Source organism: Tateyamaria sp. (assembly GCF_039940735.1).
GTDB lineage: Bacteria > Pseudomonadota > Alphaproteobacteria > Rhodobacterales > Rhodobacteraceae > Tateyamaria.
The window spans coordinates 1-42,171 of the sequence record NZ_JBDVGB010000087.1; the positions used below are offsets into that span (position 1 = coordinate 1).

Consider the following 42,171-nt stretch of genomic DNA (forward strand, 5'->3'; position numbering starts at 1 on the left):
CACAGATCCGTGGCCAGATCGAAGAAACATCGTCGGATTACGACAAAGAGAAGCTGCAAGAACGTGTTGCCAAATTGGCAGGCGGCGTTGCTGTTATCCGCGTCGGCGGCATGTCCGAAGTCGAAGTCAAAGAGCGCAAAGACCGCGTTGATGATGCCCTGAACGCTACCCGTGCGGCCGTGCAAGAAGGTGTTGTTGTTGGCGGTGGTGTTGCTTTGATCCAAGGCGGCAAAGCGCTTGAAGGCGTGACCGGTGCGAACTCTGATCAAGACGTTGGTATCACGATCGTGCGCAAAGCAATCGAAGCACCTCTGCGTCAGATCGCTGAGAACTCGGGCGTTGACGGTTCGGTCGTTGCGGGCAAAATCCGCGAGAGCGACGATGTCACATTCGGCTTCAACGCACAGACCGAAGAATATGGCGACATGTTCAAATTCGGCGTCATCGATCCGGCCAAAGTTGTGCGCACGGCACTGCAAGACGCCGCATCGGTCGCTGGTCTGTTGATCACAACCGAAGCAATGGTTGCCGACAAACCCGCCAAAGAAGGCGCAGCCCCAGCAGGCGGCATGCCCGACATGGGCGGCATGGGCGGCATGATGTAAGCGTATGTAAAATCTCACCAGATTAAGCAGCGCGGTTTCAACTGATTGAGCGCGCAGTCTTATTAAGGCTGCGCGCTCAAAGATCATCGCATGGATTTTCCTTCGAGCAGCAGAACGTGAGAATTGCTTCGAATACGGTCCATGAGCGCATCAGCCAGCAACGGATCACCAATGTGGTCATACCATTCTTGAGGGGATCGTTGAGCGATCATAACCGTAGAACTTTGAACTGAGCGGTCCTCGATGATCTCGAACAAATCATTGAGTTCCTGTTTCTTCATCGGGCTGAGAGAGAAGTCATCAATGATCAGCAGCTCCAATCGAGAAAGCTTCGCTCTGAATTTTGCGATGCTACCGTCTAGGCGCGCGTACATCACCCCTTCCACAAGACGGCTAGCGCGGACATAACGTACTCCCATCTCATGTCTGACGGCCGAGACACCCAACGTACATGCGAGCCATGTTTTGCCAGTACCTGAAGCGCCAGAGATGAGGATGTTCTGATGCCGCTTAATTCAATCGCATTTCAGCAGTGCCAAGGTCTCCGATTTATCGAGGTTTCGATCTTGTCGGTAGTTTATTTCTTCAGCTTCAGCTTGGTACTTAAAGCGTGCAGCCTTCATCAGGCGGTCAATCTTGTTATTGTACCGTCTTTCCGTCTCGACCTGCAGCATACGCAAAAGCCTATCCTGCAAAGGCATCTCCGAATACTGTGGATGCTGCAACTGGTGCTCCAACTCCTCGCGCACACCAGGTAAATGCAACGCATGCAATAGTTCAAAAACTTGGGTGTTAGACATTCCCGTCGCCTCCGCGCTTAGTCTGTTGCAGTGATGCAAAGTATGAGGCATCGCGCACATTCGCTTGAGGTTCGGGCGGCTCGTCAAAGTCTGAGGACTCGTCATCCATTATGTCTAAACCAGACGCTAGGATGCCTTGGACTGTCTTTGCGGAGTGTTTCCCTACGGTGATTGCCTTTTCGCAGGCGGCTTCCACTCGTTCGCTGGGGTATTGGTCCGTCAGTGATCTTAGGCAGATTGCGTTCTTTGCAGTCCTTGTCGGCTTCTTGCCCGTTCGGAAGTGCAATCTATCAGCTTTTCAGCTGACGGACCTATCTCACGGACGTAACTCTTCATGCCAGTGAAGCGCGTCATGGCAGCGTGTTGATGTGCGACGGGCATATCGGCAGTATGGCGCATTGTGACGCCGGTTGGAGCAGGAGCCGTCCATCCCATCAGATTTCCCATGCCCTGTACCTAAGATTGACCATCTGTTTGCAGCCGCATACGGTGAATGGGCGCTTGCGCCTAACCATTGATAAGGTCCTTAAAGTCCAATGAAATTTTGTTCTCTGGCATTGCTTTGTGCCATTTCCGCCCAAGCGGCTTTTGCTGAAAACACAGCTGTTGTCGGCACTTTCGATGGTATAATTTGGTCCTCTGGCGATACGCCAGGTGCCACGCGTTTCGTTCTTACGTCAGATGACAAAATCATAGGCGCGTATAGCTACGACAGCTTTGGTGAGACTGCCGAAGGCCATTTGGAGGAATGCGCACTGACCGCTCAGATTTTACGTTGCATTTGGAACGATGAATGGGGCTCGGGAGATTTTGCGATCGCTTTTGCCTCTGATTTCTCAAGTTTTTCGGGCAAGTGGTTTGATGACATCGGTTCAGGGAACCGAAGTCCTACAGATGCCGAGGGGCACGTTTGGACAGGGAAAAAACGATAGTTTGATTGCCGCGCCTGCCTTGATACGACGGTTGAGCGACACTTTGGTTAAGTTGATAGAAAACGTGGACGCGCTTAATGCTCCAGGCGAAGGTTCTGCGGTCAATGGTATGGAGCGAGATCAGCTGGTGTCATTGTTGAAGCGCGCCCTTGAGATCTAGTGTCTCCGCAGATTAGCACCAAAGATCGTATTTGGCCCACACTCAGCCCGCGCGATCGTTGAAGTAACCAGAATGGGCATGGAAAATTTCATATAACGACCTCATCAACGCAAGATTTCTATCGTGAGCTGCCTTCTTCAAGATGGCCCGAACATGGTTGCCCACGGCCTTACAGGATGATCCATTGGGCCTGACCAAAACCGGCCGGGTGCTGACGATCATTCTGGCGGATGAGTACCAATGGTAGTGCCAGATCAATTGCCCAAACCCCGCTGCACCTCGTGTGGCTCCATTGATATCCTGCGGGGAGCATATGCGTTTTGGGATGTGGGTACCCAGCAATTCCAGTTATCATCGGAACGGTAGGTTTGTCCGCGGATTGTATGTTCGATCAGGTTCAGATGTTGCATGTGCAGCGAGTGGCGGCAAAGCGAGCTGTGATTGCAGCATTGAGATGTCATCGCCGACGGCAGCTTAGGATCGTTGTCGCAGATGCTAAGTAATACCTGAATGCTGGCTAAGAGATGTTCATACAAAAGCAGCAGCAATCACCAAGCGGTTTGATAAATTTCCAAAGCGTCTATCTCGCGTACCTCTCGAGGGTTGTTAACCAGTAGTCGGGATTGGTTCATGGCATCACTTGCGAGTTTCGGTAGAAAATCCTGAGGAATTTCCATTTCGCGCAGCGTCTGTTGAAGTCCGCACCGTTTTGACAAAGCAGCCATTGCGTCACAAAAACCTTCAGCGCGATCTTTTTCATGCTCGACGGCGGCGAGCTCGGGAAACACATGGGCTGCAATCTCTGCGTAAGGCTTCGGAGCAACTTCGGCGTTGAACCGCAGCACATGGGGCAAAACGAGTGCATTTGAGAGGCCGTGAGGGACGTGAAAATGACCGCCTATCGGATAAGCCAATGCATGCACTGCAGCGACAGGCGAATTTGCAAAGGCTTGTCCGGCCATCATAGACCCCAAGAGAAGGTCAGATCGCGCTTTGATGTCTCCGCCCGAGTGAACCGCGGTCTCTAGCGATGCGCCCATCAATCGCAGTGCTTCCGTTGCAAGATTGCGAGAGAGCGGATTGTTATTTGTGTTGACTGATGCGTAGGCTTCGATCGCATGTACCATGGCATCAATGCCTGTCGCGGCCGTGATATGGGGTGGCAAGCCAAGCGTCAGCTCCGGATCGAGTAGGGCGATGTCTGGCAAAATCACCGGTGAAACGACGCCCATCTTTTCGCTTTGGCCTGTTGTTACGATTGAGATTGGAGTCACTTCAGACCCCGTACCCGACGTTGTGGGTATTAGAATTAGAGGCAAACGCGGGCCTTTCGCATTCCCGACGCCATAAATACTAGTGAGGTGTTCTTTGCCGCCAGCGAGAAGAGCGACAAGCTTGGCCACGTCCAAAGAGGATCCGCCACCTAAACCAATAACACCTTGCGCATCAGCATCGGTAGCTGCTTTTGCACAGGTCGTAACAACAGACTCCGGAGGATCAGCCTTAACATCTTGATAGACGGTGGCCGTGACGCCTGCATCTTGCAGAAAGTCTAAAGCGCGATCAACAATACCAGTCGCCAACATTCCTGGATCTGTCACAAGCAGGACGCGCGATCCTATTTCTTCCCGCACGATCTCGCCAATTTGAGACAGAACGCCAGCCCCGAACCGAATGCTTGGAGATGTGTTGAAAATGAAGGGTGTCATGATCGTTTTCCTCAATGTGTCATGCCAGACGTTCAGATCACCCAGCAGCGCTCGTTGACGCGCCGATCCAGTTGCTCACCACTTGCGTCTTCGGACAGCTCCGTGTCCGTTGAGTGTATTGTCGATGATTGGCAACTCAACACATATTCTGTACAAATTCAAAGCGGTTTCCCCGATTGAAAGCAGTCGTCAGTTCAGTTCCTGCGTTTGCTGGCTTTGTCCGGGGTTCGTGAGCTGTCGGGGTTTTTTGACCTTACCGCAAATTGCAGCGGATCACTGCCTCACAAATGGCCTCCGCATCGATGGTGTCAGACTTGCCACGTTTCACATATGGCTTCACATATATCGGTGGGGTCAACCGAACGTCATGGTCAAACTTCGTCAGTTCGCGTGCCCAATAATGCGCGCTGCTGCAAGCCTCGATACCAACCAGCAATCGGCCCTCGGTGCAATTCCGCGCAGGTGCGGCGTCTGAAAAAACGGTCATTGGCTGTAGAGTCGGCAAGGGTCACTTTGTCCGCGTTATGGACCTAGAGTAATGCAAATGCAGGGCACTTGCTCAAATGTCCGCTTTGACGACGCAGCACCGAGGCAACCGACCACTTAACTAGTGGCTGCAATCGGCTGGGAAGGGTAAGATTTGTTGGCCCGGTATTCCCACTGATGACCAGTAGGCGAATTTCTAGTTCTGAAGCTGGCCGTTCAATTTGGTTTCGCCCATGGTCAGCATCTCCGCGCATTGTTCTTCTGTGGACTCTGGGGTTTTCATAAGCGCTTCATGCTCGACGACCAACTTAGCATCAATTTTAGACCCATCGATGTTCAAGCCGTTAAGCTGTGCGATGTCCATCGTGAGCGCCAATGGCGTTCAGGCAATCAAACTGCGATTGTTCCGCCATAATTCAAAGTACGTTTGGATCATGTGTCATTCTACGTCTTCTTTCTGAATTACCGCACTGGCAGGACGGCGCACGAAATCTTCGAGCCGATCCAGATATCCGGCGAATTCTTTGATCTCTGTCTGTGTGAACACTTCGTTCAACGCAGCGCGGCGCCGGCCCATTATTGGGGCGGCAAGGCGATAGGCATCGCGGCCTTTATCTGTCAGTGCCACGATCGTTTGTCGCCCGTCTTGCGCCGCCTGACGCATGGACACCAACCCCTTTTCGCGCATCTGTGGCAGCGCCCGACTAAGCAGGGAATGATCGGCGCGTTGGGTCGATGCAAGATCGCTGATCGTCATGGGGCCCACTTCGTACAGATCCCAAAGGGTCCGCCATTCGACAATCGAAATCCCCCCGCCCGATTGCAACAAGCCCTGAGCCTGTTTGCGAGACGCTGCATATATTGCAGCAAGCCGGGCAAACAAATTGGTGTCTTCTCTGTCGATCCGGGCTTTTATCCGGTCAACATCACGTTCCTGATCATCAACCATGCGCGGCCTCCCCGATTTTTGATAAGACCCGAGAAATTATTGCGTGACAAGTCATATAATTTCTGCAAATCTCGCCCAAGCCTTCGAAAAAATGGGGGCATTTGCCCTTGGAGGAGGGCAGATCATCAGGGAGGATGATATGATCAAATCAATGCTACTGGGCGGGGCAATTGCCCTTGCGCCAGCGTTCGCGTTCGCACAAGCCACACTGACGTCAGAAACAACTTCGCCGGGTTCCACGCCGCACTACATCGATACGACCTTGGCGGCTGTTTTGGATAGCGCAGGTGTGGCCAAGATGCAAATCACCGAAGGTGCGACGCTGACGAACTCTGTTCAAGCTGTCGCGGAAGGGCAGCTGGATATGGCACCCGCGGCGTTGATCTTACCGTTTCTGTTGTCACGCGGTATCGGCCCATACAGTGGCATCGGCCCTGAAAAAGGCGCTGAGCTGGCCAGCAACATCCGTGTCCTTTTCTTTAATGCGGGTGCTGCGCAATTGTTTGGGCATTACAACAGTAACCCCATCGACGACATCCGCGACTTGGCAGGGAAACGCATCTGGAACGGGCCGCCACGCGGGGCTGCATTGACGTCTGGGCGCGCAATGATCCAACTGCTGTCCGGCGAAAAGGACGGCGAAGGTTATGAGGGCGTTCAAAACCCGTGGCCAGACACAGTTTCCGCCATCACGGGCGGCGGCGTGGATGCATGGACGATGCCCGAAGGCTTGCCATCTGGCCGCGAAATCGCGATTGCGGCGGCGGGCGGTATTACGCTCTATGATGTCCCGTCCGACTTGCTTGCCAGCGAATTGGGGCAGCAAATCCTCGGCGCGCCCGGCCATGCGCCTTACTCTGTCCCGGTCGAAGAATTCCGCGCAGCTTACGCGGGCAATGACATTACGGTTGTCACGGATGATGACTCGTTTGACACCTTTGCCTTGGCCTTTGGTCAGATCGTCACGGCAACAATGGAAGAAGAGCTCGCCTATAATATCACCAAGGCCTACCTAGAAGCCGAGGACCGCTTTTTAACCGGATCACCACGCGGACCATACCTTGGCTTAAGCTTTGGTGACATCGATGGCGTCACCCAAGGAGTCTGCGGCTCCGTTCAAGTGAAAATGCACGAAGGGGCGATCCGTGCCTTTGAGGAAGCTGGTCACACGATCGCGGACTGCCTACGCCCGTAACGCAACTTTCCACGCGAGGCTGGTCTTTTCCAGCCTCGCGCAAGGGGCCTTTTCATGTCAGACATACACGTAAACAGAGGCATCGGCCGAACTTGGGCGATTGCCTTGGGTTTTCTTCTTGTCGTGGTTGGCATGCTCAATACAATGCCGGAAATTCCCGGCTTGCAAGATGCTGCTCGGGCCCTCACGGGGCAACCTTTCTTACGGGTTTCGGGCTTCCCGCCTGAATTCTTCTACCCACCTATTTTTCTGTTGATGATGCTGATCGTCGCTCTTGATGCCAGCGTGTATCGAGCGTGGAAAGTCAGCCGACCGCACCTGGCTTGGTTGGGTTTGCTGTTGGATGCTGGTCTGATCCTTGCTGCGTTTTTTGCCTCGTTTGGATATTTGGTCGAGGTCGATTCAGTCTGTCTGATTGATCAATTCACGGGTGAACGGGCACGCTTGATTTCAGATGCGGCAGCGCGGTCCGAAGGCGTGATCCCTGGCATATCCTTTGATGCCGAAGTTCCCGCGTGTCAGGGGCGGTTTGGGATTTGGATTATCCCACTGCTGTTCACAATCATCACCCTTTTCTTTCTTTATAACGTACGCGTCTGGGGCGTCCCATTGGTCGCTGTCGCCAGCGTTGTGGTGATTTATACGGTCGGTACGGCGCTCATCTGGATCTATGATCTCAGCGACAACAGCTTTTTGCTGACCAAGCTGGGGGCAGATGGCGGCGATATACAGGCTGCAGCGATCCAGAAAGCCACTAACGTGTTCATCACGCCAGATGGGTTCATGGGGCGGTTTATGGATATCGTCGTTAACCAAGTCTTCCCCTACGTGATTTTGGGGGCGTTGTTCGGCACCTCGGCTGGTGGCACGTCGCTGATCAAACTCGCTGTGCGCCTGACCCGCAACTTGCGCGGTGGGCCGGCCCATGCGGCGATTGTGTCCTCTGCTATGTTCGGCACAATCACTGGCGGACCGGTCACCAATGTTCTTTCAACGGGGCGCCTGACGATCCCGATGATGAAGCGCAACGGGTTTTCCCCACAATTTGCAGGCGGGGTTGAAGCTGCGGCGTCCTCTGGTGGGCAAATCATGCCGCCAGTGATGGGGGTCGCAGCCTTTGTTCTGGTCGCATTGACAGCCGTACCCTACACCAAAGTCATCACGGCGGCGTTCCTGCCCGCGATGTTCTTTTTCTTCTCGATTTTCCTCGCGGTGATGTTCCAAGCTCGGCGTGAAAAGGTCGAAGCCATGCGCGAAATACCCGACGATCTGGTGATGTTTCGTCAGGATTGGCTGAACCTTATCATCATCTTTGTGCCGATCATGACCATCCTGTTCTTGCTTTTGGGAAACAAAGACGTTGTCAGCGCAGGCTGGCTATCCAACTTCTTGCCCAACTTTGTGACGCGCACCATCGTCAATTCGACCGGCGATGCGACATCTGCGGGATGGTGGGCCGTCATCGTCCTATTGCCGCTTTTATTCCTAGATCCCGAAACCCGGGCGAAACCGTCTAAAATTATCGTCTCGCTTGCGGACGGCGGCATTTTAATTTCGCGACTGTTCCTGCTTTTGTTTGCGGTCTCGATCATTTCGGCGTTTCTGAATGAAAGCGGCCTGACCGGAGAATTGACACGCGCTGTCACCTCATGGCTGGAAACTGCAAACGTGTTGCGGATCTTGGGCTTTGAAATCCCGATTGTCGGCGGCGTCTATCTGATGCTGGCCCTGACGTGCGCCATGTTCTGCGCCATTTTACTTGGAATGGGGATGCCGACTGTCCCTGCATATGTGAACGTCGCGTTGCTGCTAGGACCACTTTTGGCAAGCCTTGGTGTCAGCTTCTTTACCGCTCATATGTTTGTCTTTTACTTCGCCGTCGCGTCGGCGATCACGCCACCTGTGGCCATCGCAGCCTTTGCCGCCGCCTCGATCACGAAGACCGAACCGATGCGGACGGCCTTTGCCGCCGTGCGCGTTGGGATCGTGATGTTCACGATCCCATTTGTGTTCGCATGGTATCCAGAACTGTTGCTTATCGAAGAAGCCGTCACTATCACCGACTCCGCTGGCCGCAGCACACTGATCGAAGGATATACCGGCACTGTGAATTGGGTTGCCCTGACCCTATTAGGGCTTCGCCTAATCCTCGCACTTTACCTGATGGCCTCAGCGCTCGCCAAATTCGACCGCGACCCCCTGCCACGATGGGAGGTCGCCCTCAGACTGCTTGCAGCGGTCCTGGTATTGTGGAAAACCGCGCCGTTCATGTGGGTCGGTCTGGGGTTGGCCGCCATGTTGCTCGTGCAGCATATGATGGCAATTAAACTCAGGACCCATGAGGTGCCTTGATGCTGGTTCGCCGTCTTGATTCTAGAACCCCAACGATTTGGGAAAACGATAAGTAATCTTTACTGTAGAATCGAAGAACTGCTGATGCGGCTTAGCCCGTATTTTTCAAGGAGACGTGGTAAGTCGCGCATCAGTGTTAGGCGTGTAGTGAATGGTATATTTCATCAATCGCAATGGCTCATGCTGATGTGATGCGCTGGCCGCATGTGACCCGCCCAATACGTTTTACAACCGCTGGAAACGCCCCCTCTCACACATGCAAACGCATGTCTTGCCGGTTAACGGGAACGATGTGGATGTTTTTACTGGAATCATGACCGGATTGGCAGCTATAGCACCCGGCGATAAAACGATCTCGACCCTTTCTCAGTAATGCAAGTATCGCCTGGGTGATGTCGCTGTCCATTCGGCGGTCGATGACAAAGCTATCTATTTGGACGGTCCAAGGCGTCTCCTGAGTACAGCGCAGGATTGGATGGCACAGTCTCCACTTGTTGGGGTGAAACCTGCGGATGGAGTTCAATGATTTTTCTTGCCGAGCTCGACCGATAGCCCCCAAACAGCGAAATCATCAGCAGATGGGATTTATGCTAAGGATATTTTGGTCTGTGCTACGGATATTGGTCATTCTGTGTCCTAATCTATGGACAGACCTATCTTGGTCGATGGCTGGGCGCGGCCCACTTTGGCACGAGTCAAAAAGCTGATCGCTGGCTTCGCTTGATGTACGTCCATGCAATGAAGCGGCTGGTTTTCTGTCCCTGCGCCATTTCGACGATTTGATAATCAGAAACCTTGGCCTTTCCCAAAATGCGATGGAGTGGCGACAGGTTATCTTTCTTCGAGACCAACGACGTAAACCAAAGGCATTGATCACCGAATTCTTTGCTTTGCTCCACCATGCGAGCGATAAATTTGATTTCACCACCCGGGCACCAAAGCTCAGCGTTTTGGCCGCCGAAGTTGAGCTTCTTTGATTTTCCCTGCCCAAGACTGGCCCATTTACGTTGGGTGCCTTTGTTTGCTTGTTCCAAAGATGCATGGAACGGCGGATTGCACATGGAGATGTGAAACCGATCATCAGGTGTGATCACACCGCGAAAGATATCTTCAGATTTAGCTTGGCGCCTAAGAGGGATGTCCAAATTGTTAAGTTCGCAAATCTGTCGTGCTGATTTGAGTGCGCCTGCATCGATATCTACGCCGGTGAAGTGCCAACCGTATTCGCTTTGGCCCGTTAGGGGGTAAACAAGGCTCGCACCGGTGCCGATATCCAAAGCCTTGATATGACGCCCACGCGGGATGTCCTTATCGTTGTTGCTGGTCAGCAAATCCGCCAGATAGTGGATGTAATCAACACGACCTGGGATAGGAGGGCATAGATACCCCGCAGGGATATCCCAAAACTCAATGTTATAATGCGTCTTTAACAGGGCACGATTGAGCATTCGAACCGCGGTGACATTTTTGAAATCAATCGTGGTTTGACCCGATGGGTTGCTGGTTGTGAATGCTTCAAGTTCTGGTGTCTGCGCGATCAAACGTACGAAATCATAGCCATCGGAGTGTTGATTTCGTGGATGCAGTTTTGGTTTGATAGCCATCGGGACGCCTTAACTTTAGTTTATTGGACGTCGCTCGCCAGCCTGTCCGAGGATTTTAAACCTCTACGCAAGAATAGCAAACTATGCGATGCCACAAACCAGTCGCGCTCCATATCACATGGCATTCACTGATCCCGACATGATCGCAACTGGCCTACGTGTTGCTCATAACGGCAAATTTAGGGACAGTTTCAGGGTTTGGCATTTCTACATCACGTAGCAAATCCGAGAGAGCGCTGGGCATCACCTATTGGATTGCAACGTGGGCACGCCACCCAAGATGATCAACGCTTACTACGGCACAATTAGACTCACAGATGAGATCGCGCAGCTAATTCCAGATCGGTCAAAGAAGCGGTTGATGCAGCATCTACGGAAGGGATGTCATAGCTGGGAGGGCGGAAACCGGTCGTTGGTTGCGTTAGGGAAGACCCGAGCTTTAGTCGAATTCCACCGAGGTCAAATACTGAATTTCCGCATCTGAAAACGTGCTTACTTCCGCTGTGAGGATTAGTTATTACTTGTAAGGCGTACTCGTGAAGAGCCCGAAACCGGAGAAGTGTATGAAGAGCATGATATTGGCAGGCTTTTTTGCCTTCCTGATGGCATCAGCTTCCTTGGCGCAAGATGAAGCAAAACGCTTCCGGGATGCCCGCGATCTCGAGGCAACAAATGCTGCCGAAGCCTTCGCCGCCATGAGCACGCTTGCCGATCTAGACTTTCCTCCAGCTATGGACCGGATGGGATACCTGTACCGCAACGGTATCGGGACGGAGGTTGATCTACAAAAAGCAAAGGCATGGCTGGAACGGGCGGTCGAAGCTGAACACCCTTGGTCTTTTGCCAATCTGGCAAGGGTTGAATTACAGCTGGGTAACGGTGATGGCGCCCTTGTACTGTTGGACGCAGCGGTCGCTAACGACAGGCCAGGGACACATCGATTGCTTGCGACGTCTCATATCGACAAGACGCTTGGGGCGGGTTCTGATCCCGATGTGGGACGTGCAATGCTGATTGAAATGGCCGCGAAGGGCGACGACAACGCGGCGCGCGATTTGGTTTTACGCTACAACTGGAATCGGCTGAATGGCGAAGCACCAGACGCTGTCGTCGTGCAGGTCGAAGACGTCGGTCTTGCAGGGGACCCGCAATTCGCCGAAGCCACACTTGTTTATCTAACGCGCTTAAAAAGCACCTCACTTGAAACCATACAGCGTCGAGCCGCTTTGGCGAACGTTCCAAACATTCGTGATCGCGTTCTTTCGGTCGAGCGTATTCGGTTGGCACGAGATTTACATCCCGAGACGTTTTGGTTGGAGTTCGAATCCATCATGGCTTCGAGTGAAACAGAGAACTATGGGCGTGCTGCCACAACAGGGTTCTGGATCAACAAGAACGCGTGGGTCCGTGTCATGCAAATGGAATTGCGTACGCTTGGATACTACAATGGAGCTATCAATGCCCGTCTAACCTCTCGCACGATTAGTGCACACAATCGTTTTTGTCGGGATTCTGGTATCTGGGGTATTTGCGCGACTGGGCCTTTGCGTGGACCAACTGTACGCGCTGTTGCCGAGGCCATTGCTGAGCGTAAAAAGTAACCCCTAAGCGATCCGCAAACTCTTGGGTCGTTTGCGGGCAAGTGCGGCGCGTGAATAGATATGTTCGCCGCGGTCGGAGATCGAGATCGAAAGCATGGATTCCAACGTGAAGTAGGCTCTTAGCCCACGGAACAACAAGTATTCGGGTAGATAGAGGATGCTGACTGGTTTCTTGATCAAGAGGGCGCAGATGATGGCCATGATCGATGGCGCGCCAACCAAAACTGCGATCAACGCCTGCCACGCAAGAGTGTTGAAACTATCAAACACGGTGAAATATTCGATCACACCGAAAATCAACAACGGAACCATCATGGCACGACGTGCAGAATTAATAAGCATGTAAGGCAATGTGATTTTACCGCGCACAGTGATGTCTTTGCCGAACAACATCTCGCGGCATCTTGACGAAATATGAAAGGTTGAGCGAAACCAACGTGTTCGTTGTTCACGCATATGGCCGTATGTAGCAGGAACCTCGGATATATAGCGGACAGTTGGGTCAACAACGAGGCGGTAGCCCAGCTCACCGGCGCGCAGCGAAATATCGGTGTCTTCGCCATTCATGCCTTCAACGAAACCACCCAAATCCCGTGGCAACTTAGTGCGGTAAACTGAGAACATTCCTGGAATGCCCACCACCGAATTGATCGTTCCGAAGGCGACTGAATAGAAACCGTGTTTGACAGCAACTTCCAGAAAACGGGCGCGATCGAACAGCCCGCCACCGGGTGGGATCGGGATTCCCCCAACAACGCCAACTGCGGGGTCCGCAAAATGGCGCATCGCCTTCGTGAAGCTATCCGGTTGCAACAAGGTATCCGCGTCTACGCGCACACAGTACTCTGTGGTGACCGCATCAAGGCCAGCGTTCAATGCGTTTGCTTTGCCAGGCGTCGGCACATCGATCACCCGTCCCTTAAGCGCAGTGCATTCCGCCAATGCGACGGCGGCCACGGCACCCGTATTATCTGATGAATTGTTGTTCATAACCAACAATTCAATCTGCCCGTCATAATCTGCCGCCGCTACATCCATTGCGCGGATTGTATCAATGATAATGTATTCTTCATTGTGCGCGGGGACAAAAACAGTGAGCGGAGGGCTGAATTCAGCCTTGGGTGCGGCCCATGCTTCGACTCGTGCGCCCAAATACAACAAAAGAAAACACAAAGGGAGAAACAGGAATACGCCGGGGCCGATGCCGCCCAGCAGAGTGACACTGCGCAACCATGCCTCGAGGGGAGGGTTCAATGATGAAATGTACCATGCCAAGGACGCAGCAATTCCAACGACCAAGATGAGGCGTAGCGCAATCAACCTTGTCTGTGCTGTATCGATTTTGAGCGGAATGCGTGCAGGCATTTCACCGCGTTCCAATAACTTGAAAGAAAAGATCGCAAACCCGACCAGTCCCGAACCAATCTCAATAATATGAAGCGAAAGCAGGATATTGGCTTGATCATACAGCAAGATCAGCAACCCATCCATGACCAGGCAGAACAATAAATAGGTCAACGTCATGTCAAACATGACACCCAATTTACGGCGCCATCTTGGATCGCAAAGCAATCCAAATGCGATATAAAAACTGATCATGAAAATGCGTAAAGCAATTGAATGCCCCCCTTTGGCCGGCGCAAAAATTAGATCATTGTGAATGAAGAACGCATTTAGCATAGGGAGGTGATTGATCGCCCAGAGCAACGTAAATGACATTACCGCAAACAGGGCCAAAAGAACCGGTGCGCGCCATTGGGGGACCCGCTCTGCAAAACGTCGCGGGGCGCTGTCGACAGACCAAAACTGGACGTCACTTCTGCCGTCACCGTCATTGATGTCATTGGCGAGGAGGGTGCCCTGTGTGGTTTGGTCGTTCAATTCAGCGCGCCCGACGTATCCGAAAGAACCAACACAGCGCGGGGCAGCGTGTTGGTATCGATCTTGACGATAGGCGTCACCGCCACGATCTCAAGGTCGTTACGTATAGTATCTGAAACAACAGCGACCCAGTGCTTTCCGTTTTCCAATCCAGTTAAGACAGCACTCAAATGATCACGCCCCACCACCCGAACAGATAGATCTCCTGTCGCGGTATTCTCAGCTGTCAAAGGCAATGGCTGCGTCCGGGCTGCCAATAGGGTCACAGTATCCAGTGCGACCTGTGCCTCGAGAGGGCCAATGTCGTCACCTAGTATCACTGTAATCGGATCACCAATAAGCTGAACCAGATCAGCGTAGGCATTTGTTGGTTTGTCGCCATTCGTTACCAGCGTTAATTTGGTCACTTCTGCGACCGCTGGCACGCCGTTAGGGCAAGGACCATCAAGTTGCGCCGTATGTCTTAAAGACAGTGTCAGGACGTTTTGGTCCATCAACAGGTTTTGTGGGATCGAGATGTTTTGATCAAATTGACCATCCACAGACACTAGGGACTCTGAAAACAGCAACCGGTCATTCAATTTCGCGACAACCAACCACGGCTCCTCGGCTGAGGTGACAGACCCAAGCGTGAGTGTAAGCTGTATTGCCCTGATGGCCTCATCAAAGTTGCTTTGATCGAACGTTATACGCCACCGCGTTTGGCCTTCGAATTCACGGCTGCGTTGCAATCCTAAAGCGGCTGCAAGATCAGCAGGATCAAGGTTATCCTTGACGAACGTTGGCGTTGTAGCCGCGATCAACACTGCCAGATCTTCGCTAGAAAGATCCGCTGCGCGTGCTGGGTCGGCAGCAAATGTAACGTCATCGGTCCGCCGCCCAAGTTCATAAGCTTGCACAAAGCGCTGGGCTTGTTGGGCGTTGTTCTCAACGGGCCAATCAATTGATGGACGCGACCCCGCCATAAGCAAAAGGTCCGCCGGTGCCTGAACCGGTTCGGACATGATCAACCGAAGGTAAGACTGAGGCAAGATTTGAAGGGCAACACCGCCGACCCAATCAACAGTGCATTCAACTTCGGGTGCGCGGCCATCAAGCGACAGCGCAACTGTCAATTGTTCAGATGACAAATCACGACTGTTGAGTGGGACAATTACCCTGCGATGTAGTTGGCCACTGTCCAACAGCTTGACCGCTCTTCGAATACCATTCACGGAAACACGAAGCACACCTTCGGCATCGATATGCTGTGCACCCGAAAATTCCAAAACAACTTCGCCCGTGCGGGGACTGCCGGTCCCGGGCATATCAAACGTTGCCCGCCCAAAGCTAGGGTAGCCGATCATGGAGTTCAGCGCACCTGCCTCTTGCATCGGGATGATCATCAGGCCTTCGCCTGCATTTGGAACTGGTAGTTGATCAGGTGTCGCATCGATTATCGCGTAGTCATCCAACAACGCACCTTCGAAGTGATCGGCAATTCGATCTACGATTTCGTTGCGGCGGTCATACCCAAATATCAGACCGGCGATTAACACCAAGCACAATGCCATGATTCCCAAGAGTCGCACAGTAGTCTCCTATAATAGGGCGAAGGACCTCTGCGATTTGGCCGCTTCGCGCAAGCGACCAGACCACAGAAGCTGTTGGCCTATAGTAGTTAAGCTGCGTCATGGACACGCAAAATTGCTTCGTGATGAATAACGCCGGGTTTTTGTGCGTCGGTCCACGTCGAAACGCAGGCAACGGTGTCTTTGCGAGCGCGGTGAATGTACTTTGATGCAATTTCCACCGTTTCGCCCAATAAACCATCGGCAAGCGTGGTCGGCTCAAGTCCAAGATCAATAAATGTTTTATTGGACACTCTCAGATCATTTTCGGCCGCTTCCTTGCGCGGGTTATCGACGAAAGCTACGTCTGCGCCCGCGGTTCGCGCGACTAAATGTGCCAGATCACGCACGCGGTGGGTCTCGGTCATCTGGTTTAGGATTTTGACCTTACCGTCTTTCTCAGGAGGGTTCTCAACCGCAAGCGCAAGACAACGTACCGTGTCGTTGATATGAATGAATGCGCGTGTCTGTCCGCCTGTCCCGTGAACTGTCAGCGGATGTCCCATCGCAGCTTGCATCAGGAAACGGTTCAAGACAGTGCCATAGTCGCCGTCGTAGTCGAAACGGTTAATGAGACGTTCATCCATGCGGGTTTCATCGGTCTGTGTACCCCAAACGATACCCTGATGCAGATCTGTGATCCGGAGCGCGTTGTTCTTGGCATAAAATTGGAACAAAAGTTGATCCATTGACTTGGTCATGTGGTAAACACTGCCCGGATTCGTCGGATACAGGATGTCACGTTTAAACACTTCGCCATCATCGCCGGGAACCATAACGGAAAGATAACCTTCGGGAATCTCCAATCCGTCGCCATCGTAGCCATAGACACCCATGGTGCCCAAGTGCACGACATGCGGATCAATGCCCTGATCGGCGATGATTGCCAGCATGTTATGAGTGCCGTTGATGTTGTTGTCGACGGTATACAACTTTTCTTCGAGACCACGCATAGAGTAAGGTGCAGCACGTTGTTCGCCAAAGTGGATAATTGTGTCCGGCTTTGTTGTCTTGATAAGGTTTGCAAAACCTTCAATGTCTTTCGCAACGTCGACATTTGAGAATGTAATTGTGTTACCCGAAACCTCTTTCCAAGCAAGGATACGCTCTTCAATCGACGTGATCGGTGTCAGGCTTTCCGCGCCCAGATCTTCGTCAATACGACGACGTGACAGGTTATCAACGATCGTCACGTTGTGGCCTTGGGCCGACAGATGGAGGGATGTTGGCCAGCCGCAAAAACCGTCGCCGCCGATAATCATTACATTCTTCATGGCATTCACCTTTCGAATAGTACTGCACAAACTGTGCGTTTACTTGTGACGTAATTTTCGTACGGAGGGGGACCCTTCGCTTAGCACTACATTAAGAAAGCTAGCGCGAAATAGTCAGAGGGAAAAAAAATGAAGAATCGGCAGCGGAGACTTGCCGGTTAATCGCACGTCAATTTGTCAAAGCATTGCCCAAATTTTGCGCACTGGGTGGTTCAACCCCGTTCATATGAAAAGCCGCGAAGCCCATGGGTTAAGGACGTTTTTGAGTACACGAAAAGTATTGCTCAAGAAGACAATGGATCTGGCCAACGAGGTCCGCGGGCTGTTGGATATCTTTGGCGTAAGATTGCCCCGAACAGTGAAACACGGGTTTTTGAGGGCTTGGTAAGACCAATGATCGAGATGGATGACGTCCTTGCGCATGCAATCAACCCATTGCTCGCCGCGCTGACGGTCTTGTTCCAACACGACCTCAAGATGGATCGGCACGTGAAACGTGCGGCATATTAAGACGAGCTTTGCATGCGTATGATGACCATCCCCGGAGTTGGCCCCGCTGCAAGCCTCACATTCAAGGCCGCTGTTGACGACCCGAACCGGCTCAAACGTTCGCGTACAGTTGGAGCAGACTTTGGCTTAACTCCAAGGCGCTTTTAGTCTGGAGAGCGTGTCAATCCTGGCAGAATACCAAGGTCTGGGGATACAGAATTGGAAAGCTGCTTAGTTTCTACCAATGGACCCCATCAAAAATGGGGGAGTTTTTGGCGCATTACACCAACGTAAGTCATTGTTGTTGATGAAGGTAATGCCGTTCAAAACACGTTGAACATCACCCCGAGGCACCCCGAGGCTCTTTGGGGAATAGGGCCGAAGCCGCACTATTTGATCTTCATTAAGCCAGTGAAATTTGCTCACGTAGCCCCCGCAGGTTCAGGGAGTTTGAACCATGCCGACCAGAGAGCCTCACGTGGATTAATGGGTCTTGAGCCTAAGACTGTAAATCGAAATCCACACTTACGGCGCTTTGAAGGAATGCCGCAGAGCCTGACAAATCAATCAATTCAGCAACAGATCCGATCGACATTTTTTCTAGGATTCGAGCACGGTGGTGATCAACAGTCCTAGGGCTGATGTTCAACTGACGGCCTACCTCTTTGCTAGATGTCGTTGATGGATGGGCGATCATGAACAGCGCCACCTCTTTTTCGCGGGCAGTCAGTTTCTCGAATTTCGTTCGCGCTGTCTTCACGTTCTTCTCGGCGCTTCTTGTTTCTAGATCAGTTGAGAACGCGGTATCAATGCAAGCCACCAGATCACTTTGTCGGAATGGTTTTTCGAGAAAATCAACGGCACCAGCTTTCATGGCCTGCACGGATTCAGGCACGCCGCCTTGGCCCGATATAAAGATGATCGGGATTGAGAATTCAGTTTCTGCAAGATGCTTTTGAAGCTCCAATCCGTTCAGGCCCGGCATCCCATAGTCCAAGACAAGGCAGCCCGGTTGGGTAACGTCGTATGCGTCCAGAAAAGCCTCTGCCGAGAAATAGCTTTTGACGTCATAACCGCGCTTGCCCAAAGCGCGTGCAAGGCTGGTTCGGATACGGTCATCATCGTCAACAAGAAATACAGTTGACTGTCCTTCTGGGGGCATCATTATTTCGGACCTCTAATAAGTACTTCTAGCAACGGTACGGCACATCAAATCGGAAGGGATAGGCAAAACCGCGATCCTTCTTTGTGATCTTGATCGTACCACAACCGGCCTCCATTTGCTTCCGCAATTGTTCTGCAAATCGACAAACCAAGCCCCATTCCGTCTTTTTTGCTTGTCTCAAACTGCTTGAACAATGTGACGTCGGGGGAAATGCCGGGTCCGGTGTCTTCCACCCAAATCTCTAGATGGTTCGGTTGCTCACGTGCCATAATTGCGACTTCCTTGACCGGACTATCTGCCTCCGTGATGGCTTCGATTGCGTTTCGAACTAAGTTTATCAAGACCTGTGCAATCTGGATCCGGTTGCCGATCACCAAGGGCATTTGGTTCACGTCAAAGCGCAAAGTAACTTTTTGCTCTAATGCTTCGTGGTGCAAAAGACTTTGTGTTTGCTTTACCAGTTCATTCACATCGAATGGTTTCTTTTCGCCTTGATCCTTGCGGATGAATCCACGCAAAGCCCGCAGAATATCACCGCCTCGGTGGGCTTGATCATCCAATTCAGTCAGGATGTTCAGCAAATCTGGATTGATGTCTTTGTGTTGTTTGGCCGTCGTGATGGCCGCATCAACATTTTGCGATATTGCCGTCAAAGGTTGGCTGAGCTCATGCGCCAATCCTGTCGCCATTTGTCCCATCAGATTCACGCGCGAGAAATGCGACAGATCGCGGTTCAATTCTAGAATTCTTGCATCGGCGTTCCGGCGTTGTGCGATCTGGTCGATCAACGTTTCGTTGGCTTTCTCAAGCTCTTTGTAGGTCTCGGGCAGGGGGGCGGTGTCTGGCACTTCGCCTTGTGACACAAGCGCTGTGCGCACTGCGAATGCGCGGACGGGTCTGAGGATCAGCTCGGCCAGCGCCAGACCTGCGAGCGCCGCTAAAAATGAAACAAGTGCAGCCAGCCAGATGTTGCGTGTTCTGTTGTTTTTGATGCTTTGAGTAAAGTCTTTCTCGGGGGCGTAAACGGCGATTGTCCACGGCAACTCGGTCTCTGACAGTGGTTTTAGCAACGAGACGTATTTGTCATTTTCATACTCGAACTCCGACTGCGTTTCGCGCTCAACCTTTATCAGACCGTCAGAACCCGATTGATTGAATGCAGCCTGCGCGACAGGGTCATCTATGTCTTCAATCCCGACAAGGCCGGGCGTGCTGTCCGTGTCATCTTCGATCATTTGCGCCATTCTCGGATGCGCAATGACGTTGCCAGTCCCATCTAGAATTAAGGCGGACCCGTGGGTGCTTAGCTCGAGCTCGGATAGGAAATTTGAGATTGTTGAAATCTCGATATCGACCCCGATTACCCCCTTGATCGCATTATCAAATACGACAGGAACCGCCACAGAAATGCCCAGCTGGCGCGACGAGAAGAAAACATATGGGTCCGTCCAAACCGTGGACCGATTTAACTTGGCTCTTTCGTACCAAGGCCGTGTGCGCGGATCAAAGGAATCGTTGGGATCAATAAGAGTTTCAACAGTTGAAAAATCGGTATTCCGCCAAATCAGGTCGGCAGATTGGGCGCGCAGACCCGGTCGAATGATCTTGGTTCGAAATGGTCCAGGTCCGTCATCGGACCGCATCACATAGGTAAAGTTCCCTGCTTCGTCGCCAAAATAGATGCCCGAAATCTGTGTCTCGGTTTGCAAGGTCTGGAACAAGAAGTTTTCGAGTTGTGGAAAGTCATTGGTGCCAACGATCCCGCTTTCGATAACGCGTTGGGAAAGTTCCGCCACTTCTCGGGCGGGCTTTAGAAAGCCACTGGAATGTTCGCTGGCATTCGCGCCAGCTTCAGCCAGACGGTCACGCGCGTGTTGTAGCATCGCCTTTTCCGAGGTCAGATAGGACGTCGAGACAACAATCAGGATTGCTAGAAATTGTAACCCGGCCAGGCTGATGGCCAGAACAAATCCGAGAGAGAACTTCATAGTTCGCGCTCCGATATGTTTGTGCGACCCCTCTTATAAGCCGACATTTCGAAGCGCCTTATCAAAGGCCGTTCCCAGCTTGTCGACCAGTTCATCCAAGTGGGTTTGCTCGGATATAAAGGGCGGGGCCAGCAACACATGATCCCCCTGTTTTCCATCGATTGTACCACCCATAGGATAGCAAATCAGGCCCTCATCGAAGGCCGCGCTTTTGAGGACGGAATGGAATTTAAGTGCTGGATCAAAGCAGGCCTTTGTTTCACGGTTTTGTACGAACTCGACCCCCATAAACAAGCCTCGTCCCCGAATGTCGCCGACATGTGCATGCTGGCCGATCCGTTCGACCAATCGTTTTCTTAAGTAAGCGCCCTTGTCCGTTACCTTGTCCACCAAACCTGCTGTCAGTTTTGTCAGAACGGCCACGCCTGCTGCACAAGCTGTCGGATGCGCCAGATAAGTGTGCCCGTGTTGGAAAAAGCCCGATCCATTTTGGATGGCGTCATAGATGGCACCGCTGCACATCATGGCCCCAATGGGTTGATAGCCCGCCCCCAAACCTTTTGCGATGGTGCAGATATCGGGCGAAACGCCGTCTTGGTCGCAGGCGAAAAGTGTACCGGTGCGTCCCATACCACACATCACTTCGTCGAGGATCAACAGCACACCGTATTGGTCACAAATCTCTCGGATGCGGCGGAAATATCCATTGGCTGCCGGAACCGCACCCAAAGTCGCGCCAACGACCGGCTCGGCCACAAAGCACATGACCTCATCAGGTCCAAGGCGCTGAATTTCGGCTTCCAGCTCATTGGCAATCCGAAGCCCAAAATCGGCTTCGGTCTCGCCCTCATGCTTGTCGCGGTAGGCATAGCAGGGCGCGATATGGCTGACATCCATCAAAAGCGGTGCAAACTGGGCACGCCGCCACTCGTTTCCGCCAACTGCCAACGCACCTAATGTATTGCCATGATAGCTTTGCCGACGCGCGATGATCTTGTGGCGTTTGGGTTGGCCGGTTTCGAGGAAATACTGCCGCGCGAGCTTGAGGGAAGCCTCGATCGCTTCGGACCCGCTAGAGACAAAGTATACCCTGTCCAGACCGGAGGGCGCATGTTCTATAAGCATGTCTGCCAGCTGTTCGGCCGGTTCCGATGTCAAAAAACTATTGTGCGCATAGGCCATCGAATCGAGTTGGGATTTGACGGCTTCGATGACATCGCGATCACCATGGCCCAAGCATGAAACAGCGGCACCGCCTGATCCATCAAGGTATGTCTTGCCGTGTTTGTCCGTCAGATAAACCCCCGCACCACCGGTGCCAACAGGTGGTAAACCTGCGGAGTTTCTTGGAAAAACATGCGACATCAACTGAATTCCGATGTGGATTTAGCTCAACTTTCCATTTTTCCGTGATTCTTTCCATAGGTAGTTACGCGCATAGACTCGCGGCCAGCGACCTGAGACGGTTTGTCCCCATATCGGATGGTAATTCCGGCGTAGTGTTTGCGCGCGTGCAATTTTAATCAGTTGGTTTGCTTTCTCAGTGAGTGCGCGCGCAATCAAACAAAACAGAATAACTGGGAGAACGACATGTTAAAAAACAAGCACACACTCACTGCCGTTGCGGCCCTATCGCTGTCATTGGCAGCGCCCGCAGCGATGGCAGAAGAGTTCATTACAATCGGCACCGGCGGTGTTACGGGTGTTTACTACCCGACAGGTGGCGCGATTTGCCGCTTGGTTAACAAGGGCCGTAAAGAGCACGGAATTCGCTGTTCAGTCGAATCCACAGGTGGATCTGTATACAACATCAACACCATCCGCGAAGGCGAGTTGGAGTTCGGTGTGGCGCAGTCCGATTGGCAGTACCACGCCTACAACGGCACATCCAAATTCGAGGACGCGGGTAAATTCGAAGGTCTTCGGGCTGTTTTCTCGGTTCACCCTGAACCCTTTACAGTGGTCGCGCGTGCCGATGCTGGTGTGACATCTTTCGACGATCTGAAGGGCAAGCGCATCAACATCGGGAACCCCGGTTCTGGTCAACGCGGCACAATGGAAGTTCTGCTGGCAGCCAAGGGCTGGACAACAGATGATTTCGCACTGGCAACCGAGCTGAAAGCGGCAGAGCAATCAGCGGCTTTGTGTGACAACCAGATTGATGCGATGGTCTATACCGTTGGTCACCCATCCGGTTCGATCCAAGAGGCGACGACAGCTTGCGATTCCGTTCTGGTCACTGTGGACGGCGATGCAGTCACCGGGCTTGTGGACGATAATTCATTCTACCGCACAGCCACCATTCCTGGCGGCATGTACCGCGGTAATGACGCCGAAACTGCCACTTTCGGTGTTGGTGCCACATTCGTCACATCTGCTGATGTTTCGGATGAGGCCGTATATGCGGTTGTGTCTTCGGTCTTCGAGAATATTGAGGATTTCAAAAAGCTGCACCCTGCATTTGCCAACCTTGATCCAAAGGAAATGGCCTCTGCCGGTTTGTCTGCTCCGCTGCACCCCGGTGCCGAGAAGTACTACAAAGAAAAAGGCCTGATCGACTAAGTCGGCACGCATTTTTCAGAGGGGCGTTTGCGCCCCTCTACCACGACCCAAGACAAAAATTTGCGACATCTAGATCGCAATCCAAGGGGGATTAAACATGGCTGATAAATCATCAGAGAACCGCGCTTTAAGCGAAGAAGAGCTTCAAGACCTTGTCGCGTCTTCTGACGCTGGTGCACGTAACCCGACAGGGAACATTGGCACGCTGCTCGCCATTGTTGCGGTCGTTTGGTCATTGTTTCAGGTCTTATTGGCCTCGCCTCTTTCGAATTATATTCTGCCCGGTGACGTGATCAATAACTCGCGCCAGGTTCACTTGGGTTTTGCGATCTTTTTGGCCTTCATGGCCTATCCTGCACTGAAATCCAGCCCACGCCACTACATACCCTTGCAGGATTGGTTCCTCGGGTTGTTTGGCGTGTTTACCGCCCTTTACGGCTATGTTTTCTACCAAAAGATCGTCGATGCGGGCGGTCTGGCTGATGATATGGACAAATGGTTCGCGCTTGCGGGTCTTTTGATCTTGTTTGAAGGCGCACGTCGCGCGCTTGGACCAGCTATGGCGATCATCGCGACGATCTTTTTGTGCTATGTGTTTTTCGGCTCGTCCGAGTGGGTGCCTGATGTCATCCGCTGGAAGGGTGCCTCGCTGAAAAAAGCGATGAGCCATATGTGGATCACGTCTGAAGGTGTCTTTGGTATCGCCCTTGGGGTGTCCACGAAATTCGTTTTCCTCTTTGTGCTATTCGGCGCTTTGCTCGATAAAGCCGGGGCAGGGAACTACTTTATCAAGATGGCCTTTGGCGCGTTGGGGCACCTTAAAGGTGGGCCTGCGAAGGCTGCGGTTGTTGGGTCTGCTGCGACGGGCTTGATCTCGGGTTCGTCCATCGCGAATGTGGTGACGACAGGTACGTTCACAATTCCATTGATGAAACGTGTAGGCTTTAGCTCGGAAAAAGCGGGCGCGGTTGAAGTCGCCTCCTCGGTGAACGGGCAGATTATGCCGCCTGTTATGGGCGCGGCTGCGTTCCTTATGGTCGAATACGTCGGTATTTCTTACGTCGAAGTGATCACGCACGCATTTTTGCCCGCGACAATTTCCTACATCGCTCTGGTGTATATCGTTCACCTAGAAGCTGTGAAAAACAACATGCCGACACTGGGCAACCGGGTGGTGTCGATGGGGAAAACCATTGGCGGGATGATGGCCTTTTTCATCGGTTTTGCGGCCTTGTGCTATGGGGTGCAATATCCCGTTGGCTGGATTGCTGCGGCTGCGGGCGATGCGTCTGCCATGGTGATGTCGATCCTGATTTTCGTGGCCTATGCAGTCCTGCTATGGCTCGCGGCAAGTGTTCCGGACCTGGAGCCTGATGATCCAAACGCGGCAGAGGTAGAATTGCCTGTCGTTGGTGAAATCTATCGGTCTGGTCTTTATTTCCTGCTGCCTATCATCGTCTTGGTTTACTTTTTGATGATCGAGCAGAAATCACCCGGCCTGTCAGCCTTTTGGGCAACGATGCTGTTGTTCGTGATCTTGCTGACACAACGTCCGCTCAAAGCCATCTTCCGCGGCGAAAGCGATATGGCGAATTCCTTCAAGCAAGGCGTTGGTGACCTGATCCAGGGCCTTATTGATGGCGCGCGCAACATGATCGGTATTGGCCTTGCGACAGCAACGGCGGGTGTGATCGTGGGCACTGTGACCCTTACTGGGGTAGGCCAAGTTATGGCCGATCTGGTTGAGTTCCTGTCGGGCGGCAACCTGATCCTGATGCTTGTGATGGTGGGGCTGTTGTCTCTTGTCCTTGGTATGGGTTTGCCCACGACGGCAAACTATATTGTTGTGTCATCACTTATGGCGGGTGTTGTGGTTGAGTTGGGCGCGCAGTCTGGCCTGATCGTTCCGCTGATCGCTGTGCATCTCTTTGTGTTCTACTTCGGGATCATGGCAGACGTGACGCCGCCTGTGGGGCTTGCCAGTTTTGCGGCTGCCGCAGTTTCGGGCGGGGATGCGATCAAGACAGGGTTCGTGGCGTTCTTCTATAGCCTGCGGACCGTGGCCCTGCCATTCGTGTTCATCTTCAATACCGATTTGCTGTTGATCGACGTGACGTGGATGCAAGGGATACTTGTCTTCATAACGGCGTCCATTGCGATCCTTATTTTTACGGCTGGCACAATGGGTTGGTTCCTGACCAAAAGCCGCATCTACGAAAGCATCGCCTTGATCGCGATCGCCTTTGCGTTGTTCCGTCCCGACTTTATGATGGACCGTCTGCAACCACCGTTTGAGCAAATTGAACCTGCCGGTTTCGCAACTGCACTTGGCAATGCGACCGAAGGGGATGAAATCAGGTTGGTCGTATCTGGGCCCGATTTCGACAGTGGCGAAGTGAAAGAAACCACCTTGGTTCTTCCCGTTGGTGCGGGGTCTGCTGACGAACGGATGACCGCATCGGGATTGCTTCTTTTGGAAGAAGACGGGGTTGTCAAAATGGACGAGCCATCGTTCGGATCACCTTTTTCCGACACGTTGAGCAGCTTTGACTTCTACGCGGATGAACCTGTTCAAATCGCCACGGTCAATGCGCCTGCAAACCAGATGCCAAAGGAATTGATCTTTATTCCGGCGCTGATCTTCTTGTGCTTCATCGCCTTCCTGCAACGTGCCCGCATGTCAAAAGAAGGAGTGCCAGCATGAGCAACTCAGTTTTATGTGCTGTAGATGTCAGCAATGGCGACGACGATATCAATACCATTCAGGCCGCTGCGCGTTTAGCTGGGCTGGATGGCGGACAGCTTGATGTCATCGCCGTGGTTCCTGATTTTGGACTTAGTCAGGTCGGTAGCTTCTTTAGCAAAGATCATCATGACAAGATGATTGAAGAGGCCAAAGAACATTTGAACGCCTTGGTGACCAAAGCCTTGGATGCGGATCAAAACGCAAAAGTACGCCATGTCGTTGCGACAGGGCGTGCATATGAAGAGGTTTTGAAACTGGCCGAAAGCACCAAGGCAGGCCTCATTGTTGTTGGCGCGCATACCTCTGATCTGGCGGACTACCTGCTTGGCCCGAACGCTGCGCGCGTCGTGAGACACGCAAAGTGTTCGGTTTATGTGGTTCGTTGATTAGGGCTTGGTCAAACCCGTCAAGGTAATTGGGCGATGTATGAAGAAGATAAACGGGTCAAAGCTGATGGTCCCGTTTATTTTTAACTGTTGGCAGAGTTCCAACATGCATGCATCTTTGGCAGCAATCGTGTGACACGCTTGCTGGACCTGCTTGCGGCAAAAACACTGATCGTTCGGACTGTTGCCGAATAAATAGCGAAGCGGCAGGCGGATAGTCGAAGGGGCGTAGTGTACCGTAAGCGGCTGTTCAATCAGCATATCTGCGGTGCCCGGGGGCTGACAGCCTAGAGGACATTAACACGTCCCAATTGAGCGTTTAGACGGCCCGTTCTGTGGCCGAACCTTGAACGATCACTCACACCGTCGGCTCAATCTGCGGGTTTGGCGCCACTCATTTCTTCCAAAAAGGCGCGATCTTCCCCGCTCATCTCGACGGGTTCTGCACTTGCAGCCTCATCCTCCTCGATATCGAACAGCTCCAACGCGGAATAATCCTGTTCACTCAAAGATGTATCCCCTTGGCCAAGCGCGATTTGCACACGATAGGGCAGGCCGGTGAACGTATCGCGCGCAAAGAAAACGAGGACCTCTCCGGTCCAGTTTGGCGCAGAGATCTGGTCGAAATCCGGGACGCCATAGTCGATCAGGCGTACGACGCCTTCGCTCCAGGGGGTCTCCGGATTTTCCTTGGCTATCTGCGCCTCATAGGCTGTGCGAAATGAAGCAGGGTTCTCAATGACTTGAAAGCCATCGCCCACAGCAAGGAAGTTGATGGATTGCGCCAATGGCACTGCGCCCTCGGGAACCAACAAACCCGGTGCCTCGCGGATCAACTCGGGAATCGACGCGACCTCGACGCGTGCTTCAACCACCACAGCAGGTTGCATCGCTTCGCTAAGGGTCAACTCAACCATTGGAATGTCGCTCATTTCATCACCTGCTCATTCATCAATTCAATTTTTTCCATTGGTTGTCCGTCCAGTCCCGCCCAAGTGGGCGCAATGTGCCAGGTGGTACTGTTTTCTGGAATGTCTTCGGTTCGCCCGTCAGTGGATCGGGTGCGACAATAAAATAGGTATGGCTTTCTGCCGTGCCCCAATTGGTGTCGGCAATAAAGAACTCAGGCGCATCAAGGTTTTGCATCGCATCCTTGCTCAAGGCGGCGTCTAAATCCGCAGCAATCCGTTCACATATCACCTGATTGTCTGAATTTACTGAAATGACAGCATCCATTGAAGCTTTGGTTCCGGCCTTGACTGCATCGCTGATCTCTTTGGTAGTCGCATCGGCTGCGGGGCGGTGCAGCGGAGCGTCTCGGTCCAGCAAGGCAACCCATGCAGGACGGGCACTGATCTTGGCGCGCTGCTCGGCGATGCGATCGTCATACATCTTTTGAGCTGCCACCATCGGGATTGCTTTCGTCTTGAGGTCGGCTGCCGCGTCAATCAAATGCGTCTGGATTGCAGTTTCGCGCCCTTTTTTGCTGCTGGCCTTGAGAGGTGCCAAAGACGGGTGATTGGGTTGTGCGTTAAACAGGTGCTGACCTACTGTCCCGATTTCGACCATGTCATCATCAATGCGGGCCATGCCCTGGATCACCATTTCAACCAGTTCTACGGAACGTTTGCCATCATCTTCGGCATTGCCGCTGGACGCGGGTTTGACCACGGGGGACAGTTTCTTCTTTTCCCCGTACAATGTGTTGCTGGCGCTGCCGCCGCCAGAGTCCAAAGCCCAGGGTTCGTATTTGATTTCTACGTCCACCCCATCGACTTTTTTTGTACCCAAGACAGGCGCGATCGAATCGGAAAACTGAGGTGTCGCCACAAGCGCGCGGATCTCGTCCGCCTCGGCCGAGGCGTCTTCGACGCCCGCGAAATCAATGGCAACCCGCGCTATGGCGGCTTTGTATTCAGCTTCGCTCGTGATCGGATTGCCAGTGGACTTTTCAGTGATCACATACCGGCCGGAATTGGAACTACCGTCATTCGATAACTTGATCACAGCCGTGGAATCGTAGGTGAAGGTGAATGCCTCTGCGATCTCCTTGCGCAACTTGCCCGGAGCAGCCATGCCGGACACCTTTTCTTTGCTTGCTTTGATTTTACCCTTAATGCCGCCGTCGGCTCTTGCTGCATCAACTTTGATTTCAGTGACTTTGTTGGCCAGCAATCTCGCGGGCGCTTGCGAGTGTTCTTTATGCCGCCTCGTGTTGTTTGACTTTTCTTGGCGCGCCATAGATGTGGCAAGGGAATACTCAAGACTGCGCATAATCGGGTCTTCATGCGCGGTGATCTGCGTTACCACGGGTACTTCTGGGCCGCCGTCGGGCTTGAATTTTCCTGTACCCGCCACGTCCGCATAGGCCTTCATGGTCGCAAGCGGATCCTCTACCCGCATGCGCCGCAATGGCGCTGTAGAGAAACAGGACCCCACCGGGCCCTGATCAAAGGATTTGAGCATGGAGGCCATTGTGGCCTGTTGGGCGTCTTGCTTGGTGACAGGGTCAGTTCTGCCTTTGCCCAAGGCGCGCCGCACCAGACGGCCTGACCCGCCTTCAACGGTGTCCGGCATATCGTCAAGAATGTCGTTGGCTGCGCGCGCATTGTCGGGGTCGCTGAGGAAGCCCACAGTTTCCAGCATATGAGCGTTCATGGCGGGTTGCGGGTTGCGCAGCGCGTTTGGGCTGAACAGGAGGTCGCCAATGGTGCCTGTCGCCTCGGGCGATGTCAGGTCCAGATGACCGTCGGTGATAAGTGCCCCGCCCAGCACTGACGTGCGTTTTTGCGCGCGGGCCGACACAATAGCCTTATCGCGCGCACCTTCGTCAACGGGGCGGCCCGCAGCGGTGGCTTTAAGTGCGAATTCCTGGGTGATCGTGGCGTCGATCATCAATTCGCCCGTTGGGTCCGGTACAAGGTGGCGGCCCGACATTAGGTAGGCGTCGAGGCGTTCGAAATATTCCGGGCCGACATTGCCGCCCATCTGGACCAGTTGTTCGGCGTAGACGTCGCGCCGTGCCTCCGGCAGGGTTGCGCCCGATAGGGCGGCAAAGCCGGTTTCCTGCGCGGAAATCACGCTTGGCAATCCTCTGGCCATGGCGTTTGGATCGATCACCGAAGTGGTCAACTCTGCGGTCTTGGATGCGAGTTCGGGGTTGCGTGCAAAGCTTTCGATCAAGGCTTGGGCGGCATCATCGTCCAGCGCCTTGCTGGAGTTTGGTGACAAGATGCCGAGGTTAAGAGCACCCTCGAGCGCCAGTTTCCCGCGTGCGGCTTTTTCATACGATTGGGCCTGCGAAACACGTATGTCTGCGCGTTGCAGGTCGTCTTCGGCACCCTGTAGTGCAGCCAAAACCTCGGGGCTTTCGCCGTCGCGCGCAATCCGCGCTTTGATGGCCTCGGCCCTTTGACTTGCGGACTCTCGTTCGGCTTGGCAAGTCGTTATCGCTTGGTTTGCTTCGGTTAAGAGCTGCGGTGTGACTGCTGTATCACCCAAAACTGCTGCGAACCCGTCCAGAACACCTTTGGCTGCGTTGGACGCGCCGGGGTATTTCGTTGCAATTCCTTCTGCTTTGTTGTGCCGCGCCGGGTCAGGGGGGGCACCCGTCGCGATGACTTCCATTGCCCGATCAAACGGCGCTTCGACGGGCATGCGTGCAGCCTGTGCTGCGACAAACTTCTTGAGCGCGCTCAAAATTTCTTCGGCGCGGTCCAGCTTGTCGGTCTGCACCACAGCGGAAAACGCCTCGGTCAATCTGTTCATCTGTTCAAGACCGGAAGGCACGCCGCGTGCATTCAGTGCGATTATTGTGTCCGCTATTGTACCAAGGTCAAGCAGCAACGTTTCACGGCGTGCCTGCAATGCGTCTGCACTCGGCGGCGGAGCGGGCTGTGTTTGGGGTGGGGCATCGGCAGGAAGTTCAGGCGGCGCTGGAATAGCCTCAGCGGCAGAGATCGCAGTTTCCAATTTTGCGAACTCAATCCCCGCTTGGATGAGGTCAGTATCAATCAATCCATTTACGACGGCCAGTTGTTCGGCCAATTTGACGGCCTGTGTCCGACTGACCGCCGCGATTTCGCGGATCGAACCGGTTGCGGTTTGGATCTTTGCCTGAAGGGCTGCGCGTTCGTCTTCGACGCTTAGTGCATCGCTCATGCCGAGGTCTGCTTCTTCGGCCTCGCTCAGCGCGTCACGCATGTCGGCCGCGGCTTCTTCGTCCGCGGACAGAACATCTCGGAACTCTGAATGAAGTGCTTCTATGTTCAAGAAAGTCTTAAGAAACGCTCTTTGTTCTTCTGTGAGGTCGGTCAAATCCATGTCCACGTCCAAAATTTACGCTTTTTCAACCTACGCAGCATTAGACGCCAATTCAAACTGTGTTCTTACTTTCTGTCTTTTAGGTTCAGGACTCATAATCAGAATATGACGGTGGCAGCGAGGGCGATTGCCGACAGGAAGACCTTGGGGCATCGATCATACCGAGTTGAAACGCGCCGTCAGTCTTTGTGCCTGCCGAACATCCGTTTGATACGATTGCGGCGTCTGTATCGGCGCTTGTCATATCTGACGACCTTTTTGCAAGACTCACGCCCTGGAATACAAAGCCGTGCCCCCCTTTCTATCAAAGCTTCGCGGAGCTATTCAGCATCTGGCAGATCCCCAAGTAAGGCCATGGCGCCAGTGTAATCGTTGACTTGACTGGCAGTGATGAAGAAGCGAATAGGGCGCTCGCTTGTACTCGGTAACGGTGTGCGACTTTGTATTCATGCCGCCTTTCGTTTGCCCGATCAGGCGCCCACACCCCCTTTTTTCAACCCTAGACTTGAGGCCGTGCGATGTGCTTTTAGATAGGCTGCGTCTATCGATATGGTCTTGTTTTCGGGAACTTCTGCCGCCAATCTATTCATGATCGCGGCAAATACATCTAAATCACGCCAACGCTTCCAACGATTATACAACGTCTTTGATGGGACATATGCGGCAGGCGCATCATGCCACCGTAACCTATTGCGATTGATGAATATATTACCGCTCAATGCGCGTCTGTCATGAACGCGCAGTTGCCCGCGGTTCTTTGGAAAAAAACGGTCGAAGGCGCACTACCTGCGCCTCTGTCAGCCAATAAAGTTTGCTCATCAGTCCTCCCCCCCGATCAATGAAAGCCGTGAATCATGACAACAATTCAACATCAAGCCGGTTAATGGGTCCTGACCCAACGGCTGTTTCTTGGGGTAAATGTAAAAACCGCCTGCAAGGGTGATTATGCAACTTTAAGGTGGTTTTCCTTGCAGTGACGACCTAAATTTCAATCTAATCCTATTCGGCAATCACAGAGAGTTTTTGATGACTGTAATCACAACAACGATTAATCAGCTGCAGCGTTACGACACGATCATTAACCAACCTCTTGACCTTTCCGTGGATACCGCGGCTTTCGACGTTGCCCAAACTATATTTGGTTCTTCTCAGGGCGGTGCTCCAATTTTTGGACCGGACTCAATTGCCTTTTTGTCCGGTGGCGTCTTGAACAGAGTCGGCGGTTTGAATTTACCCACCGGCGGGAGCGAAACCGCCAGACTACTTGCTGCTCTGACTGAGATTAACGCTGAGCGCTTCTCTTCAATCGAAGTGACGCAAAATGGTCAGCCTGTTTTTGAATCCAGTTTCAATGGTTCAACGGTCTTTCAGTTTATTGATGGGCAGACAGTTATAATCGAAACCTCAGACACTGTGACTTCGCTGGACTGGCTAGCTCTCTCAGACATTGTATTGGTGGATATCGGCGACGTTATTACCGGTGATTTTTCGGGGTCTTTAAGCGCATTTCTGAACCTGGTCGACCAGTTTGATATCACAGATATCACGATTGAGCGCGGGGGCGACACACTTGTCGACATCGAGTTGACAAGCACACAACATACCGCCCGGATCGGAGTGGTTGAATTTGACATTGAGGGCAGACTTGACCCGAATCTGGCCACTGTCTTGACGGATCTGCCTGACACGACTGGAAACAGTCTTGGGGCTTGGCTGAGTGGCTCTTTTCCAAACCTCGACAGTGCAACGATTTCTGAAAGTGGCGCGGGCGGCCTGTTTTCCGTAACTGGAGGGGCATCTAACGACCCTGTGACATGGCAAGTCGGTGATCAAGTGTTTGACGCTGTTTACTTGCCCTCAGAATTTCATGGTACGTTTACATCGAATGAACGACGCTTGGTCCTCGAGAGCGACGCGAACGATGTCGTAGACATAGTTTCAGGGTCTGGGCAGTATTTTCTGTTCACCGGCGATGACAGGTTGAATGGCGGATCCGGAGAAGAACAGGTGTTCGGCGGTGACGGCAACGATACAGTTATCGGCAACGGCGGCAATGACGACCTGCGCGGCGGCAATGGCAATGACAGCATCAATGCAGGTAGCGGCGATGACACAATCACAGGCGGGAACGGGCGCGATCTGGTCTTTTTGAACCAAGGCGATGATCTGTTCATCGACAGCGCTCAAAACGATGCGTTTGGGCAAGACACCGTCTTTGCTGGCAACGGTAATGACACGATCCAAGGCGGCGGCGGCAACGATGAATTTGCTGGCGGAGATGGGGATGACAGCATCGATGCCGGGTTCGGTGCGGACGAAGTCCTTGGCGGTAGCGGAGCCGATACTATCAACGCAGGCGGCGGGGCTGACACGGTCACAGGCGGCAACGGGCGCGATCTGGTGTTTCTCAATCTAGGCAACGACTTGTTCATAGATAGTGCACAAAGCAATGCGTCTGGACAGGACACGGTCTTTGCTGGCGGTGGCAACGACACCATCTTAGGTGGCGGCGGTGACGATGAATTCGCGGGTGGCGATGGCAATGACAGCATCAACGCAGGCCTTGGCGCAGACGAAGTGTTTGGCGGTCGCGGCAATGATAGCATCAACGCAGGCGACGGAAACGACACTGTCACGGGCGGCAATGGGCGTGATCTTGTGTTCCTGAACGAGGGCGACGACCTATTCATCGACAACAACCAAGGCGATGCATTCGGGCGAGACACTGTATTTGCGGGCAATGGGAATGACACGATCCAAGGCGGCAGCGGCAACGATGAATTTGCTGCCGGTAATGGCAACGACAGCATCGACGCAGGCCTTGGCGCGGATGAAGTATTTGGCGGCAAGGGCGCTGACACCATCAACGCAGGCGGTGGCAACGACACGGTGACAGGCGGCAATGGGCGCGATTTTGTGTTCCTGAATCAAGGCGATGACCTGTTCATCGACAACGCGCAAAGTAATGCGTTCGGGCAGGACACGGTATTTTCCGGCAATGGCAATGACACCATCCAAGGCGGAGGCGGTAACGACCGGTTCTTTGGCGAAGGCGGAGCCGATGTGATCAACGGTGGGGCTGGCAATGATACGTTAACAGGCGGCGATGGAGTGGACACGTTCATCTTTGAAGCAAGTGATGCAGTGACGGGCGTAGATTTGGTGACAGATTACGACTTAGGCACGGATGTGCTGGAAGTGTTGGGCGCCACGCCTGCCGACATCGCAAGCATCTATGACGCGGGCACAAATACGATCACAGTTGCCATTTCTGGCGTGGATGCTTTTGTGCTGCAAAGCAATGAGGACCTCAGCTTGTTCGGGCTGGATGACATCACTATCATTTAGGCCGGATGCAAAGGTCTAGATGCAGTCACGGATGATTTCTGCACGGGTGCCGCGTCAGTCTTTGTTCTCGCTGATAATGGGATGCCGCTAACTAATGGCGACACACAACACAGGCACAAAAGTCTGGCCACTGGCTAGTGGTCGAACAAAGACATTTTAGGACCAATGGTTGTCCACGCACTTCATGCTTCAGGCCGTGACTTGGGCCACGCTTTACGGTTGCGAGAAACCTAACAAGGGCAAGGAAATTTATACCCACCTTTGAGGCCGTAAGTACGGAAATTTCTAAAGTATTGAAAACAAAACCATTATTGGATCACGCCACCTTGGAGAAGAAATCAGCAACCAGCCTCGCTTGCGGGACACTTTTCGTTGAATTGAGGCGCAATATCTGTGAGGCGAAACGACTTGAGGCAGCCGCCCAAGAGGCGAAAGATTCTGCATTGCTGAAAGGCACGCTCAGAGCGATGTCTGACCGGTCTCACGGAGATTTCCAAAGTTCATTCCGAAGGGAGCGCCAAAACGAAACCTGAGTAACGCAAGAAACAAGTGCAGCGATTTAGAAGAACTGACACGCATAAAGCCGTGGCCGTTGGATTGGCAACGATTGTCAAAGTTGACCTGAGAGGATGTGCAGAACTGGCATGGAGCGCTACGAAAGGAGGGAGTTGCCGCTGGAGATCGTGCGGCGTGAGAAGAATGATATGAATGCTGTCGTAACCCCTCACACGCATCACAACAGGCAAAGCTTCGGGGTTTTTTGTTCCGCCCGCCCACCTAAATAACAGCGGAATGATCAAGTCGCGGCCAAAAGTGAGTGGGTAAATAATCGGAACTAGTGCTGGCAACTCCCTTTTTCGGGGAAAACGCTGTCTTCATCCGTTTGCATTCAAACTTACGGTGCGGTTTTCGGAACAGAGATCGGCCGAATTTACAAAACCATCTGGCTCCTGTGACTATTCACAAACAGAGCATTGGGATTCCAATTGTGAACCTGACCGACGATGAATCAACGTTGGTCTTTTCGATCATGCATGACCTGAGTGGTGAGTTCGATCACTCAGAGGTACGGTAACGGGTTGGGTAAAAGTTGCTTGATCTTCTCAAGGCGGATCATTTTGCATCTTATGTTTGGGATGATGCCAGTCAGGAATTCGTATCCTGTGTGCAGCTCAACATGTCAGATGACAACTTGCGCAGTTACGAGGGCTATTTCCAGTTTCACGATCCGATCACACCCATATTGCAGAAGCGTCGCAAAGCGACGCCGGTCAGCGAAGTCATGCGTCATGATCGATTGGTAAGGACCGAGTTTTTCAATGATTTCTTAAAACAAGATGGCCTTTGCTATGGGCTAAATTATTTTGCATTCGATCGGGGCGACAACATTGGTGACCTGCGTATTTGGCGTGGTGCCAATCGTGAGGATTTCACCCAACGAAATGCTCAGATTGTCGATGCAATTGGACCCAGTCTAATGAATGCTTTGATCCGCGCACGTAATAACACCACCAATGCACCCTCGTTGCGGTTTTCCCAAATAGCCCCAGGTATTGGATTGACGGTGCGCGAGGCCGAGGTCGCTGATCTACTTGTTACTGGCCAAACTGATGACGAGATTTGTGGGAAACTGGGGTTTTCCAAACCGACATTGCGCACCCACATTGCATCAATCTTCAGGAAGTCAGGCCTGAATAGACGGTCGCAACTGGCGCTTTTTCTTGCCGAACAAAATCATCATTTGTGATGATAGCCTAAGCAGCATCGCCGCTTCTATTTCCGTCGTTGGCAGTTTTTTGGGTGGGGCGGCTCCTTACCTGAAGTCTGTCACAATGGGCACAGGCCTATGATCCGTCGGTCATGATGGGGTTTAACGTAGAAAAGCTGAGGCCAAGGTCTTCTATGCGGGACAAAGCCGTCATTAGCTATATCCTACCGAACGTCTGGTAATGCGCAACATTCCAACTTATTTTCGCGATATCCGCCTGAATATGCCCGGCGATGATCCTGTGACTCGCTTGAATGCACGATTGAAAGCATTCACGTCCGTGTACCCAGTTTTCTGTGCTATCTCATCAAGTGTTAACTCCCCATCTTCGAGAAGTTGCCGGGCTACTTGTACCCGCCAGGTCACGATGTAGTTTATTGGGGTCATCCCAAGGGCAGTTTTGAAATAGACCGCGAAAGCCGTTCTCGAAAGACCGCATAGTTTTGCGAGACTTTCGACCGTCCAAGCCGCGGTCGGGTCTTCATGAATCTCGTTGAGAACATTGTGAAGTCGCGGATCAGAAAGGGTATTCAGGCGGCCATCTGGCAAAATCTCACGTTCTATCCAGTGATGGATTGCGTAAATGCATAGGATTTCAGTAAGTCTGTTTAGAACAGCTTTGTGCGGTGCGGTCTCTCTGGACAGCTCCGCCTCGACAAGCCGCACAATCAACCCGATCTTGTCCTGCCTTTTTCCTACATTTCGACGTTCTATCAGCATAGACGGAAGTTGCGAAATCAAGGCGGGCGGCGCGGTACTACTCATCTTGAAATACCCGCATAATATGCTGGTTTGGTGCTGCTCCTTATTCAAACGCTCAAATACCGGGCCGATTTCCGCATCGGGAATGTTGTGTAGAGTTTCGTTCTGTGCGTTCGGTCTTTCTCTAAGAGCGTGTTTCCTGCCATTTGGAATGATGACGAACTCACCAGCGTCAACGCGTTCGCGCTTTTCTTTCCCTGGTAACTCAATCCAGGTTGAGCCGGACAAAACCAGGTGGAACCTCGCCAGATTTTGATGTTCGTCAACAACCATGTTCCACGCTGGATCAAGGTTCTTGCCAATGTAGGCTGCCCCTTTGACCCGTATTAGGTCGAGTAGTTTCGAAGTTACTTCAGACATGCATGGACCATACGCAAAATTTAACCACAGCCAACCGGCGAATTCACTGCCTGTACGATCTGCAAGAAAACAAGAACGCTGCGCCATATCATATGGCAACACATTGGGCAAAGTTGGAGACGTTCGCCGGAGCCAACACTCCCGCAACTTCCGCAATAACTCCGAAAGGGAAAACATGAAATTGGTATCAAGCTTTACTTTGGCGCTGGGACTCGGAGTCGCAATCCTAGCAGTAAACCAGACTTCTACGCCTGCGCTTGCTCAGGACTCGGCTGATTGGAAACCGAAATGGACTGACGGTGGGGAACTGATCCTGCCCGAAGGTTATCGTGAATGGGTATATCTTGGGTCGCCTTTGACCCCCAATGCGCTGAACGGTGGGCAGGCTGGTTTCCCTGAGTATCACAACGTTTACGTGCATCCTTCGGCATATGCGATCTATAAAGAAACCAAAGAGTTTCCCGAAGGCACAATTCTGTTGAAAGAACTTCAACTGACTATGGAAGCTCAGGAAGATGACGGATCGCGCTCTGAGGTGTCTGGCCGTGGATATTTCCCCGGTGCATTCAACGGCATCGATATCTCGGTGAAGGACTCGACGCGGTTCTCCGAAAGCCAAAATTGGGGGTTCTTCAATTTCGGTCACCACGCTCCGCCTTATGCCGCGACGGCAGCTGCAGCACCCGTCGAAGGATGTGCACAATGCCACATTGATAACGCCGACGAAGACATGGTCTTTTCGCGCTTTTATCAGGTTCTAGGCACCCACTAAGCCAAGCTAGTTAAGAGGATGACCCGGCATTCTAACGCTGGGTCATCTTCCCCCGAATCTTTGTCAATTCCAGCGTCGTCTACCCCTCAGTTTGACGTGGTTAACATGTTTCTACTCAAGGAAGAAAAACACAATGGACCTTGATCAGTTTGCCGAGCGACAGCTGGATATTTTGCGAGGCGAAGGCAATTATAGAGAATTTGCGGATCTGGAGCGACACGCAGGTTCGTTTCCAAACGCCTCTCGACACAGGAACGACGACAGTTCCCAGCAGATCAAAGTCTGGTGTTCAAATGACTATCTTGGGATGGGGCAACATCCCAAAACCATCGAGGCAATGACGCAGGCCCTTGCCCAGTACGGCGCTGGTGCAGGTGGCACACGGAATATTTCCGGCACCACGCATCATCACGTCCTGCTGGAACGCGAACTTGCCGATCTGCATGGGAAACCTGCAGCACTGGTGCTGACTTCAGGTTATGTCGCCAATTGGTCTACACTCGGCACGCTGGCCGCACGTTTGCCTGATTGTACCGTGTTCTCTGACAGCATGAATCACGCTTCGATGATCGAAGGAATCCGCCATTCCAGAGCGGCCAAGAAAATCTGGCGCCACAATGATGTAGAGCATCTCGACGAACTTTTGTCGCAAACCGATGCGGACACGACCAAAATTGTGGCCTTTGAATCCGTATACTCAATGGACGGAGATATCTGTCCGATGAAAGAGATATTGGATGTTTGCGATAAACACGGTGCGATCTCCTACCTCGACGAGGTGCATGCCGTGGGTCTTTATGGCCCCCGCGGCGCTGGGATCGCGGAACAACGCGGCCTTATGGATCGTGTTGACATCATCCAGGGCACGTTGGGCAAAGCCTTTGGTGTGATGGGGGGGTACATCGCAAGCTCGCATAGTGTCGTCGATTTTGTGCGATCCTTTGCATCTGGATTTATCTTCTCGACAGCTTTGCCCCCGGCTTTAGCAGCAGGGGCATGCGCATCGATCAAGCACCTCAAAGTCAGCAATTCCGAGCGGGAAGGGCAGCGCGCCAATGTACGTGCTCTTCGCGAACGTCTCGAGGAATTGGGCATCCCGCACCTGCGAAACGAAAGCCACATCGTCCCGGTGATCATAGGAGATGCGCGCAAGTGTAAACTTATCTGTGACACGTTACTTGAGACGCACGGTATCTATGTTCAACCCATCAATTATCCAACCGTCCCCGAAGGGACTGAACGTTTGCGCATTACACCCGGACCATACCACTCAGCACAAGACATCGATATGCTTGTGACGGCAATCGGCAGTATTTGGTCAGAATGCGCGTTGTCTTCATTTGATGCCTCGGCGACCAAGACCAATACACCGGCAAATGTCTAGGATGGTTTTTTGACGGACATGTGCGACTTGATCGAAGGAAAGACCTTATGAAATTTGACGTCAAAGCTGCCAGCATTTTGTCCTTCGCGTTATTTGCATTCACGCCGATGGCTCTAGCACAGATGGGCGCACCGACCAATCGCTGCGATGCAAAGCCGCGCGCAGGGATTGACTGGCATGGCTGTGACTTGTCTCACCAGGACTTGTCGGGTGTGGACCTGCAAGGGGCCAATTTGCAGGGGGCCAAGTTGTCAGCTGCCAAGTTGCGAGGGGCAAACCTTTCGAAATCGGACCTGCGAGAAGCGGAACTTCTTGGCGCGGATCTTCAAAATGTTGATTTTTCGGGCGCTGATCTGCGTGGAGCGTTTTTGACAAAAGCGCAACTAGGGAACAACAACTTCGAAGGCACGCTGCTGGAAGGTGCGTATTTTAACAACTTTCAAGTTTGTGCCGTCGGCTCGGTGGGTGCCTGTAAGTGATTTTGCGCCGCCGGTGGTTGAAAATTGCCGGACTCACCGCAGCATCCATACTAACACTACCCGTGTCCTCACTCGCGAAAATAAATCACGGAAACGTCCTCCAACATGCATCGGACAAGACAGGGTTTTATTCGAATTCATATCTGATCGAGGGCACGAACAGCTGCGTTCTGATTGATGCCCATCTTAATCACGATGAAGCAGCCGATCTGACGGACCTCATCAGTAAGATCAGGAAGCCGTTAGAGGCGATCGTGATCACGCATACGCATCCTGATCACTACCTTGGTCTGCAGCACCTGATGCCACGTTGGCCGGATACCGCCATTCGAAGTGCAAAAATGAACTTGGACATAATCCGGACGACTGTGGCGGATTGGGGGCCGATCTCAAACCCGCTTATCCCGTTGGACGAAGGCCTGCTTTCTTTGGCCGGCAGGGTATTTGAGTGCCTTTTGCTCCCTGACGCGGAAAGCGTTGCGCCCGTGGTTTTGTACGAGGCCGATAGTAAGACCCTCATTGCTGGCGATCATGTTCTCAATGGCCAACATCTGTGGCTCGCGGAGGGGCGACTAGATGCATGGCGGCGCAATCTGAAAACCATCTCAGACAACAGGTTGATCGAAACTGTCTTACCCGGACATGGGGCGGTCGGAGGCCCAGAGTTATTCGCGGCAACGGATGCCTATTTGCGGAATTTCTTGGACCTGAAGTCGCAAAGTCTGACGGCCGTAGAGTTGCGGCAAGAAATGCTGAAACGTTACCCTTTTCATGTTTTCACGGAAGCTTTGGATAGCAGCATCCGGGCCCATCTGTAGTCAAACAGGGCTTATTCCTTTTTCGGACTGGAACACGCAATGCAGACGTTCGAACGTGTTCTGCGGGAAAAGCGGGATGACATCCCTGCAGCATTTAAGTCCATTTGCGATGCGGACCTATAGCCCTCAGGTGAATTCAATGTCTGCTTAGAGGTAAGTTGCGGCCTTATGTATCAAACGCACCAAGATTTACCCAACAATATCAGCTAGATTCCTCGTATGGAACACACGATATTCGGACTGATCAAAAAACGTGGCGAAATAGCAGGCCAGCACAAGGTTGCCCTAAAGGCCGCTGATGACCTTAAGGCCGATCTGGACGCCATAGACCGCGCACTGGTGCTGTGTGGCTACGAGGACGACCCCAAGGGCATAGCGCCCCGTGGCAAGTACAAGCAGCTATTCGGGCGCAATGAGTTAAAGCTGACAGTCATCAACGCGCTGCGGGCTGCACCTGCGGATGATGAGGCGATAGCGGCTCAGATCATCGCGGATAAGGGCTGGGGCGATGATACCCGCGCCGATGTGCTAAAGCGGGTGCGCCACGCGTTACAGAGGGCGCAGAAGGACGGGCATGTGGTGCAGGACTTTGGGCCGGATGGGTGCTTGTGGCGGGCGGCTGATCTCTAAGGGTACTTAGATTATGGACGTCCGTTAAGTACCTCTAATACCGCGTTATTCTTAGAGACCCAAGAATGCGTAACATCACACCTCCAAGAGATGAGCTCTAGCGCATAATCATACTCTCTGCGTAAATCGCGCGCGAATATTGGCTCATGGTGGGCGATTCTGTTACGCAGTTCTCTGATCGCCCCTACTTGAGAGAAAGCTTGGCCCCTGAGGTCGCGGAAGTCCCTCGCGAGAGGAGCCTTGCCGAACGTAGACCCGAAGTAGGGCTTCCAAATTACCTCATCGTGCCTAGCGGTGAACATTTTTTCCCAAAAAGCAAACTTTAGATCGGCGATCACTTTACCCGGGGTTGGTTTTTGTTGATGGCTTAGCAGTTCCCGCCGTGGATTAAACCTGCCTTTGTTTGCGAGGCTAACATGAAAAGCGCCACTAAACGGCCAATCGCTACTGTAAGATTTTGATATAGCCTCAGAAATTGTGTTTCTGAGGCAGATTTCAAGAATGCTCAGAACCGGTAAAAAGGCAGAGGATGCTCGAATATTCCAGTCATAAAGGCGCATTGCTTCGACGCTATTCCCGTCAGAAGCGCTCAGGTAGGTTGAAAATCTAGGCTCCGATATTACGTTGCTTATCGCACTAACTTCTTCTTCAGAAAACAATATGCCTATGTCCCTGCCACAAAAAAACCAAATTTCATTAATTGACAGTTAATCATTTCAGAGGATAAGTATAGCCCATACGACGCGTTGGGTCGCGGGCGACATGTCACCCCAGCCGCCTTAAGTTACTGGAAAGGCTCGCATTTTGTGAGCCTTTTTTGTTTTATGCCGTCCGCTGCCAGTAACCCTTCCAGTTGCGCGACACAGGCGCATCCATCGCGTTAGACACAACAATCCGCGCCAGCGTGCCGTTGTCGGTGCGGCGGTTGTCTTCCAACCATGCAGAGTGGTTCGCATATTGGTGCAGGTACTTAGGCGAAACGCCGTGGTGCTGGCCTTGGATCATGTTGCGCAGGCGGGAAAAGAAGCTCTCA

Annotated in this window: 30 protein-coding genes and 3 pseudogenes; 16 read left to right on the top strand and 17 right to left on the bottom strand. The window is 52.7% G+C overall.

Going from position 1 to position 42,171, the window contains the following annotated elements; genetic code table 11:
* The coding region (locus tag ABJF76_RS17870) for a TCP-1/cpn60 chaperonin family protein (protein ID WP_413822633.1) at positions 1–605 on the top strand (605 nt) is incomplete at its 5' end.
* A gap of 83 nt (positions 606–688) precedes the next feature.
* On the opposite strand, the pseudogene istB reads toward ABJF76_RS17870, so the two are convergent.
* Positions 689–1,510, bottom strand: a pseudogene (istB, locus tag ABJF76_RS17875) (IS21-like element helper ATPase IstB).
* 431 nt (positions 1,511–1,941) lie between these two features.
* On the opposite strand from istB, the gene ABJF76_RS17880 reads away from it, so the two are divergent.
* Entirely contained in the window at positions 1,942–2,337 is a 396-nt protein-coding gene (locus ABJF76_RS17880) for a hypothetical protein (protein ID WP_413821921.1), read from the top strand.
* A 708-nt stretch (positions 2,338–3,045) separates the two neighbouring features.
* On the opposite strand, the gene ABJF76_RS17885 is transcribed toward ABJF76_RS17880, so the two are convergent.
* From ABJF76_RS17885 to ABJF76_RS17900, 4 genes and pseudogenes are all read right to left on the bottom strand, one after another.
* Positions 3,046–4,206, bottom strand: a complete 1,161-nt coding sequence (locus ABJF76_RS17885; RefSeq protein WP_413821922.1) for an iron-containing alcohol dehydrogenase — start codon at positions 4,204–4,206, stop codon at positions 3,046–3,048.
* A gap of 256 nt (positions 4,207–4,462) precedes the next feature.
* Positions 4,463–4,693: pseudogene (locus ABJF76_RS17890) on the bottom strand (hypothetical protein); the annotation flags it as partial.
* A gap of 195 nt (positions 4,694–4,888) precedes the next feature.
* Positions 4,889–5,056 (bottom strand): hypothetical protein, encoded by a 168-nt coding sequence (locus ABJF76_RS17895; RefSeq protein ID WP_413821923.1) that lies wholly within the window; start codon positions 5,054–5,056, stop codon positions 4,889–4,891.
* A gap of 75 nt (positions 5,057–5,131) precedes the next feature.
* Complete coding sequence (locus ABJF76_RS17900) at positions 5,132–5,641, bottom strand: MarR family winged helix-turn-helix transcriptional regulator (protein WP_413821924.1); 510 nt, start codon at positions 5,639–5,641, stop codon at positions 5,132–5,134.
* Between the two features lie 139 nt (positions 5,642–5,780).
* Here ABJF76_RS17900 and ABJF76_RS17905 point away from each other — a divergent pair, with 139 nt between their 5' ends.
* Positions 5,781–6,836, top strand: coding sequence for a TAXI family TRAP transporter solute-binding subunit (locus ABJF76_RS17905; RefSeq protein ID WP_413821925.1), 1,056 nt, complete (start codon positions 5,781–5,783; stop codon positions 6,834–6,836).
* Positions 6,837–6,890: 54 nt separating this feature from the next.
* On the top strand, positions 6,891–9,188 hold the full coding sequence (locus ABJF76_RS17910) for a TRAP transporter permease (RefSeq protein ID WP_413821926.1): 2,298 nt from the start codon (positions 6,891–6,893) through the stop codon (positions 9,186–9,188).
* Between the two features lie 695 nt (positions 9,189–9,883).
* Here ABJF76_RS17910 and rlmF read toward each other — a convergent pair.
* Positions 9,884–10,792, bottom strand: a complete 909-nt coding sequence (rlmF, locus tag ABJF76_RS17915) for a 23S rRNA (adenine(1618)-N(6))-methyltransferase RlmF (RefSeq protein ID WP_413821927.1) — start codon at positions 10,790–10,792, stop codon at positions 9,884–9,886.
* Between the two features lie 563 nt (positions 10,793–11,355).
* On the opposite strand from rlmF, the gene ABJF76_RS17920 reads away from it, so the two are divergent.
* Positions 11,356–12,393, top strand: a complete 1,038-nt coding sequence (locus ABJF76_RS17920; RefSeq protein ID WP_413821928.1) for a tetratricopeptide repeat protein — start codon at positions 11,356–11,358, stop codon at positions 12,391–12,393.
* 3 nt (positions 12,394–12,396) lie between these two features.
* On the opposite strand, the gene ABJF76_RS17925 is transcribed toward ABJF76_RS17920, so the two are convergent.
* The 3 genes from ABJF76_RS17925 to ABJF76_RS17935 form a co-directional block, all read right to left on the bottom strand.
* Entirely contained in the window at positions 12,397–14,274 is a 1,878-nt protein-coding gene (locus ABJF76_RS17925) for a glycosyltransferase family 2 protein (RefSeq protein ID WP_413822422.1), read from the bottom strand.
* Positions 14,271–15,845 carry a hypothetical protein gene (locus ABJF76_RS17930; RefSeq protein ID WP_413821930.1) on the bottom strand — a complete coding sequence of 525 codons (1,575 nt, stop codon included), beginning with the start codon at positions 15,843–15,845 and terminating at the stop codon, positions 14,271–14,273. Before ABJF76_RS17930 ends, ABJF76_RS17925 begins: the two co-directional genes overlap by 4 nt.
* 89 nt (positions 15,846–15,934) lie before the next feature.
* The gene (locus ABJF76_RS17935; protein ID WP_413821931.1) at positions 15,935–17,158 is read right to left on the bottom strand and encodes an NAD-dependent epimerase/dehydratase family protein; all 1,224 of its coding nucleotides are present in this window, start codon (positions 17,156–17,158) and stop codon (positions 15,935–15,937) included.
* Positions 17,159–17,689: 531 nt separating this feature from the next.
* Here ABJF76_RS17935 and ABJF76_RS17940 point away from each other — a divergent pair.
* Entirely contained in the window at positions 17,690–17,815 is a 126-nt protein-coding gene (locus ABJF76_RS17940; protein WP_413821955.1) for a transposase, read from the top strand.
* Positions 17,816–18,146: 331 nt separating this feature from the next.
* Here the strand turns inward: ABJF76_RS17940 and ABJF76_RS17945 are convergent, their stop codons facing one another.
* From ABJF76_RS17945 to ABJF76_RS17955, 3 genes are read right to left on the bottom strand one after another with little or no spacing between them, the layout of a single operon-like run.
* Positions 18,147–18,812, bottom strand: coding sequence for a response regulator transcription factor (locus ABJF76_RS17945; RefSeq protein WP_413821932.1), 666 nt, complete (start codon positions 18,810–18,812; stop codon positions 18,147–18,149).
* Positions 18,813–18,856: 44 nt separating this feature from the next.
* Positions 18,857–20,800: a cache domain-containing protein gene (locus ABJF76_RS17950; RefSeq protein ID WP_413821933.1), complete on the bottom strand. Its 1,944-nt coding sequence runs from the start codon at positions 20,798–20,800 to the stop codon at positions 18,857–18,859.
* A 33-nt stretch (positions 20,801–20,833) separates the two neighbouring features.
* On the bottom strand, positions 20,834–22,165 hold the full coding sequence (locus ABJF76_RS17955) for an aspartate aminotransferase family protein (RefSeq protein WP_413821934.1): 1,332 nt from the start codon (positions 22,163–22,165) through the stop codon (positions 20,834–20,836).
* Positions 22,166–22,390: 225 nt separating this feature from the next.
* Between ABJF76_RS17955 and ABJF76_RS17960 the strand changes: the two genes are divergently transcribed.
* From ABJF76_RS17960 to ABJF76_RS17970, 3 genes are all read left to right on the top strand, one after another.
* The gene (locus ABJF76_RS17960; protein WP_413821935.1) at positions 22,391–23,362 is read left to right on the top strand and encodes a TAXI family TRAP transporter solute-binding subunit; all 972 of its coding nucleotides are present in this window, start codon (positions 22,391–22,393) and stop codon (positions 23,360–23,362) included.
* Between the two features lie 97 nt (positions 23,363–23,459).
* Positions 23,460–26,066, top strand: a complete 2,607-nt coding sequence (locus ABJF76_RS17965; protein WP_413821936.1) for a TRAP transporter permease — start codon at positions 23,460–23,462, stop codon at positions 26,064–26,066.
* Positions 26,063–26,494: a universal stress protein gene (locus ABJF76_RS17970; protein WP_413821937.1), complete on the top strand. Its 432-nt coding sequence runs from the start codon at positions 26,063–26,065 to the stop codon at positions 26,492–26,494. The genes ABJF76_RS17965 and ABJF76_RS17970 overlap by 4 nt, the downstream gene beginning before the upstream one ends.
* Positions 26,495–26,865: 371 nt before the next feature.
* On the opposite strand, the gene ABJF76_RS17975 is transcribed toward ABJF76_RS17970, so the two are convergent.
* The 3 genes and pseudogenes from ABJF76_RS17975 to ABJF76_RS17985 form a co-directional block, all read right to left on the bottom strand.
* Positions 26,866–27,426, bottom strand: coding sequence for a hypothetical protein (locus ABJF76_RS17975; RefSeq protein ID WP_413821938.1), 561 nt, complete (start codon positions 27,424–27,426; stop codon positions 26,866–26,868).
* Positions 27,427–27,445: 19 nt separating this feature from the next.
* Positions 27,446–30,817: a hypothetical protein gene (locus ABJF76_RS17980; protein ID WP_413821939.1), complete on the bottom strand. Its 3,372-nt coding sequence runs from the start codon at positions 30,815–30,817 to the stop codon at positions 27,446–27,448.
* A gap of 98 nt (positions 30,818–30,915) precedes the next feature.
* Positions 30,916–31,636 (bottom strand): annotated as a pseudogene (locus tag ABJF76_RS17985) (IS5 family transposase).
* 207 nt (positions 31,637–31,843) lie between these two features.
* Here ABJF76_RS17985 and ABJF76_RS17990 point away from each other — a divergent pair.
* Together ABJF76_RS17990 and ABJF76_RS17995 are read left to right on the top strand one after the other, a co-directional pair.
* Entirely contained in the window at positions 31,844–34,165 is a 2,322-nt protein-coding gene (locus ABJF76_RS17990; protein ID WP_413821940.1) for a calcium-binding protein, read from the top strand.
* Between the two features lie 1,177 nt (positions 34,166–35,342).
* Positions 35,343–35,912 (top strand): response regulator transcription factor, encoded by a 570-nt coding sequence (locus ABJF76_RS17995; RefSeq protein ID WP_413822423.1) that lies wholly within the window; start codon positions 35,343–35,345, stop codon positions 35,910–35,912.
* 219 nt (positions 35,913–36,131) lie between these two features.
* On the opposite strand, the gene ABJF76_RS18000 is transcribed toward ABJF76_RS17995, so the two are convergent.
* Positions 36,132–37,055 (bottom strand): cupin domain-containing protein, encoded by a 924-nt coding sequence (locus tag ABJF76_RS18000; protein WP_413821942.1) that lies wholly within the window; start codon positions 37,053–37,055, stop codon positions 36,132–36,134.
* A 175-nt stretch (positions 37,056–37,230) separates the two neighbouring features.
* Here ABJF76_RS18000 and ABJF76_RS18005 point away from each other — a divergent pair, with 175 nt between their 5' ends.
* The 5 genes from ABJF76_RS18005 (at position 37,231) to ABJF76_RS18025 (ending at position 41,138) form a co-directional block, all read left to right on the top strand.
* Positions 37,231–37,827 carry a cytochrome P460 family protein gene (locus ABJF76_RS18005; protein ID WP_413821943.1) on the top strand — a complete coding sequence of 199 codons (597 nt, stop codon included), beginning with the start codon at positions 37,231–37,233 and terminating at the stop codon, positions 37,825–37,827.
* A gap of 133 nt (positions 37,828–37,960) precedes the next feature.
* A complete protein-coding gene (gene hemA / locus ABJF76_RS18010) occupies positions 37,961–39,211 on the top strand; it encodes a 5-aminolevulinate synthase (RefSeq protein ID WP_413821944.1) in 1,251 nt (416 codons plus the stop codon).
* Positions 39,212–39,258: 47 nt separating this feature from the next.
* Positions 39,259–39,690, top strand: a complete 432-nt coding sequence (locus tag ABJF76_RS18015; protein WP_413821945.1) for a pentapeptide repeat-containing protein — start codon at positions 39,259–39,261, stop codon at positions 39,688–39,690.
* Positions 39,687–40,508 (top strand): MBL fold metallo-hydrolase, encoded by an 822-nt coding sequence (locus ABJF76_RS18020; RefSeq protein ID WP_413821946.1) that lies wholly within the window; start codon positions 39,687–39,689, stop codon positions 40,506–40,508. The genes ABJF76_RS18015 and ABJF76_RS18020 overlap by 4 nt, the downstream gene beginning before the upstream one ends.
* Before the next feature lie 219 nt (positions 40,509–40,727).
* Positions 40,728–41,138 (top strand): hypothetical protein, encoded by a 411-nt coding sequence (locus ABJF76_RS18025; protein ID WP_413821947.1) that lies wholly within the window; start codon positions 40,728–40,730, stop codon positions 41,136–41,138.
* A gap of 822 nt (positions 41,139–41,960) precedes the next feature.
* Here ABJF76_RS18025 and ABJF76_RS18030 read toward each other — a convergent pair.
* A partial coding sequence (locus ABJF76_RS18030; protein WP_413821948.1) for a transposase occupies positions 41,961–42,171 on the bottom strand: 211 nt, incomplete at its 5' end.

Excerpts from the sequence above, each read along its gene's own strand:
- ABJF76_RS17880 (WP_413821921.1), top strand. The coding sequence starts at position 1,942 with ATGAAATTTTGTTCTCTGGCATTGCTTTGTGCCATTTCCGCCCAAGCG.
- ABJF76_RS17885 (WP_413821922.1), bottom strand. The coding sequence starts at position 4,206 with ATGACACCCTTCATTTTCAACACATCTCCAAGCATTCGGTTCGGGGCT.
- ABJF76_RS17895 (WP_413821923.1), bottom strand. The coding sequence starts at position 5,056 with ATGGACATCGCACAGCTTAACGGCTTGAACATCGATGGGTCTAAAATT.
- ABJF76_RS17900 (WP_413821924.1), bottom strand. The coding sequence starts at position 5,641 with ATGGTTGATGATCAGGAACGTGATGTTGACCGGATAAAAGCCCGGATC.
- ABJF76_RS17905 (WP_413821925.1), top strand. The coding sequence starts at position 5,781 with ATGATCAAATCAATGCTACTGGGCGGGGCAATTGCCCTTGCGCCAGCG.
- ABJF76_RS17910 (WP_413821926.1), top strand. The coding sequence starts at position 6,891 with ATGTCAGACATACACGTAAACAGAGGCATCGGCCGAACTTGGGCGATT.
- rlmF (WP_413821927.1), bottom strand. The coding sequence starts at position 10,792 with ATGGCTATCAAACCAAAACTGCATCCACGAAATCAACACTCCGATGGC.
- ABJF76_RS17920 (WP_413821928.1), top strand. The coding sequence starts at position 11,356 with ATGAAGAGCATGATATTGGCAGGCTTTTTTGCCTTCCTGATGGCATCA.
- ABJF76_RS17935 (WP_413821931.1), bottom strand. The coding sequence starts at position 17,158 with ATGAAGAATGTAATGATTATCGGCGGCGACGGTTTTTGCGGCTGGCCA.
- ABJF76_RS17940 (WP_413821955.1), top strand. The coding sequence starts at position 17,690 with ATGACCATCCCCGGAGTTGGCCCCGCTGCAAGCCTCACATTCAAGGCC.
- ABJF76_RS17945 (WP_413821932.1), bottom strand. The coding sequence starts at position 18,812 with ATGATGCCCCCAGAAGGACAGTCAACTGTATTTCTTGTTGACGATGAT.
- ABJF76_RS17950 (WP_413821933.1), bottom strand. The coding sequence starts at position 20,800 with ATGAAGTTCTCTCTCGGATTTGTTCTGGCCATCAGCCTGGCCGGGTTA.
- ABJF76_RS17955 (WP_413821934.1), bottom strand. The coding sequence starts at position 22,165 with ATGTCGCATGTTTTTCCAAGAAACTCCGCAGGTTTACCACCTGTTGGC.
- ABJF76_RS17960 (WP_413821935.1), top strand. The coding sequence starts at position 22,391 with ATGTTAAAAAACAAGCACACACTCACTGCCGTTGCGGCCCTATCGCTG.
- ABJF76_RS17965 (WP_413821936.1), top strand. The coding sequence starts at position 23,460 with ATGGCTGATAAATCATCAGAGAACCGCGCTTTAAGCGAAGAAGAGCTT.
- ABJF76_RS17970 (WP_413821937.1), top strand. The coding sequence starts at position 26,063 with ATGAGCAACTCAGTTTTATGTGCTGTAGATGTCAGCAATGGCGACGAC.
- ABJF76_RS17975 (WP_413821938.1), bottom strand. The coding sequence starts at position 27,426 with ATGAGCGACATTCCAATGGTTGAGTTGACCCTTAGCGAAGCGATGCAA.
- ABJF76_RS17980 (WP_413821939.1), bottom strand. The coding sequence starts at position 30,817 with ATGGATTTGACCGACCTCACAGAAGAACAAAGAGCGTTTCTTAAGACT.
- ABJF76_RS17990 (WP_413821940.1), top strand. The coding sequence starts at position 31,844 with ATGACTGTAATCACAACAACGATTAATCAGCTGCAGCGTTACGACACG.
- ABJF76_RS17995 (WP_413822423.1), top strand. The coding sequence starts at position 35,343 with ATGTCAGATGACAACTTGCGCAGTTACGAGGGCTATTTCCAGTTTCAC.
- ABJF76_RS18000 (WP_413821942.1), bottom strand. The coding sequence starts at position 37,055 with ATGTCTGAAGTAACTTCGAAACTACTCGACCTAATACGGGTCAAAGGG.
- ABJF76_RS18005 (WP_413821943.1), top strand. The coding sequence starts at position 37,231 with ATGAAATTGGTATCAAGCTTTACTTTGGCGCTGGGACTCGGAGTCGCA.
- hemA (WP_413821944.1), top strand. The coding sequence starts at position 37,961 with ATGGACCTTGATCAGTTTGCCGAGCGACAGCTGGATATTTTGCGAGGC.
- ABJF76_RS18015 (WP_413821945.1), top strand. The coding sequence starts at position 39,259 with ATGAAATTTGACGTCAAAGCTGCCAGCATTTTGTCCTTCGCGTTATTT.
- ABJF76_RS18025 (WP_413821947.1), top strand. The coding sequence starts at position 40,728 with ATGGAACACACGATATTCGGACTGATCAAAAAACGTGGCGAAATAGCA.